General features: G+C 42.3%; 51 protein-coding genes (2 of these 51 cut by a window edge). 22 read left to right on the top strand and 29 right to left on the bottom strand.

All coding sequences use genetic code 11. The features are described 5' to 3' along the window. Positions 1 to 381, bottom strand: partial view of a S9 family peptidase gene (locus tag BMX50_RS24015; protein ID WP_167668094.1) — the beginning only. It extends 1,482 nt beyond the left edge of the window; only the first 381 of its 1,863 coding nucleotides appear in the window; it begins with the start codon at positions 379 to 381; its stop codon lies off the left edge, out of view. Positions 382 to 566: 185 nt separating this feature from the next. On the opposite strand from BMX50_RS24015, the gene BMX50_RS24010 reads away from it, so the two are divergent. Together BMX50_RS24010 and BMX50_RS24005 are read left to right on the top strand one after the other, a co-directional pair. Beyond that, complete coding sequence (locus BMX50_RS24010) at positions 567 to 2,375, top strand: tetratricopeptide repeat protein (RefSeq protein WP_091215494.1); 1,809 nt, start codon at positions 567 to 569, stop codon at positions 2,373 to 2,375. Between the two features lie 131 nt (positions 2,376 to 2,506). Continuing rightward, the gene (locus tag BMX50_RS24005; protein ID WP_091215491.1) at positions 2,507 to 2,809 is read left to right on the top strand and encodes a DUF4286 family protein; all 303 of its coding nucleotides are present in this window, start codon (positions 2,507 to 2,509) and stop codon (positions 2,807 to 2,809) included. A 151-nt stretch (positions 2,810 to 2,960) separates the two neighbouring features. On the opposite strand, the gene BMX50_RS24000 is transcribed toward BMX50_RS24005, so the two are convergent. From BMX50_RS24000 to BMX50_RS23975, 6 genes are all read right to left on the bottom strand, one after another. Continuing rightward, positions 2,961 to 3,932 (bottom strand): hypothetical protein, encoded by a 972-nt coding sequence (locus BMX50_RS24000; RefSeq protein WP_091215487.1) that lies wholly within the window; start codon positions 3,930 to 3,932, stop codon positions 2,961 to 2,963. Between the two features lie 5 nt (positions 3,933 to 3,937). Further along, positions 3,938 to 4,426: a molybdopterin-dependent oxidoreductase gene (locus BMX50_RS23995; protein ID WP_091215482.1), complete on the bottom strand. Its 489-nt coding sequence runs from the start codon at positions 4,424 to 4,426 to the stop codon at positions 3,938 to 3,940. Between the two features lie 11 nt (positions 4,427 to 4,437). Further along, the gene (locus BMX50_RS23990) at positions 4,438 to 5,580 is read right to left on the bottom strand and encodes a cytochrome-c peroxidase (protein WP_244281089.1); all 1,143 of its coding nucleotides are present in this window, start codon (positions 5,578 to 5,580) and stop codon (positions 4,438 to 4,440) included. Positions 5,581 to 5,721: 141 nt separating this feature from the next. Beyond that, positions 5,722 to 7,728: a TonB-dependent receptor plug domain-containing protein gene (locus BMX50_RS23985; RefSeq protein WP_091215477.1), complete on the bottom strand. Its 2,007-nt coding sequence runs from the start codon at positions 7,726 to 7,728 to the stop codon at positions 5,722 to 5,724. A gap of 117 nt (positions 7,729 to 7,845) precedes the next feature. Continuing rightward, positions 7,846 to 8,181, bottom strand: a complete 336-nt coding sequence (locus BMX50_RS23980; protein WP_091215473.1) for a winged helix-turn-helix domain-containing protein — start codon at positions 8,179 to 8,181, stop codon at positions 7,846 to 7,848. Between the two features lie 36 nt (positions 8,182 to 8,217). Beyond that, positions 8,218 to 8,730: a YdeI/OmpD-associated family protein gene (locus tag BMX50_RS23975; protein WP_091215469.1), complete on the bottom strand. Its 513-nt coding sequence runs from the start codon at positions 8,728 to 8,730 to the stop codon at positions 8,218 to 8,220. 173 nt (positions 8,731 to 8,903) lie between these two features. Between BMX50_RS23975 and BMX50_RS23970 the strand changes: the two genes are divergently transcribed. Continuing rightward, a complete protein-coding gene (locus tag BMX50_RS23970) occupies positions 8,904 to 9,332 on the top strand; it encodes a nuclear transport factor 2 family protein (RefSeq protein ID WP_167668092.1) in 429 nt (142 codons plus the stop codon). 69 nt (positions 9,333 to 9,401) lie between these two features. Here BMX50_RS23970 and BMX50_RS23965 read toward each other — a convergent pair whose 3' ends face one another. Further along, positions 9,402 to 10,061, bottom strand: coding sequence for a GDSL-type esterase/lipase family protein (locus tag BMX50_RS23965; RefSeq protein ID WP_091215462.1), 660 nt, complete (start codon positions 10,059 to 10,061; stop codon positions 9,402 to 9,404). Then, a complete protein-coding gene (locus BMX50_RS23960) occupies positions 10,061 to 10,552 on the bottom strand; it encodes a cytidine deaminase (protein WP_091215458.1) in 492 nt (163 codons plus the stop codon). Before BMX50_RS23960 ends, BMX50_RS23965 begins: the two co-directional genes overlap by 1 nt. 153 nt (positions 10,553 to 10,705) lie before the next feature. On the opposite strand from BMX50_RS23960, the gene BMX50_RS23955 reads away from it, so the two are divergent. Continuing rightward, entirely contained in the window at positions 10,706 to 11,125 is a 420-nt protein-coding gene (locus BMX50_RS23955) for a DUF4019 domain-containing protein (protein ID WP_167668090.1), read from the top strand. An 83-nt stretch (positions 11,126 to 11,208) separates the two neighbouring features. On the opposite strand, the gene BMX50_RS23950 is transcribed toward BMX50_RS23955, so the two are convergent. Both BMX50_RS23950 and BMX50_RS23945 read right to left on the bottom strand, forming a co-directional pair. Next, a complete protein-coding gene (locus BMX50_RS23950; RefSeq protein ID WP_091215449.1) occupies positions 11,209 to 13,107 on the bottom strand; it encodes a DNA topoisomerase IV subunit B in 1,899 nt (632 codons plus the stop codon). 286 nt (positions 13,108 to 13,393) lie between these two features. Further along, positions 13,394 to 14,059, bottom strand: coding sequence for a hypothetical protein (locus BMX50_RS23945; protein WP_143065248.1), 666 nt, complete (start codon positions 14,057 to 14,059; stop codon positions 13,394 to 13,396). Positions 14,060 to 14,402: 343 nt separating this feature from the next. On the opposite strand from BMX50_RS23945, the gene BMX50_RS23940 reads away from it, so the two are divergent. From BMX50_RS23940 to BMX50_RS23920, 6 genes are all read left to right on the top strand, one after another. Then, positions 14,403 to 17,141: a DNA gyrase/topoisomerase IV subunit A gene (locus BMX50_RS23940; protein ID WP_091215443.1), complete on the top strand. Its 2,739-nt coding sequence runs from the start codon at positions 14,403 to 14,405 to the stop codon at positions 17,139 to 17,141. A gap of 175 nt (positions 17,142 to 17,316) precedes the next feature. Further along, a complete protein-coding gene (locus BMX50_RS23935) occupies positions 17,317 to 18,078 on the top strand; it encodes a hypothetical protein (RefSeq protein WP_091215440.1) in 762 nt (253 codons plus the stop codon). A gap of 267 nt (positions 18,079 to 18,345) precedes the next feature. Beyond that, complete coding sequence (locus BMX50_RS34645) at positions 18,346 to 18,513, top strand: hypothetical protein (protein WP_167668088.1); 168 nt, start codon at positions 18,346 to 18,348, stop codon at positions 18,511 to 18,513. A gap of 176 nt (positions 18,514 to 18,689) precedes the next feature. Next, positions 18,690 to 18,965 (top strand): co-chaperone GroES, encoded by a 276-nt coding sequence (groES, locus tag BMX50_RS23930; RefSeq protein WP_022834050.1) that lies wholly within the window; start codon positions 18,690 to 18,692, stop codon positions 18,963 to 18,965. Between the two features lie 145 nt (positions 18,966 to 19,110). Further along, complete coding sequence (groL, locus tag BMX50_RS23925; protein WP_091215436.1) at positions 19,111 to 20,742, top strand: chaperonin GroEL; 1,632 nt, start codon at positions 19,111 to 19,113, stop codon at positions 20,740 to 20,742. Between the two features lie 367 nt (positions 20,743 to 21,109). Beyond that, entirely contained in the window at positions 21,110 to 21,901 is a 792-nt protein-coding gene (locus BMX50_RS23920; protein ID WP_091215432.1) for a mechanosensitive ion channel family protein, read from the top strand. 209 nt (positions 21,902 to 22,110) lie between these two features. On the opposite strand, the gene BMX50_RS23915 is transcribed toward BMX50_RS23920, so the two are convergent. From BMX50_RS23915 to BMX50_RS23890, 6 genes are read right to left on the bottom strand one after another with little or no spacing between them, the layout of a single operon-like run. After that, complete coding sequence (locus BMX50_RS23915) at positions 22,111 to 23,457, bottom strand: DUF58 domain-containing protein (protein WP_091215427.1); 1,347 nt, start codon at positions 23,455 to 23,457, stop codon at positions 22,111 to 22,113. 8 nt (positions 23,458 to 23,465) lie between these two features. After that, complete coding sequence (locus BMX50_RS23910; RefSeq protein WP_091215423.1) at positions 23,466 to 24,443, bottom strand: AAA family ATPase; 978 nt, start codon at positions 24,441 to 24,443, stop codon at positions 23,466 to 23,468. Between the two features lie 2 nt (positions 24,444 to 24,445). Beyond that, positions 24,446 to 25,627 (bottom strand): DUF4350 domain-containing protein, encoded by a 1,182-nt coding sequence (locus BMX50_RS23905; RefSeq protein ID WP_091215418.1) that lies wholly within the window; start codon positions 25,625 to 25,627, stop codon positions 24,446 to 24,448. Next, positions 25,624 to 26,388: a DUF4129 domain-containing protein gene (locus tag BMX50_RS23900; RefSeq protein ID WP_091215415.1), complete on the bottom strand. Its 765-nt coding sequence runs from the start codon at positions 26,386 to 26,388 to the stop codon at positions 25,624 to 25,626. The genes BMX50_RS23905 and BMX50_RS23900 overlap by 4 nt, the downstream gene beginning before the upstream one ends. A gap of 7 nt (positions 26,389 to 26,395) precedes the next feature. Beyond that, complete coding sequence (locus BMX50_RS23895; protein ID WP_091215410.1) at positions 26,396 to 27,277, bottom strand: hypothetical protein; 882 nt, start codon at positions 27,275 to 27,277, stop codon at positions 26,396 to 26,398. Continuing rightward, complete coding sequence (locus BMX50_RS23890; RefSeq protein WP_091215405.1) at positions 27,278 to 28,240, bottom strand: stage II sporulation protein M; 963 nt, start codon at positions 28,238 to 28,240, stop codon at positions 27,278 to 27,280. Positions 28,241 to 28,329: 89 nt separating this feature from the next. Between BMX50_RS23890 and BMX50_RS23885 the strand changes: the two genes are divergently transcribed. Then, the gene (locus BMX50_RS23885; protein WP_091215400.1) at positions 28,330 to 29,064 is read left to right on the top strand and encodes an RDD family protein; all 735 of its coding nucleotides are present in this window, start codon (positions 28,330 to 28,332) and stop codon (positions 29,062 to 29,064) included. Here the strand turns inward: BMX50_RS23885 and BMX50_RS23880 are convergent. Together BMX50_RS23880 and BMX50_RS23875 are read right to left on the bottom strand one after the other, a co-directional pair. Next, a complete protein-coding gene (locus BMX50_RS23880; protein WP_091216130.1) occupies positions 29,058 to 29,399 on the bottom strand; it encodes a DUF2752 domain-containing protein in 342 nt (113 codons plus the stop codon). The genes BMX50_RS23885 and BMX50_RS23880 overlap by 7 nt on opposite strands. Before the next feature lie 17 nt (positions 29,400 to 29,416). Next, positions 29,417 to 29,890, bottom strand: coding sequence for a DUF5684 domain-containing protein (locus BMX50_RS23875; protein WP_208864787.1), 474 nt, complete (start codon positions 29,888 to 29,890; stop codon positions 29,417 to 29,419). Between the two features lie 140 nt (positions 29,891 to 30,030). Here BMX50_RS23875 and BMX50_RS23870 point away from each other — a divergent pair, with 140 nt between their 5' ends. Continuing rightward, complete coding sequence (locus tag BMX50_RS23870; RefSeq protein WP_091215395.1) at positions 30,031 to 31,458, top strand: L-serine ammonia-lyase; 1,428 nt, start codon at positions 30,031 to 30,033, stop codon at positions 31,456 to 31,458. A gap of 235 nt (positions 31,459 to 31,693) precedes the next feature. Here the strand turns inward: BMX50_RS23870 and BMX50_RS23865 are convergent, their stop codons facing one another. The 3 genes from BMX50_RS23865 to BMX50_RS23855 are packed head-to-tail and all read right to left on the bottom strand — an operon-like array spanning position 31,694 to position 33,809. After that, entirely contained in the window at positions 31,694 to 32,413 is a 720-nt protein-coding gene (locus BMX50_RS23865) for an SGNH/GDSL hydrolase family protein (protein ID WP_208864786.1), read from the bottom strand. Beyond that, the gene (gene lipB, locus BMX50_RS23860; protein WP_091215391.1) at positions 32,413 to 33,168 is read right to left on the bottom strand and encodes a lipoyl(octanoyl) transferase LipB; all 756 of its coding nucleotides are present in this window, start codon (positions 33,166 to 33,168) and stop codon (positions 32,413 to 32,415) included. Before lipB ends, BMX50_RS23865 begins: the two co-directional genes overlap by 1 nt. Next, positions 33,168 to 33,809: a 4'-phosphopantetheinyl transferase family protein gene (locus tag BMX50_RS23855; RefSeq protein ID WP_091215387.1), complete on the bottom strand. Its 642-nt coding sequence runs from the start codon at positions 33,807 to 33,809 to the stop codon at positions 33,168 to 33,170. The genes lipB and BMX50_RS23855 overlap by 1 nt, the downstream gene beginning before the upstream one ends. A gap of 212 nt (positions 33,810 to 34,021) precedes the next feature. On the opposite strand from BMX50_RS23855, the gene dcd reads away from it, so the two are divergent. The 3 genes from dcd to BMX50_RS23840 all read left to right on the top strand — a co-directional run bounded on the left by dcd (position 34,022) and on the right by BMX50_RS23840 (position 40,310). Continuing rightward, complete coding sequence (gene dcd / locus BMX50_RS23850) at positions 34,022 to 34,558, top strand: dCTP deaminase (protein ID WP_091215382.1); 537 nt, start codon at positions 34,022 to 34,024, stop codon at positions 34,556 to 34,558. A 161-nt stretch (positions 34,559 to 34,719) separates the two neighbouring features. Continuing rightward, entirely contained in the window at positions 34,720 to 37,437 is a 2,718-nt protein-coding gene (locus tag BMX50_RS23845) for an alpha-2-macroglobulin family protein (protein WP_091215379.1), read from the top strand. A gap of 77 nt (positions 37,438 to 37,514) precedes the next feature. Next, the gene (locus BMX50_RS23840) at positions 37,515 to 40,310 is read left to right on the top strand and encodes a hypothetical protein (protein WP_091215374.1); all 2,796 of its coding nucleotides are present in this window, start codon (positions 37,515 to 37,517) and stop codon (positions 40,308 to 40,310) included. 83 nt (positions 40,311 to 40,393) lie between these two features. Here the strand turns inward: BMX50_RS23840 and BMX50_RS34775 are convergent, their stop codons facing one another. Beyond that, on the bottom strand, positions 40,394 to 41,269 hold the full coding sequence (locus BMX50_RS34775) for a hypothetical protein (protein WP_208864785.1): 876 nt from the start codon (positions 41,267 to 41,269) through the stop codon (positions 40,394 to 40,396). Positions 41,270 to 41,368: 99 nt separating this feature from the next. Here BMX50_RS34775 and BMX50_RS23830 point away from each other — a divergent pair, with 99 nt between their 5' ends. Both BMX50_RS23830 and BMX50_RS23825 read left to right on the top strand, forming a co-directional pair. Continuing rightward, positions 41,369 to 41,650, top strand: a complete 282-nt coding sequence (locus BMX50_RS23830) for an ATP-dependent Clp protease adaptor ClpS (protein WP_091215366.1) — start codon at positions 41,369 to 41,371, stop codon at positions 41,648 to 41,650. Between the two features lie 18 nt (positions 41,651 to 41,668). Then, positions 41,669 to 42,217 carry a histidine phosphatase family protein gene (locus tag BMX50_RS23825; RefSeq protein ID WP_208864784.1) on the top strand — a complete coding sequence of 183 codons (549 nt, stop codon included), beginning with the start codon at positions 41,669 to 41,671 and terminating at the stop codon, positions 42,215 to 42,217. Between the two features lie 222 nt (positions 42,218 to 42,439). Here BMX50_RS23825 and BMX50_RS23820 read toward each other — a convergent pair whose 3' ends face one another. Further along, positions 42,440 to 43,510 (bottom strand): branched-chain amino acid aminotransferase, encoded by a 1,071-nt coding sequence (locus tag BMX50_RS23820; RefSeq protein WP_091215361.1) that lies wholly within the window; start codon positions 43,508 to 43,510, stop codon positions 42,440 to 42,442. A gap of 129 nt (positions 43,511 to 43,639) precedes the next feature. Beyond that, positions 43,640 to 44,593 carry a tryptophan 2,3-dioxygenase family protein gene (locus tag BMX50_RS23815; protein ID WP_091215356.1) on the bottom strand — a complete coding sequence of 318 codons (954 nt, stop codon included), beginning with the start codon at positions 44,591 to 44,593 and terminating at the stop codon, positions 43,640 to 43,642. An 82-nt stretch (positions 44,594 to 44,675) separates the two neighbouring features. Between BMX50_RS23815 and BMX50_RS23810 the strand changes: the two genes are divergently transcribed. After that, positions 44,676 to 45,158: a universal stress protein gene (locus tag BMX50_RS23810; RefSeq protein WP_091215352.1), complete on the top strand. Its 483-nt coding sequence runs from the start codon at positions 44,676 to 44,678 to the stop codon at positions 45,156 to 45,158. On the opposite strand, the gene BMX50_RS23805 is transcribed toward BMX50_RS23810, so the two are convergent. Next, the gene (locus BMX50_RS23805; RefSeq protein ID WP_091215349.1) at positions 45,155 to 46,444 is read right to left on the bottom strand and encodes an HAD-IB family phosphatase; all 1,290 of its coding nucleotides are present in this window, start codon (positions 46,442 to 46,444) and stop codon (positions 45,155 to 45,157) included. The genes BMX50_RS23810 and BMX50_RS23805 overlap by 4 nt on opposite strands. A gap of 274 nt (positions 46,445 to 46,718) precedes the next feature. Further along, on the bottom strand, positions 46,719 to 47,687 hold the full coding sequence (locus tag BMX50_RS23800; RefSeq protein ID WP_091215344.1) for an NAD-dependent epimerase/dehydratase family protein: 969 nt from the start codon (positions 47,685 to 47,687) through the stop codon (positions 46,719 to 46,721). Between the two features lie 191 nt (positions 47,688 to 47,878). Between BMX50_RS23800 and BMX50_RS23795 the strand changes: the two genes are divergently transcribed. The 4 genes from BMX50_RS23795 to BMX50_RS23780 all read left to right on the top strand — a co-directional run bounded on the left by BMX50_RS23795 (position 47,879) and on the right by BMX50_RS23780 (position 53,801). Continuing rightward, positions 47,879 to 49,060: a formimidoylglutamase gene (locus BMX50_RS23795; protein ID WP_091215339.1), complete on the top strand. Its 1,182-nt coding sequence runs from the start codon at positions 47,879 to 47,881 to the stop codon at positions 49,058 to 49,060. Positions 49,061 to 49,118: 58 nt separating this feature from the next. Further along, positions 49,119 to 50,306, top strand: coding sequence for a TlpA disulfide reductase family protein (locus tag BMX50_RS23790; protein ID WP_091215336.1), 1,188 nt, complete (start codon positions 49,119 to 49,121; stop codon positions 50,304 to 50,306). A 102-nt stretch (positions 50,307 to 50,408) separates the two neighbouring features. Further along, positions 50,409 to 51,536: a TlpA disulfide reductase family protein gene (locus BMX50_RS23785; RefSeq protein WP_091215333.1), complete on the top strand. Its 1,128-nt coding sequence runs from the start codon at positions 50,409 to 50,411 to the stop codon at positions 51,534 to 51,536. Positions 51,537 to 51,722: 186 nt separating this feature from the next. After that, positions 51,723 to 53,801 (top strand): TonB-dependent receptor, encoded by a 2,079-nt coding sequence (locus tag BMX50_RS23780; RefSeq protein WP_091215330.1) that lies wholly within the window; start codon positions 51,723 to 51,725, stop codon positions 53,799 to 53,801. Positions 53,802 to 53,995: 194 nt separating this feature from the next. Here BMX50_RS23780 and BMX50_RS23775 read toward each other — a convergent pair whose 3' ends face one another. Continuing rightward, positions 53,996 to 56,554, bottom strand: coding sequence for a family 20 glycosylhydrolase (locus BMX50_RS23775; RefSeq protein ID WP_091215325.1), 2,559 nt, complete (start codon positions 56,552 to 56,554; stop codon positions 53,996 to 53,998). A gap of 251 nt (positions 56,555 to 56,805) precedes the next feature. Further along, positions 56,806 to 57,671 carry the 3' portion of a cobalamin-binding protein gene (locus BMX50_RS23770; RefSeq protein WP_091215321.1) on the bottom strand. It continues 61 nt past the right edge of the window, so 866 of the gene's 927 nt are visible here — the last part of the coding sequence; its start codon lies beyond the right edge, outside the window; it ends in the stop codon at positions 56,806 to 56,808.

The raw sequence follows: 57,671 nt of genomic DNA, 5'->3' as shown, positions 1-57,671 counted from the left end.
GTTACGGTTAACCAGGCCTATCCTTACGTTACCCAGTGATAATATAATGCGACTTTTATTGGTAGCCACATCAAAGGCATACATCTTCACCGAATCGGTAGCAATAAGATCCTGCGAAAAAACAAGCTGATTATTATAAGTCCAGAAATAGTCGCCCCTGATGGAGTAATCTTCAAATTGGGTAACCATGCGCTCCTTGCCATCGGCTAATGACTGTATAAATATGTTTTGCTTATCCTTAAATGGCTTAAGGTATGATACATATTTACCATCGGGCGAAATGCGGTAAAAACTCCTTTCGGGTGTTTTAAAAAAGTCAATAATAGGTATTTGCCTTACCTTATTCCTGTTGCAGGAAAAGAAAGCAATGATGCAACTCACAATAAGAAAAAATCTGACCCGGCCCAGCATAGTTACAAGTATCCTATTTTATTAATTGAGTCAAATTAGATAAATAAGTTCGATGTTATCAAGATGTCACTATAATTTTACCCTGATATGCCGTTATATAAATAATACAGACAAACCAGCTTAATCAATCCTATTAATTGATTATTTTTGAACAGATGAGGGCTTTATATACCGTTATTATTTTTGTTTTTTGCTTTAGCACCCAATTGTTTGCGCAGGACAATGAACTGCTGCTGGCCAAGCAATACAACGCAAATGGCGAACCGCAAAAAGCGCTCGAAATTTACCAAAAACTCTATAAGCAAAACAACGAAAATTACTACAGCGTGTATGTAAATACGCTGCTCAATCTTAAGAAGTTTGATGAAGCTGAAAACATTACCAAAAAGCTGATCCGCCGCCATCCTGACGACCACCAGTATGCCATCATGATGGGCAACATCTATACGCAGGAAGGCAACATGAACAAGGCTGATGCTATTTACGACGATCTGATCAAAAGTCTCCCAGCCGATCAGGGCGAGATATCCGCACTCGCATCACAATTTTACCAGAGCGCAAATATTGACTATGCCATCAAAATTTTTCAGCAAGGGCGTAAGCTGCTTAAAAACGACAATGCATTTACTTACGAGCTCATCAATCTTTACCGTTTTAAGCGCGACAAAGTATCACTTACCGATGAGTACCTGAACTTTTTACCTCAAAACCCCAATTTTATAAACCAGGCCGAAAATGCGTTTTCAAATGTATATGAAGGTAGTGCTGATTATGATATGCTTAAAACTGCATTGTTGAGGCGCATTCAGAAAGATCCGCAGCAAACCATTTATGCCGATCTGCTTACCTGGCAGTACCTGCAGCAAAAAGAGTTTGACCTCGCCCTTAACCAGGCACTGGCCTTAAGCCGCAGGCAAAATGACGATGGCAACAGCATTTATGATCTATGCCGGACTTTTATTACCAACGAAGCTTATGACGAAGCTATCCGCGGGTACGAGTATATTATCAGCAAAGGGAAAACAACACCACTGTACATCCCCGCAAAAATTGAGCTTATCAATACCAAAAACCTGAAAGTAACTTCGGGCAAATACCTGCCGGAAGATTTGCTTGGGCTTGAAAAAGATTATAATGATTTGCTCACCGAGTTTGGCCGCAACAGCAGTACGGCATTTGCCATGCAAAAACTGGCCAACCTGCAGGCCTTTAAACTGCACAAATTAAAAGATGCCCAAAAACTATTGGAGGATGCTATCAAACTCAGCGATATTAAGCCCACCCTCCTGGCCGATTGCAAGCTTGACTTAGGAGATATTTACCTGCTAAATAACCAGCCTTGGGAAGCAACACTGCTTTACAGCCAGGTTGAAAAAGATTTTCCGGCCACGGCCATAGGGCAGGATGCGGTATTCAGAAATGCAAAAATGGCTTATTACACCGGCGATTTTACGTGGGCAAAAGGGCAATTGGATGTGCTAAAAGTTGCTACATCGCAGTTAATAGCCAACGATGCACTTAACCTGCTGCTGCTGATACAGGATAATCTTGCCGCAGATAGTAGCGGGGCTGCACTCAAAATGTACGCCCGTGCCGATTTACAGATCTTTGCTCAAAATCCCGAAAAAGCAGTAATGATATTAGACAGTATCGGCAAAAAGTTCCCGAATAATGCTTTAGATGATGATATCATGATGTCGAAATCGCGAATTCTGATACAGCAAAAAGATTACGCTGGTGCAGTGTCTCTCTTAAAGAAAATTGTTGAAGAGCACCCAGCAGACTTATGGGCCGACGATGCCGTATTTATGTTAGGCGATATTTACGAAAACAGGCTTAACGATAAAACCACCGCCAAAACCTATTACCAGAAAATTATAACCGATTACCCCGGAAGCCTCTGGATCAACGAAGCCCGCAAACGTTTCAGGCTGTTAAGAGGCGATAAACCGGATGCGTCTTAAATATGGTGAGTGGTTGATTGGGTTAAGTAGTGAGTGGTTTTCTAATTGCTTCTGTTATGAGTCTGCCAACCACTCACCTAATCAACCACTCACTGAATCAACCATTCAACTTAAATAACTAATTTTACAACATGATTGTATACAACGACACCATAATAATTGATGAAACCATTCATGACGAATGGCTTAACTATATCAAAACCATTCATATCCCGGCCATCATGGCTACCGGGCATTTCATCTCGTACCGGATCCTTACTGTTATTGATTCGCCTAACGAAGGAGTTACCTACTGCATTCAATACAATGCGGACAGTATTGAGCACTTTCAGCAGTTTTATATGAACCACCTGCATAAATTTCAGGCCACTCACCAGGAAAAATTCAACGAAAAGTTTGTGATGTTCAATACCCTGATGGAAGAGGTGGAATAACTTAATTGTGCCAGAGATGCAGTAAGCGCCGAAAGTTGTGTACCTCTGGCATACTAAAGCTTCATTTATTCTATTTTCTACAAACCTTTAGCACCTCTGGTGCTGCAATCTTTCAATCTCTTAACTTAAAGACATTTTCTATTATATCAAATTATGGCGTAAGTATTTCAATGCTCTCGCCATTAGCTATCGCGAGCTGTTTGGTTTGGGAATTAAATACAATTTGCGCCAACTCCTCTTTATTAACAATACTTGAACGCTGTCCGCCACTATTAACCGATTCTGCTTTTTCTAAAACTTCGCCTGTATTGATATTAATGATCTTGGGAAATTTAAACGTATCCCAGGCAAGCTCACCATTAATCGAAAACAGGTTTCCAAACTCGGCGCCAACCTTTACGGGTACAGAAATCTGATTAGTTGTAAGATCCCAAATGGCGATATGTTTTTCGGGAAAATATGTCCACCCATTATTGAAAATCTCATCAGACGATCCGATTAAAACCTTTGTATCATTAATGAAACTTGCTGTACATACTTCAGCTGTCACTTTAGGAAACAAGGCCGAATTATCTAAAAGCACCGGATTATTAATGCAATCTTTTATTTTAAAAACTTCAATATGGTCGCAAGGGTGCCAATGCCAGCCTTTACTCATTAAATATTTCCCGGATGGACTTACTTCCAATCTTGAGTGAAAAAAATCTGATGGGTTACGCCCTGAAACATCGGTTATAATTTCCCCTGTTTCTGCATTCTCGAAATCGAGCCGACAATATTCAGAAGGGCAATGAACCAGATAGGTTATCCCTTCTATTGTTATAAATGTTGCAGGATACTCATAAACATCAGCACAATAATATGAACGGTTAATCTCTCTTAACAACTCCCCGTTTTTAAGGAGCAGCCCTTTTGTGCCAAGCTTTTGATAAATGAAAGCATACTCGCCCGATTCCGACGTTATAGCTCCATTGAAGCTATAGATATAAGACCTCTGACTATGCTGTATTTGCCTACCGTCCATGGTATATTCACGTGCGGCGTCCGCCCAATCAATGAGACTGTCATTTAACCACGATATGGTTTTCAGAAAATCAGAAGTATTAATGGTTTTATGTTCCATTTAACCTACTTCGCAAACATCACTTTCATAGCCGTAACCTGTTTTATACAGCGTGCTGGCTTCTTTTCATCCTGAACAATAATACGGAACGGCCCATCTGCCGGGGCTAAAGGCTGGCCATCAATTTTATCAGCAAGAATAATAGTACGATCGGTGAAACCTTTGTCCAGCTCGGCAAGAGCAAAAAGCACCTGGTAACCGTCGCTGGCTTCCACCAAAAGAAATTTGGCCAGGTTTTCGCCGCGCAATTCAGAGCCCAGGGTAACACCGGCTTTTGTCAAAATGTCGGATACTATTACGCCTGAGTAGGTATGGTCTTTCCCATCGCGATCTTTACGGATAACTGTAGTTTGTTTATATTGCTGCAGGTCGGCACTGCCAATGGTGAGCGGGCTTGTCACCTCTCCGCTTACTTTTACTACTGCTTCTTTTGTTTGGGCACGGGTTCCAAAACCAGCTATCAGTAACAGCAATATCAGGGTATATTTTTTCATGGGTATGAAGTTTAATTTTTTGTTGATCGATGAGGGTCTGCAAAGCGCTTATCCGTTATAAAGGTAGAATCGGTAAGCATATTCAAAAAGGCTATCAGCTGTTTTTTTTCTTTAGGCTGTAATTTTAACGATTTCCCGCCTACCTCGTTTGATTCGCCCTGCAAAAAAGCACTTAATGACACCGATTGCTTAATATGTTCGCTATAATGATCTACAACTTCATCGAGTGTTTTAAAACGACCGTCGTGCATATATGGCGCGGTTAACGCTATGTTGCGAAGGGTGGGCACTTTAAATCGGCCCCTGTCGGTAACCAAGCCGGTAAATGCGGCCATGCCTTCATCTTTTGAAATGCTATCCAACCCATTATTATGAAAAAGTTCCAGGTAAGTTTTTGGTCCGCCATGACAATGGGTGCAATTAGCACCGCGAATCCCTTTTTCCGGATCGGCGCCGCGGTTAAAAAGCTCCATTCCTTTAAGTTCATCATCAGTAGGTTGATAAACATTGCGCAAATATTGGTCATAGCGTGAATTAGCGGAGATCAGCGTCCGTTCAAATTGTGCTATCGCCTTTGCTATCCGCTCACCGGTTATGGTACTATCACCATAAACAATTTTAAACAGGCCAGGGTACACTTTGGTGTTGCTTAACTTTTGCACCGATACTTCTATGGGTTGTCCCATTTCGTGTGGATTGGTCAGCGGGAAAGCAACCTGACCTTCCAGGCTTGCAGCCCGCCCATCCCAAAAGAATTTACGTGCCCACAACAAGTTGGCCAGCGACATGGAATTACGTGTTGCCAACCCATTATTAACGCCAATACTTAAAGCCTTACCATCGGTAAATGCCTTCGACTGCTGATGGCAGCTGCCGCATGAAATGGTATTGGTTGCAGATAGCTTAGGTTCATAAAAAAGCAATCGACCTAAATAAACACCTTGCTGGGTGGTAGGATTATTGGCAGGCACATTGATCCGGTTACCAAAATTGGCAGGGTAATTAAATACATAATCGCCCATGGGTACTGTCGGCTCCGTACCCGTGTAGGCCGTTAAACCGGCAACAACAAGCAACAGGCAAAGTATAAGGCAAACTTTGCCCTTGCGCAGAGAAAGTGGTAATTTATAGTTTGCCTGTCGGTTATCCTTCACGTTGATTCTTACAAACCGTCATTGCGAGGAACGAAGCAATCGCGAACTATACAGAGCGGCTCTGCTAATCGGGGATTGCTTTGTTCCTCGCAATGACGTGTGGTTATTGACGCCGGTTACTATTATAGTTCTTCTTTAAAATTAATAGTTAAAAATCACGTTAGCAAAGTAATTCCGGCCCATTTCGGGGTAGCCTTCAACCAGCGTATAATTCCTGTCGAAAAGGTTGTTAACGCCTCCTTCAATAGCGAAACCTTTAACCAAGGTGATATGTGCTTTTACATTGGTCAGGTAAAATGCTCCTGATATTGTACCGTAGCTGGTGCTATACCTTTTTGAGTTATACTCTTCAGATGCCAGAAAATACAATTTGGCAAGCGGCGAATATTGCAACGATGCAAACACTTTATTTTTAGGGACATCAGTAAAATGAATCTGCGGAGCTGAAAGGTTGTTACGTACTATTAAAGTATAGTTAGCGTCAACCCTCAACTGCGGAATGATCGGGTAACCAACTGCAAACTCGGCACCATAGTATTCTGCGCGACCAACATTTTGCACCTGCGACTGGTTAGTTTTGGTTACCGGATCAACAGCCACATTATTTACTGTTTGAATGCTATTATTGATCTTGCTGTAAAAGCCCGACGCCTGTATCGAAAGCTTGCCGCCAATAAGCGAGTGATAGCTCAGATCGTAGTTCAACGCGTCTTCAGCTTTCAGATCGGGATTAGGGATTGCGGTGCCAAATTTGTAAGAGTAACGGTCTTTAATGGTAGCAAAGCGAGTTTTGCGGGCTACCGAGAAACTTAGTGAATTGGCATTATCAACATCATATTGAATTAAGCCCTGTACATTCCAGGCACCATTGCTATTGGCCGGCAAATCGCTTATAGTACTGTTGGTATATTGCTGGGCTTGTGTGCTGCGCCTGTCATTATAAGCAACACCGGCGTTTACTTTCAATGCTGATGTTATGTGGTAGGTATCTTCAGCACCAATATAAAAGTTATTATCGGCATCGCGGCGGGTTGGCTCACCTATGTTATGCTCGCGGTGCACATCCTGTTTAAAATGAGCTGCTATGCTGAAGTTATTATTTTTCAGATCGGTATTCTCAAAGGTTAAGTTACCCCCTAAAGTATAATCGTCATAAATGCTTCTGAAGGCATAAGGTTTGGTAATGGTATTGTATGATGCATTGTCGTAACTGTCAATCTCGTTTTTAAACTGATCATAGTACCAGCGGCTTTTGATCACGTTGGTGCTATTGAGTTTATTATTACTCAACAAATACAGGCCACGGGTATCCCAGTTTGGCCATTTCCAATAACGTGGGCTTTTAAATAACGAGTTTTGTGTATCATCACCGGCATAAACGGGTGTGCCTTTGGTGCCATGATGATAGGTATAACCTACAGCGTATTCCTGCGATGCTGTTGGAGTAAAACCAATTTTGCCGCTCAGGTCAACGTCATTACTGTATGAGTTATCGCGATGCCCCCCGTCTTCATTTTTTACGGGCGTAAATTTTGAAGAAAGCGGAAAATAGTCACGTTTTAATTGCGAAGCCGAAACCTGGTAATAAAACTTACCAAAGGTACCGCCGATATTGGTATTAAGCCTGTAGGCACCGCTCAGGTAACCGGCAACGGCATTCAATTCAAATGGCTTGGCAGGTTTACGGCTGATCAGGTTGATAGCACCACCCTCGGCATTTGGCCCAAACAATACCGATGAATATCCTTTTGATACAATGATTTCTGATAAATTAAAGGTATTGTAGCGGGCCAGGTCAACATAACCGTCGTAAGGCACATAAAGCGGCACACCATCAAGGTAAACCGGCACCTGCCTGATATCAAAACCACGAACATTAATGGCCGACTCATTTCTTGGCCCTACGGCAGTAAGGATAACGCCCGGCAGCAGGTTAAGTGCATGCGAAACATCATACCGGTTATACAAATTAAGGGTGTGGATATTGAGCTTGCTTGATCTTACGCTGTCTTTTAGGCCAACGATATTAACCTGCCCAAGATTAAAAACACGTTTGCTTGTATCTGTTGTTTGCCCAATAGCCTTACCGTAACAAAACACGATTAAAGCAACAAAAAGTAGCGTTAAAATAGGTAATTGTTTTCTCATATTATGACTTTCGTTATATTTTTAAAAGTATAACGCAAAAATGCAGAATAGAATTGATAATTTACTCAACAAGCAGCATGAATTTTTAGTTTTTTGATAACAAAAACATAAAAACTTTTACTTTTTGCTATTTTCCTCTAAAAAATGAAAGAATTTTTGTTGCAAATCTTTAAACTGAGATATAATCTCTTGTCCAAATGGTGTAAGCAAGGCTACTCCACCACCTTTTCCTCCTCTTTTTGAAATTACCAGTGGCTGTTTAAAACCATCGTTCATGTGGTTCACCAAGTCCCAGGCCTGTTTGTATGACATTTTCATTTGCAATGCAGCCTGCCTGATAGAGCCAGAGGCATGAATGCGTTCAAGCAGCTCAACCCGACCATGACCCAGCACTTTATCGTCATCTATTTCTATCCAGATGCGGCCATTGAGTTTAAACAAGGGAGTTTCCATTAATTACGTTGATTATCAAATTTACTAATGCCTACGTTACTCGCGCGCCTTTTTTTGAGCCCGCAGCATTTGCCCGTAATCCATACGGCGCGCCATGGCGTTAACGGTTTGAGCTATGCGGTTAGCGCGGGTAACTTCAGTTTTAGCGCTCTCTATCCATTTAATAAAATATCCGCGGTGACTTTCGGCAAGGCTATTGAAAAAATCACCGCCCTCGGGTTCATATTCCAAACACTCCAGTAAATCGTCCGGAACAATGTACTTAAAATCATCGTCGGGTTCAAGGCGTACGCGAAGCATGGCCCCGCGATGTTTATGGATAGCTTTACAGATTTCCCGCCGCAAGGCCATAATAAAATTTCCTTCGCCCATTGGCATCAGTGCCATGCCCCGCACCTCCAATTCATCCAGTTTACCTTTTACGCGAAATGATTTTTTATTTCCGGGCTTCATTTCCTGCGCCACATCGGCCGGAATTTCAATGTAGGTCCACCCGGTTTTTTCACCCTGTTCGGCAAACTGTAATATAATGGTATTAAAATCAACCATAAGTATTATTTAACGGCATATTGTTATCATGATCTCTAAAAAATATGCGAAAATGTTAAATGTTTGTTAAATCGTCATATTTAATTGTACAGGCTGTAACGTAATGCATAGTAGCGATGTCTTATGAGTATAAAAACAATTTAAAAGTTAAAAACCTAAAAAACAACAACAATATGAAAACCTTAAAATCAATCATGCTTGGCTTAGCCTTATTAATAATAGGCACCGCAGCAAAAGCAACAAATAAAATAGAAGGCGATAATTTAACCAAAAACTACGCCATCAACACTTATATAGATGCCATGACCCGCGGCAAAATACAAGGCTTTAGTGATGTAGTAGACCAGTCGGCAAAATTCAGCATGTTACGTGGTACTAAAGTATTAAGTTTTAGCAAAACTGAAGTAGTTGACTTATTAAAAGCCAACAAAAATACCGAGCAGGATTGCACTACCAGCACTTCAATTGTTGAAAGCAATAATGACCTGGCCGTGGTGAAAGTTGATATGAAATACAGCACTTTTACCCGCAGCAACTATGTAACCGTTACCAACACTGGCAGCGGCTGGAAAATCACAAACGTGTACAGCGTTTTTAAATAAGTAAGTTTTAGTTTAGTGTTTAATATGTAAGTAGGTAAAGGCCCCGTTGGTGCGGGGCCTTTTTTATTTTTATTTCACCAACGGGTCAAGTACCTTTTGCCATTTGTCATAACCTTTGCTGTTTAAATGCAGATAGTCGTCATTAAACAAACTTGAATCGGGTTGGGTAGTACCCGGCTTGTAAATAGACGGTACAAGGTCAACATAGTAACTTTTTGGTTTTCCTTTAAGATAACTTTTCACCAGCTCATTGGCAGCGAAAACAACATCATAATATTTTGCACGCACCGGGCTTGGCTTTATCGACATAAAATACACCTCGGCATTGGGTAATTTCTGATGAATTAGTTCCCAAAGTTTTGCAAATGAAGAAGCAACAGCCTGGGCAGATTTACCTGCTGAAATATCATTCTCGCCCGCATAAATAAAAATTTTGCGCGGCTTGTACGGGAACAGGATATAAGGGGTGTAATAATCAGCAACCTGCCATAGTTCGCAGCCGCCTACTCCCCTCCTGATAATTGGCTTACCTGCATAGCGCTGCTCCAGATCTGTCCACTTGCGGATAGATGAACTGCCGATAAATAAAATACCACCCGGTTTCGGGAAGCTTAAACTATCCTGGTGTTTAAACGCCCTGATCTCATTATCAAACGGAAAACCCTGCTGAGCCGATACACCGGCACTGAATGCAAGACCGATGAAGAGTAAAAAAAATTTTAGTTTCATTACGGAGTAGCTATACGTTCTTCAAAAAATAAAAATGGCAATTGGTTTTCAATGCCCTTGATAATCCATACCGGGCCATCTTCGGCGTGCAATATAATTTTTATTGGTTGATTTTGCTGCTTTTCGCATTCAGCCAACACCTGCAAACATGATCCGCATGAGGTAATGGGCTTTAAAATAGGAAAATCATCCGAATGAGCAGTAACTGCCATTGCTTCAATAGGGTCATCGGGATGGTTGGCGCCCCAGTTAAACAGCGCTACCCGTTCGGCACATAAGCCTGATGGGTATGCTACGTTTTCCTGGTTACTACCGTGTAAAATTTTACCGCTTTGTAAAAGAAGCGCCGCCCCTACACGGAACTTTGAATATGGAGAGTGTGAGTTTTTTAACGCCTTTTGAGCTTCGAGGCAAAGCTGCCTGTCGGCTTTATCAAGATCGGCCAGCGACTCATATTCGTCAAAGGCTATTTTAATTTCGTGACTTATCATATAAACTTGCCCTTTAAAAAACAGGGGGAAACAAGATAAGGAAATTTAAACAGGATTAAAAGTTTAGAAAGATTTATTTACATTTATTCCATTATCTAAACTCACTCACGCATGCAATTTATTAAATCACTTAAATTTCGTTGCTTAATTTTATTGACAACTGTCATTACTTTAAATGGATGCAGCTTTAACAACACCTATATAAACAGAGAAGAAGATAAAAAGGATGGTGAAAAAGTAACGAATAAACTTTTTGAGCTTATAAAAGCTAAAAAGTACAACGACACCTTTAAACTTTACAGCAATCAGTTTTGGGCGGTTACAACAAAGGATAAATTACTTGAATTATACACCGCAGCAGAAAACAAACTTGGCGACCTTGACTCAACAACGGTAAACAAATGGGAAACACGCAGGGTTGTGGGGACTAACCCATCTGCAGAATATGTTTTTGCATACAACACCAAGCACAGCAAATACAAGGCGGTTGAATCAATCAGGTTGGTAAAAGAAAAGGATGGCTCTATTAAAATCCTTGCCTATAATATCAACTCAGAGGGCTTCTTTAAATAGAAGATACAGATCTGCGCTCCAAAATTTAGAGGATTACATAAAATAGATTCATGTAATCCTCCAATCAAGCAAATCAAGGTTCATTATACAGCCACTGGCAACTCTTCTTCAGCCTCAGCTTCTTTAGCTATTGTTGGGTTGATGGTTTCATCATCCTTTTCAACCCGCAGGTTGTTAACAATGTGCATTTGGCGGGTTGGGGTGTTTTTACCCATGAAATATTCCAGGAGCGCCTTAACGTTGGCATCCCTCAATATTACCGGGTCAAGGCGCATATCTTTACCTATAAACAAACCAAACTCATCGGGCGAAATCTCACCTAACCCTTTAAATCGGGTGATCTCAGGTTTGTTACCCAGTTTAGCAATGGCGTTACGGCGTTCTTCATCGCTGTAGCAATAAATAGTTTCCTTTTTATTACGCACACGGAATAATGGTGTTTGCAAGATTGAAACGTGACCGGCTTTCACCAGGTCGGGAAAAAACTGCAGGAAGAAAGTCATCAGCAACAGGCGAATGTGCATACCGTCCACATCGGCATCGGTAGCTATTACAATGTTATTGTAACGTAAAGCATCAAGACCGTCCTCAATATTCAACGCGTGCTGCAGCAGGTTAAATTCTTCGTTTTCGTAAACCACTTTTTTGGTTAAACCAAAGCAGTTAAGCGGTTTACCTTTTAAGCTGAACACGGCCTGTGTCATTACATCGCGCGATTTGGTGATAGATCCACTGGCCGAATCACCCTCGGTGATGAATAAAGTAGTATCCTGTTTACGTTCGTGTGTATCGTCAAAATGCACTTTACAATCGCGTAGTTTACGATTATGCAATGATGCTTTTTTTGCGCGCTCATTGGCCAGCTTTTTAATACCGGCAATATCCTTACGTTCACGTTCCGATTGCAGTATCCGCTTCAATAAACCATCGGCCGCTTCTGTGTTTTTGTGCAGATAATTATCAAGTTCCTTTTTAACAAAATCGTTGATAAAACCACGTACAGATGGGCCTTCGGGCCCAACGTTTTGCGAACCCAGCTTGGTTTTGGTTTGCGATTCAAATACCGGCTCCTGAACTTTTATAGCAATAGCGGCAACAATCGAGGCCCTGATATCCGAAGCATCAAATTCTTTTTTATAAAATTCACGTACCGTTCTTACTACCGCCTCACGGAATGCTGCCTGGTGCGTACCGCCTTGTGTGGTGTTTTGCCCGTTAACGAATGAATAATATTCCTCACCGTATTGCTGGCCATGGGTCATCGCGATCTCAATATCTTCACCTTTTAGGTGGATGATCGGGTAGCGTAGTGTTTCAGCATCGGTATTACGGGTAAGTAAATCGAAAAGACCACGTTCCGAAAAATACTTTTGATTATTAAAGTTGATGGTCAGGCCCGCGTTCAGGAACACATAGTTCCAGATCATGCTCTCAACAAACTCAGGAATGAATCGGTAATGTCTGAAAATGGTATCATCGGGCACAAAGTTGATAGCAGTACCATTACGCTGAGTGGTATCTTTTTCGTTCTCATCGCGAATGAGTTCACCCTTGGCAAATTCGGCCAGTTTAGTACGGCCGTCACGATATGATTGTACGGTGAATGAGTTGGAAAGCGCGTTAACCGCCTTGGTACCCACACCATTTAAACCTACCGATTTCTGGAAAGCCTTGCTATCGTATTTACCGCCTGTATTTATTTTAGATACACAGTCGATCACTTTACCCAAAGGAATACCGCGACCATAATCACGTACTGATACTTTATGATCGCTCATGTTCACTTCAATGGTACGACCCGATCCCATCACAAACTCATCTATTGAGTTATCCACAATCTCTTTGAGCAGTACATAAACACCGTCATCATAAGCAGAGCCATCGCCCAGTTTACCGATATACATACCGGGACGTAAACGGATGTGCTCCTTCCAATCGAGGGAGCGGATACTATCTTCACTATAATTAACTGGTTCTGCCATGTATATATAAAGTAGAAAATTTAAAACAGCGCAAAATACGCCTAACTGCAAAAATAAAACTTCCGGCTTAATTACCGGGGAGCAGATATCAACTTATTAACATTGGGAAATCAAAAAAAAAGAAAAATGTCATTTCGATTGAGCATGTGATGCTTGCGGGGTGGCGCGAAAGAGAAATCTTATACGCCATGCTACCAAACTTTTATGGTACAGAAGATTTCTCCTCACCCCAACGCGCTCCCCCTCCGGCTCGTTAGAAATGATACAGTAAAGTTTAGTTCTCCTCTTACGGCTTAAACTTCAAACAATTACTTGCCCTGTCCACATTTTTAAAAAACTCGGGGCCCTTATCGTTGGTAAAGCAAACAGCCATTATGGTACCGGTATGGTTACGCTGCAGCGCAATAAGCAAGGCATATTTGTAATGCCTGGTGGCAGGCAAGTCGAGCAGGTTTAACAGGTATGACTTGCCGGCGTCTGCCTTATATCTGTTCAAAACATTAACCGGTATACTTCTGATAAAATTATCCCTTTCGCCGGTGAAGGCTATAGCCTGGGCCCTGCTCATGTTTATATATATAGAATCTGGGTTTTCGGTTTCCCGGTCAATATCATACTGTCCTTGCTCATAGCTGGTATAGTTTTCCTTTTGTGATTTTACCTGAAACCATACTTCAAAATCCTGACCTGGCAATTGCAATGCATAATCAAATGAAAAATCCTCATCATTAGGGGCAGGAATTTCTTTAAACCCCTTGGGTGGGGTATAAATTACATTAGCCTGGGCCAAAAGTTTGGTGAATTCTTTAAACTGATCAGTACCTGCTATTTTAGATTTTGGGTAACCCGGTTTAACTTTTACAGGTGTATGTTTCTTGCTATTTTGGGCATATAACGGCCGGGGACTTACCTGAGCAATGCCTTTTGCAAAACAAAGCAATGATAAAGCCATAAGTAATAAGGGCCGGTTTAACTTCAAAATAGTTTTCATTTAAGGGGGCAGCTGCAGAAAAATTTCTGGCTTAAAACACCATAGTAAATATATAAACAAATTAATTAATCAGCACCGTGCGGTGCTCAAATTAACCGTCATGTATTAACGGCGATATCGATTATTTATTTGTTGTACCAACAAGTTTTACGCGCCTGATTTACAATTGTTGCCCGCTAAACCCGCACAAACGTAACAATTTTGATATAAATTTAAATTACCCCGGTATTAAAATATAGGCTGGCGCATCTGCACATCAACACATAATCTGTATCTTTACCAATCCAAAAGTTTTTATTGAATAATGAGTGAAGATCTGCATCAAAACGATACACCAAACCCTAATGAAGAAAAACTACACACTGTTACCTCACTCGATGGGTTATATGAAAACTGGTTTCTTGATTATGCGTCATATGTTATTCTTGACCGGGCCGTTCCGCATATTAACGATGGTTTAAAACCGGTACAACGCCGGATCCTGCATTCATTGAAGGAAATGGACGACGGGCGCTTTAACAAGGCTGCCAACGTTATTGGTAACACCATGAAATATCACCCCCACGGTGATGCTTCTATTGGCGATGCCATGGTGCAGATAGGTCAAAAAAACCTGCTGATTGATTGCCAGGGCAACTGGGGAGACCCTGTAACAGGCGACTCTGCAGCGGCTCCGCGTTATATTGAGGCTCGTTTATCCAAATTTGCACTTGATGTTGTTTTTAATGCCGATACTACTATCTGGCAGGCCAGCTATGACGGCCGTAACAAAGAGCCTATCACCTTACCGGTGAAGTTCCCGCTACTCCTTGCGCAGGGTGCTGAAGGTATTGCCGTTGGTTTGGCTACCAAAATATTACCTCATAATTTTATTGAGTTAATTGATGCTTCCATAGCCGTATTAAAAGGTGAACGCCCTAACCTCATGCCCGACTTCCCAACCGGAGGTATGGCCGATACTTCTTTATACAACGAAGGGCAACGCGGCGGCAAAGTACGGGTAAGGGCTAAAATTATTGAGCGCGATAAAAAAACCCTCGCCATTACTGAAATACCATTTACTACTACTACCGGCAGTTTGATTGATAGCGTGATCTCGGCCAACGACAAGGGCAAAATCAAGATCAAAAAAATTGAGGATAACACAGCTAAGGATGTAGAGATTATCATCCACTTAGCGCCGGGCATATCGCCCGATGTAACTATCGATGCGCTTTATGCTTTTACCGATTGTGAGGTATCCATATCACCCAATACTTGCGTAATACAGGATGATAAGCCACGCTTCATGAGCGTGAATGATATGCTTACCGAAAGCACATTCTTCACCAAAGACCTGCTCAAACAGGAGCTGGAGATCAAGCTGAAAGACCTGATGGAAAGGATCTTCTTTAGCTCATTGCTTAAGATCTTTATCCAGGAAGGGATGTATAAAAATCCCGAGTACGAAAACTCGGGCAATTTTGAAGTGGTGCTGGAAGTATTGAACCGCTTATTTGAGCCGTTCTTCCCACAGTTTTATCGCACCATACAGCCCGAAGATTATAAAAAGCTGATAGATAAACCTATGAGCAGCATCACCCGCTTTGATGTTAAAAAAGCGGATGAACAGATGAAAGCCCTGGAAAATGAGATTAAACAGGTTAAACATGACCTGAAACATCTCACCGAATATACCATTGCCTGGTTCCAGAAACTGAAAGACAAATACGGCAAAGATCGCGAACGCAAAACCGAGTTGCGTACCTTTGATAAGGTTGAAGCAGCGCAGGTAGCTTTAGCTAATATCAAGCTATATGTTAACAGAACTGACGGCTTTATCGGTTCAGGCCTGAAAAAAGATGACTCGGTTGAATATGTTGGCGATTGCTCAGATATCGACGAGATCATTGTTTTCAGGGGGGATGGACGCTGCATCATTACCAAAGTACAGGACAAGGTGTTTGTGGGGAAAGACATCATCCACGTGGCCGTGTTTAAAAAGAACGATGAGCGTACCGTTTACAACATGATATATAAAGATGGCGAAAGCGGCATCAGTTATATCAAACGCTTCTCGGTAGTGGGTGTAACCCGCGATAAGGAATACGACCTTACCAAGGGCACCAAAGGCTCAAAAGTATTATACTTTACCGCCAACCCTAATGGTGAGGCCGAGGTAGTGAACGTACAGCTTAAACCTCATTCCAAACTTAAAAAACTGCAGTTTGATGAGGATTTTGCTTCAATAGCAATCAAAGGCCGTGGTTCTATGGGTAATATCATCACCAAATACCCGGTTAAAAAAATCATACTGAAAAGCAAGGGCGTATCAACACTGGCCGGTCGTAAGATCTGGTATGATGAGATTTTAAAACGCTTAAATGCCGACAGCCGCGGTAAATATCTGGGCGAATTTGATGGCGACGACCGTATCCTTACCGTACTTAGCAACGGCGTTTATGAGTTAAGCAGCTTCGATTTAAACAACCACTTTGATGATAAGATGATTCTTATCGAAAAGTATGATCCGCAGGCAGTTTTCTCCATAGTACATATTGAAGGCAAATCCAAAAACTACCTTGTTAAGCGTTTTACTTTCGAAAACATAGCAGTTGGGAAGCAGGTAAGCCTGATCAGCGAAGAAGCCGGATCAAAAATGGTGCTTATAGGTCACACGGCTCCGGTAATCAGCATGACACATCTCAAAGGCAAGGACCAGACACCTGAAACCCTTGAGCTGAATTTAGCAGAGATTATCGATGTTAAAGGTATGAAAGCCATGGGTAACCGCCTTTCACAACATCCGGTAAAATCAGTTGAACTGATAAGTGATGGTACTGCCCGGGAAACCGAAGCTGCCGAAACAGACAATAACGAAGATGAAACACCTGCCTCAACAGAGGTAATTGAAGATGAGCCCGTAGTTTCTCAGGAAGATGAGCCGGCAGCATCAGCCGATCAATCTGAAGAACCGCCAAAGCCTCCTAAAAAGATTGATTTTGAGATCACCAACCCCGATGATATCGACATGGACGATCAGGGACAATTAGGGCTATTTTAACGCAAAGCCACCGGTGACAATTACCGGTGGCTTTTTTATTTGCCTGCCGATTAATCCCGCCTATGTAATACTCAAACAATTAGCAAAAAAATCATCTTACAGCTATAAACGCCCTTGTTTACAGCTGTATTTTCGTTATTTTTGATTATTACTAAATCCTATATCATAAACAGGCATGTACTTCGGCGGCGGCAATTATTATTATCTTATATTGATATTAGAGGCGTTTTGTATCATTCATAGCCTACGGCGCGGTACTCAGCAAAAATGGCTCTGGATCCTTATAGTAATACCTTTATTCGGATGTTTATATTATATCTATAGTGAGATACTGTCCAATCGCGGCATCCGTACACCTAAAATCAACGTTGAGGCAGTTATAAACCCCGGAGCCAAAATTAAACGCCTTGAAGATGAAGTAAGATTCACCGATACTTTTGCCAATCGTGTTAAACTGGCAGATGCCTATCTGGAAGCCGGGCTTACAGATAAAGCACTCGAAATATATCAAAACAGTCTCACCGGCGCCTTTGCCGAAAACGAACATGTGATGGCACAACTCATTGTAGCCTACTTTGAAAAAGGCCAGTACAACGAGGTTATTCCTATTGCTAAAAAGCTTTATAAGCTACCACAGTTCGCCCGCTCAAAAGCACACATTCTGTATGCCAAATCGCTTGAGCTCACTTACCAGGAAGAACAGGCAGAGAATGAGTTTAAACTGATGAAGGGGCGTTATTCCTACTTTGAGCCCCGTTACGAATATGGCATGTTCCTTACCCGTGCCGGCCGTGATGATGATGCATGGCAAATTTTTACCGATATGCTCAATGAGCAATCGCAGTTAAGCCCGGTTGAGCGTAAAAGCAACAAAGTATGGTTTGCCAGGGCTAAGGATGAATTGAAGAAATTATCAGCGGCGAGGAAGACGGCGTAAGAAAGCTATCAAAAAATCAAAATGTTTTTTCATTGCCGTTGACTGAAGTCAACGGTTATAAGTACCAAACAACCGGGCTTTAGCCCAACTATGCGCGCGACATTTTGGCTAAAGCCCTTTGATTTTATCATTACTCCGTTGACTGAAGTCAACGGCAATGAAGCCTATTGGATATTTACTTTGTTTTAAACAACTGCTACTCTTCATCTCTCATCGACTAATAAATAGCATATTTATTGGTCGATCATAAATGAAATTACATTAAAGATGGATTACAATATATCATTTTCAGAAATGAACGAATTGGCCAGGCAAGCCAATTCTAAAAAACCTAAACTTTCATTAGATCAAATGCGACAACAAGTTTTGCAGCTCAAAAAAGACAGCAATTCGAAAGTAAAGAAACAACCTGAAAATCCCTACCGTCATCCTTAAGTCATACTGACAACCTGACACCATCGGGTTAAAAAATTGTTAAGCCACAAAACACAAGTAACCTTTTGCTGACATTAAAACAGTTTATCATGTCAATACTTGCCATAATACCCACTTGGCATAATTGATGTTGCGTATCGGGCTGAAAACTTAAATAAAAACAAACAGTTATAATTATGTCATTAAACATCAAACCTATCGGCGACAGGGTTGTAGTAGAAGCTGCAGCTGCCGAAGAGAAGACCGCTTCAGGTATCTTTATTCCTGATACTGCTAAAGAAAAACCTCAACGTGGAACTATCGTTGCTGTAGGACAGGGAAAAGTTGATGAGCCTTTAACCGTAAAAGTTGGTGATCAGGTTTTATATGGTAAATACGCAGGTACTGAAATTACCTATGAAGGTAAAGAGTACTTAATTATGCGTGAATCAGACATATACGCAGTTCTTTAATTTAGACATGAGATGTTAGATATGAGACTTGAGACAAAAGTGTTCTTAAATCCCTTATCTCGAAAACTAAAAAAATTAAACGATTTGAATTTGAAATGGAGTTTTCTCACATCTCAAATCTCAGATCTCAAATCTTAAAAACAAAATGGCAAAACAAGTTAAATACAATGTTGAAGCACGCGACGCCCTGAAACGCGGTGTTGATATCCTTGCTAACGCAGTAAAAGTAACCTTAGGTCCTAAAGGCCGTAACGTAATCATCGACAAAAAATTTGGCTCACCAGCCATCACTAAAGACGGTGTTACTGTTGCTAAAGAAATTGAATTAAAAGACGCCCTTGAAAACATGGGTGCACAAATGGTTAAGGAAGTGGCTTCAAAAACTGCCGATATTGCAGGTGATGGTACTACTACTGCTACCGTTTTAGCTCAGGCTATCGTAACTGCAGGTATTAAAAACGTAGCTGCCGGTGCAAACCCAATGGATTTGAAACGCGGTATCGACAAAGCTGTTGCTTCGGTTGTTGAAAACCTGAAATCACAGTCACAAACTGTTGGTGAAGACAATAACAAAATCAAACAAGTTGCTTCTATCTCTGCAAATAACGACGAGGTTATCGGTTCGTTAATTGCTGAAGCAATGGAAAAAGTTGGTAAAGATGGTGTTATCACTGTTGAAGAAGCAAAAGGTACTGAAACTGAAGTTAAAACTGTAGAAGGTATGCAGTTTGACCGTGGTTACCTTTCTCCTTACTTCGTAACCAATGCTGATAAAATGGAAGCTGAGTTAGAAAATCCTTTCATCCTGATCTACGACAAAAAGATCTCTTCAATGAAAGAATTGCTTCCTATCCTTGAAAAACAAGTACAAACCGGCAAACCATTATTGATCATTGCCGAAGATCTTGACGGCGAAGCATTAGCTACTTTGGTAGTTAACAAAATCCGCGGTTCACTGAAAGTTGCTGCTGTTAAAGCTCCTGGTTTCGGCGACCGTCGTAAAGCTATGTTAGAGGATATCGCTATCCTTACCGGTGGTACTTTGATCTCTGAAGAAAGAGGTTACAAATTAGAAAACGCTGACCTTAGCTACTTAGGTACTGCTGAGAAAATCGTTATCGACAAAGATAATACTACTATCATCAATGGTTCTGGTTCTGCAGAAGAGATCAAAGGCCGTGTAAGCCAGATCAAATCACAGATCGAATCAACAACTTCTGATTACGACCGCGAAAAATTACAAGAGCGTTTAGCCAAATTATCTGGCGGTGTTGCTGTACTTTACGTGGGTGCTGCTACCGAAGTTGAAATGAAAGAGAAAAAAGACCGTGTTGACGACGCTTTACACGCTACACGTGCCGCTGTTGAAGAAGGTATCGTAGCTGGTGGTGGTGTTGCTTTCATCCGCGCGGTTGCTGCTTTAGCTGATCTTAAAGGTGATAACGAAGATGAAAACACTGGTATCCAGATCATCCGTCGCGCTATCGAAGAGCCTTTACGTCAGATCTGCGAAAACGCTGGTATCGAAGGTTCAATCATTGTGCAAAAAGTTAAAGAAGGCACTGCCGACTTTGGTTACAACGCACGTACTGATAAATACGAAAACCTGATTGCTGCCGGTGTTATCGATCCAACTAAAGTAAGCCGCGTAGCTTTAGAAAACGCTGCTTCAATTGCTTCCATGTTATTAACTACCGAAGTAGTATTAGCTGATGATCCTGAAGATGCTCCAGCTGGTGCTCCACCAATGGGTGGCGGTATGGGTGGCATGATGTAATAGCCCCGCGTCCGCCGATTGGCGGATGTACGGAAATATATACTATTCAAAACCCTGTATGCAAAAGCATACAGGGTTTTGTGCTTTATAAGAGGCTGTTATAGTCATAGAAAGGTAAAGCAACAGTCATTAATCAATCATTTGATTAATTTTTAGATTTGGCGCTCTAACAAAAGCATAAATTTGCATAACAAATCTGATACAGCCTAAAACAGGCACAGGATTTGAATAATGCAGGTCATGAAACGTCTATCTCAAAAAACAAAACAAATACAAAGCACTCTGGTTGAATGGGTGTTTTTCAAGGGCCCCGAGCTCTTCGTATCTTTATACAGTTAATAGATAATTATTAACTTTGCGCCCAGTTATGAAACTGGACGAATTTTACACGCAGTTCCACCATTGGCTTATTAACCGCGGCCCCAATTATTTAGGTGGAATAATTATATTTTTTATTGGTATTTGGTTTATTAAATGGCTTCGCAACCGCTTGCGCACCCGTATGGCCAGGCGAGGCATCCACTCGTCATTACAACCCTTCTTTTTAAGCCTTACCATTACAGCCCTATATGTATTACTCGTGATATGGGTAATGAATATTATAGGCTGGGAAATGACCATTTTCACCACCATTATTGGTGCCTTTTCGGTTGCAGCGGGCTTAGCACTCTCGGGCACCTTCCAAAACTTTGCTGGAGGTGTACTGATCCTGTTATTAAAACCTTTTGAACTTGAGGACAGCATTGTAGCCCAGGGCCAGGATGGCCGGGTGGTATCTATACAGATGTTTTACACCGTACTGATTACCGCCGATAACAAAACCGTTATCATTCCTAACGGTAAGCTGTTTAACGAAGTAATTGTCAACGTAACCCGTGAAGGCCGCCGTCGCCTTGACTTTGAAATGCGCATAGGTTATAATAATGATATGGAGAAAGCTAAGGCTATTATGACCACTGTTGTAAACGCCAGTAAAGATATCCTCCATGAACCAGCAGCACGTGTAGGTGTAATCAGCCTTGATAACGATTGTGTAAGGTTCACCATCAATGTTTGGGTTGACCCAACCAATTTTCTTAATGCCAAGATCAATCTGCAGGAACGAATGCTAAAAGAACTTGCTGCAGGTGGTATTAATTTCCCTAAGCCAGGGTTTTAGGCTTCGAGAGTCAAGAAATCAAGACTCAAGAGGCAAGAAATAATTTTATAGAATCATTTTCTAAGTAGCTGCTAAAATATAAAAGCGTCATTGCGAGGCACGAAGCAATCGCGAACTATACAGAGCGGCCGTACCTATTGGGGATTGCTTCGTGCCTCGCAATGACGTGTTGGAGAGTGCCTTGCAAGCGCTGTTGTATAATTCGCCCTCTAAATTTTCTGCTTCGCCTTAATCTCCAGGTAACGGTTCACCGTATTGATAGTAAGGTTTTGTGGTGCTGTTAATATTGACTGGATACCGTAACTGGCCAGTTCTTTTACCATCAGCTTTTTATCGTAAGCAAATTTTTCGGCAATGGTTTTTATGTAGATGCCTTCAACATCTTTGGCGGGTTGTTCACTTAGGTTTTTTAATTCGGTATTTTCAAAAAACACTACTAACAACAAATGAAACTTAGCTATCCGGCGTAAAAATGGCAACTGCCGCTGTAATGCCGGAAGGCTTTCATAATTGGTAAAAAACACCACCAGGCTCCGCTGTTTTAATACCCTGCGCGTTGTAACATAAAGCGCCTCCATATTAGTTTCCAGGTAACGGGTTTTCTCTTTGTATAAAACCTCCATTATCTTATTAAGCTGCGCGTAATTCTTATCAGCAGGTACAATAGAACCTATTTTTTCGCCCACGGTTATTAAGCCGGCTTTATCTTCTTTAAGCAGGGCTACGTTCGATAGTACAAGGCTTGCGTTGATAGCATAATCCAACAAGCTTAAACCCTCAAAAGGCATCCGCATAGCCCGTGATTTATCGATGATGCAGTAAACGTGCTGCGATTTTTCGTCGGTATAGGAGTTAACCATCAGGTCGCCCCGTCGTGCTGTGGCTTTCCAGTTTATGGTGCGGTAGTCATCGCCGGGCACGTAGGATTTTACCTGTTCAAACTCCATACTGTGGCCAATCCGCCTGATCTTTTTAATACCTATTTCAGTAAGTCGGTTTGATATAGCCATCAACTCATACTTGCGCATCTGCAAAAACGAGGGATAAACGGGCAAAGTTTCCGCTTGCTCAAAATTATAACGCTTAGATACCAGGCCAAGGGCCGATCGCACAAATACGCGGATAAAACCAAACTCATATTCCCCCCTTCGTGTTGGCCTTAGCATGTAATTGATCTGCTTACGTTCGCCGGGCGCAAGCGTGGTGGTAAACCAAACATCACGTTTTTGAAACTGTTCGGGAATCTCGTCAATAATGCCAATATTAACGCTGAATCCATACCGGTTTTCGATGTAGATGCTAAGCTCGTTCTCATCACTGTTACTTAACCGTTCGGGGGCAAGGCGTTTTGCAAATACACCGTCGGTTACACGGTAAAGTATAAACAGATCGGCAATTAACAACGCCAACAGGGCGTAAAAAGCTATATCGGGTACAATGCCCAACCATGGGAAGAAAAACGAAAGTAAAAACAATACCACGCAGGCAGCAACAGCACCGAACAAACGGTTAGTTAAAAACAGGTTGGTATAAAATAATCGGAATAGCTTTTTCACGCGCTTTACTATCGTGGCACTTCAATTTTTTGTATTACCTGGGTTATTACCTCATCAGGCGTTACCCCTTCCATCTCTTTATCAGGGGTTAACATTATACGATGGCGCAGTACGGGTGCGGCAACGTAAATAATATCATCAGGCGTAACAAAGTCACGGCCCCTGGTAGCAGCAAGTGCTTTGGCGCCATTAACAATAGCCAGCGATGCACGAGGCGAACCGCCCAACTGCAACGATTTGCTGTTACGTGTTTCGTGAATAATTTTAGCTGTAAACTCCAGTATTTTGTCCTCAACATGCAATGCCCTCACCTGCTGGCGCAATTCATTGATATCAGCGGCAGTCAGTAAAGGCTGTACCTGGTTTAGCTGATCGGTTGTTTTTTGCTGATGCTGGCGGGTTAGGATTTCAATTTCCTCTTCAAGAGTCGGATATTTCACTTCTATCTTAAACAAAAACCTGTCCAGCTGAGCTTCAGGCAGGCGATAGGTACCTTCCTGTTCAACCGGGTTCTGCGTTGCAAAAACGGTGAAGGGCTCATCCATTTTATAGCGATGCCCATCGATAGTGAGCTGCCGCTCTTCCATTACCTCAAACAATGCCGACTGTGTTTTTGCCGGTGCACGGTTAATCTCATCTATCAAAATAATATTACCGAATATTGGCCCTTGCTTAAACTCAAATTCGGTTGTCTTAGGATTAAAAACAGATGTACCCAATATATCCGACGGCATCAGGTCGGGCGTAAACTGAATGCGGGAATAGCGTGCATCTATAGTTTTGGCTATAAGCTTTGCTGTAAGGGTTTTTGCAACACCCGGTACACCTTCTATAAGAATATGTCCATCGGCCAGGATGCCGGCAATAAGCAGATCGATAGAGTCATGCTGACCTACTATGATGGTTGCCAGCGTGGCTTTTATTTGCTCAACGGCAGTGCTTAGTTTGGTGAGATCGGTGCGTTGTTCAAAAAATTCGTTTTCCATATTTACCTGGATTGGATATAAAATTGTTCAATAAGTTGGTTGAGCCTGATCAGCTCCTGATCTGTTACAATGTCATGAGTACTGATGAAGATAAATGCTCCGGATAGTTCGCGGGCAACATCTTCGGTTGCGCCGGTGCGGTTAACCAGCTCTTCCACAAACTCAGGACCGGGCCGGTTAGCCTTAAGCCGGTAGGTTTCCCGCATAAAAGCCCAGAAATACTGCATTTTCTTGCGTGCAATATTAATATTGTCCCTTCGCTCATAATACACCTGCCCTACTACGTTTACGAAATCAACCGTTGAGTTTTCAAGCGGTTTAATAATGGGAATAATCCGCTGCCGCCTTTTTACTTCATACAGCACAAATATTAACAGGCTAAACAATGCGAGATAGTAAGCGGCTTTTAACTGCGTATTGCCCAGGAAAACCCTCATCGGCGAATCGTCCTCACCGGTGCCCTGGGTATAATATTCGTCCCAAATAATTTCCGGCGTTTTCTTCACCATGGATAAAGCAGTAGAAGTCCATTCGGCGCCTTGGGACTTCAGCAGGCTATAATTGGTGAACATGCCGGGATTGGGCGTCAAATACAAGTTTCCTTTCCCAATAGGGTACTTCAGTAAGTTGGCCTTATGGTCATCTGTTTCACCTATAACCACAGCCCGGGCGGTATCAAATTTGGCAAAATAGCCTGCAGTAACACCTTTATCAACAAAATAATTAACCTCGGGCGATAAAGCAGGATTTACAAAATGTATTAACGTATGAGCATTCCCATTAACCGCAAATTTATTAGTGATGCTTATTTTAAGTTCCTTTTCAAAATCGGCCCCTAAAAACCCGGCAGCAATAAAAACATCGTTACCGGCAGCTATATATTGCTTAAGCTGTGTAAAGTCGGGCTTGGTAATATTAAGCCCCCCGGCTATAATAATGTATGATGAACCTTTGATTGAATCCTCGGTAATGGTATTGTAAATAGCCTGCCGTTTAGGTTTGATCACTGCACCCGGGAAAATATCACGGGCACGTTCATAAAGTACCCGCGTACCATATGGGATCTTATCGGTATTGCTGAATGTGGGTGCCCAATTAACCTCTTTGGGCTTATTCATGTTTGCCATGATGTAAATGGCAAATAAAACAGTGGCTATTATAAAGTAAATCTTCAGGTCCTTCATAACAGCTGTTTTTTAAAGTTTTGAAACAACTGGTTTATATTACCAAAAGCAGCGCCATCTATATTAAAACCACCATACCATACGTATTCAAACTGCCGGGTTAACGACACAAAAGACTGCCGCACCGATGGGTTATTCAATTCATACACGTAAGCCGAATTGGTTTTTTCGGGTTGCCACTGGATGAGGCCATTATCGCTCAATTGTTTCAAGCTCCGCAAGTATAGGAGGCGAACGGCCAGCCGGTAGTTATGGTTTGAGATTGCCTTTTCAATTTCCTCATCAAAATTGATCTCATGGATATTCTCTGCCGATTCGGTATACGCAAGCGGTGTTTTGCGGGAATTGCCCAATAACAGATTCCCCATATCCATACCAAGCAACTTCATCACAAAATAGATGAGTGCGCCAACAGCCAGTATCAAAAAGAAGTATTTAAGAAAAGTCCCTAAACCAGGGTTTACACTTAAGCTGCCAAATAAACTACGCCAAAACCAATTCCAAAACCTGTCCCAGAAAGATAACTCATTCCCTATGTTTTTGTCGTTATACTGATATTCCTTGTCGGCCCGGTATTTATCAAGCGCATTTTCATTGAAACGGCGTATGTTAACCTTCGAGCTATCCGTACGCACAATCGCAGGTTTCTTTTTAGTAACGCTATCCGTTTTTACGGGTATAACCTTACCTCCAACTTTGGCCATGCCCGGATTAAAAGCAAGGCACAACAGCATTAATATGATTAATATGGGTTTAGGCATGGCTTAATCAATATTGTTCGGCAGGCAGATCATCGGCCTTATCGGTATGCGTACCAAACATTTCTATACGCTCTAATATCCCAGTCCCATCTTTTCTTTCCTCCAGGTTAAAATAACATAGCGCAATAGCTATGCTCGGAATAGTATAGGTAAGCATCAGGATGTTTTGAAGCATGCTGAAAAATATCATGATTGGCCATGAAAGATATTTCATTGACACAAAAGGGCGTAGCGAAGAAACCAACGCCAGTGGCACTGAAGCAATTGAACCGCATACGCTCACAATAAGCGAGCAAACAAACATGATCCCAAACACCGTCCACCAGTAATCTTTTATAAGTTTAAAGCTTTTGTTAAAAGAGTAGTTGAAGCTGGCATTTTCCATAACCATTATGGGTAGCACCAGGTAAAAAATATTCATCAGGTATATGCCGGGTATAACGCAAAACAGCAGCCCCAGGCAAGCTAAAATCAACAATAGAAAGGCCGATCCCAATGAGCGGAAAAAGTAATGTTTAAAATAATTCCAAACATCCTGCGGGGTTGGCTTTTCCTCTTTTTTTTCCAGGTAAACGGCTACAAAACAAAGGGAGGTGAGATAAACAAAAAACTGGCTCAATACGGTTACCAGGCCATTTGCAATAACGCCCAAACCTACATTAAGACCACTACTACTATAGTCGGATACTTGATTTGAATCTGCACCTACACCCTCATAAATAGAAATTTGTGAAAATGCGGTAGTCACCGTTCCCATCAGCACAAAAAAGCCACAGATAATAAGCAATGACGAAAAAAGCGGTTTGAAATTTTGTTTCAGAAAGGTGAAGGTGTCATTTATTATTTCGCCGAAATCACGGATCCTCCTCAGTTCAATAATATATTTCATTTAATGATCGGTGTTAATATAGCTTAGGCTTTTATTCAATTTTGCAGGATACAGTATTACATACCATATCACAAACGCCAACGATGACGCTAATATAATAATACTTAACCAAACAGGCATTTCGGTATGGCGTGTTACAAAGCTTTCAAAAAAAGCAGCTAAAAGTATAATGGGGATAAGGCCTATCGTAATTTTCAATCCCTCCAGGGCCCCTTTCTTTAATGATTGCATCCGGGTATACGTTTTAGGGAACAATAAACTGTTACCAAGCACCAGCCCTGCGCCACCGGCTACAATAAATGACGACATTTCGAGTGTGCCATGAATCCAGATCACCAGTATGGATTGGATGCCCAACCCCTTGCTGAAAAAATAGTATTGAAATGAGCCCAACATAACCCCGTTCATCAAGCTGGCATACAATGAGCCTACCGAAAAAAATATGCCCATTACAAAAAAGCGCAGCTCTACGTATACGTTATTGATAGCTATCATCAAAAACATCAAACCCGATGAGGTGCTTTTGTAAACACCAAAGGGATCCCCTTTGGCGATGTTATCATTGGTCATATTCACATAATCATCGCCTAAGATAAGCCGCACAAAATGATTATCATATTTAGCCGAAAGAACGCCCATGCAGGTAAAAACCAAAAAAAAGATGAGCGAATACAATAGCTGCCTGCGGTGCTGAAAAAAAAGCATAGGTAATTCGTATCGCCAGAAAGTTGCGAACCGGTTGCTTTTCTCCTTCTGATTTTTGTAGATATCCTGGTGAAAGGTTGATGCAAGCCCGTTCAGGTATTTTGTTGTATTAGATTGCGGGAAGAAAGTTTTGGCGTACGCCAGGTCATCGGTAATGGCTATAAATGCGGCGGCAAGCTCGTCCGGATCGGTTGGCTTATTAATTTCATAGGCTTTCCATTTTTCGGTATTTTGTTTGATAAACAGCGCCTCACGCATTTTAAAGTCAGGTTTTATTTTTTGTTAAAATACTCACAAATCTTTAATATGCAATCATATTTTACACTAACAAATTTATCTTTGTTAAGATGCAAACCATAACCGTACACACAACACAAAATATTGATATAGACTACGAGATAGCCGGTATTGGCGAACGTATAGTTGCCCGCATAATTGATTACGCTATCTTCATCTCCTTTTATTTCATCTTTATTTTTCTGATCATCGGCAAAATGCCCGAAAGTGCACTGATCATATGTGCGATTATCATGGCAACCATATTTGTGTTTTACGATTTGATTTGCGAAACGCTGCTTAATGGCCAAAGCGTTGGCAAGCGGATTATGAAAATACGGGTGATCAGCCTTAACGGTAACCGCCCCCGTTTTGGCCAATACCTGTTAAGATGGTTGATGCGGATGGTGGACTTTGGCATCACCCTTAACCTGGGGGCACTGCTTTGTGCGTTGGTGACCGAAAATGGTCAGCGTATAGGTGATCTGGTTGCCGGAACAGCCATGGTAAAAACACATCCGCGCACTAAGATAGATAGCCTGACATTCAGGCCTGCCGACGACGGTTATGAACCTATTTTTAAAGAAGTAGCCGATTTAAATGATAATGATGCAAGGCTTATAGCCGATGTAATACATAATTACATGAAAACGCATAATGCTATGGTGGTTTACAACATGGCGCTCAAATTAAAAGAGCATCTGAAAATATCCACATTACCACCTGACATGAACGATCTGCAGTTTTTACAGGCCATTATCAAAGATTACAGCCATGTAAGCGCCATGTCTGAGCCTTATCAATAAGCCACATGACCATAAAGATGCCACATCTTTATAACATAGCTGATCAATACGATACTGCCATTGATCATGAAGACAGTTTTCTTGATAACCGCCTTATCATTATCAAGTTTAAAAATAACATCGGCTATGCCGTAGATAAAAAACAGGATCAGCGGAATTGTTGCAGGATATAAAAAGAAGCTTTTTTGAAGATCGCCCCGAATGAGGGCTATTACCGAGCGTTGAAAACCACAGCCCGGACAATCAATACCGGTAAGATATTTAAATGGACAAGGTATTAAATGCCCCTGCAGCCAGTGGATAAACCCTAACCGGCTGCAGGATACACTTATCATAAAATTATTTAACCCCATTAATAGTTTTGTGGGGGAGGATTTTGATTATTAAACGGATCGCGGTAATCGTTTGGATTAAATGAATTAGCTTGTGCTTCCTTGGCAGATGGTCCTAAATATTGAGCACTGCTGAAAGCTAATATCGGAAAAAATATAAAAGGTAAAATGAGCAAACCAACGGTAAAACCTTCACTTTTGCCAAAACTTTTGCTTAGTAAATTTACCATCCAAATTGCAAAAATAATATTAGCACAAGGCACCAGTAGTAATATAGCTAACCACCACATCGGTTTGCCAATTATCTCAAGCCATACAATAGTACTATAGATAGGAATAATAGCAGCCCAACCGGGTTTGCCGGCTTTTGTGTAAATCTTCCACATACTGATAATGGATATTAAGGCAACAATTAATATTGGTATTAAGATAGCGCCCATTAATGCAGCAAAAACGCCACCTGACATGTCGGAAGATGAAGTGTAAGAATCCATAGTTTTGTTTAGTGTTTAAGTTTTATGGTTTTTGTTTGTTTAAGTTTACTGCAAATTATAAATTATTTCTTTCAAAACTATAAGGGGCAACGCATTTATTACAGCGCATGTAATTATAATTTATCCTTAATTTTGGCTTGATGCAAAGAGAACAGATTTCGGTTTTTGATATGTTTAAGATAGGCATAGGCCCGTCAAGTTCGCATACGCTTGGTCCCTGGCGGGCTGCGCAGCAGTTTGTGCAGTCGCTTGAGCAACAGAGGGTACTGCCAATAGTGCAACAGGTTAAGATATTATTATATGGCTCATTAGCCAAAACCGGCCATGGGCACGGCACGGACATAGCTATACTATTAGGCTTAAGCGGTGATGACCCGGTTACTTTTGAGGTTGACCAGGTAACACCCAAAATTGAACACATCAAAAGTTCGCATCAGTTAATATTAGGTGGTGTATTGCCAGTGAGTTTTTATGCTGAAGAGGACCTGATGTTTTTATTCAATGAAAGTTTACCTTATCATCCAAATGCCGTAACATTTCAGGCTTTTTTAAATACAGGTAAGGCCGTATCAGAAACTTATTATTCCATAGGTGGTGGCTTTGTGGTAAAAGAAGGCGATTCGGGGCAATCAAAAACAGAGGTTGACCTCCCCTTTCCAATTGATACAGCCGCCGATCTGCTGCATTGGTGTATTAAAACAGGTCTCCGGATCTCCGAAGTGGTGGCCGAAAACGAGCTGGCCTGGCGCAGCGAGCAGGAAACACGCACGGGCGCATTAAATATTTTCAGGGCACTAAAAGAGTGCATATACAGGGGGTGCCATACCACAGGCCAACTACCCGGCGGATTAAATGTGGCAAGACGCGCCGCCAAATTAAATGCAAAACTCATCGGCAATAATAAGTACAGCAATTATGACGAATGGGTAGCAGCCATCAGAAATACCGGCGACAGCTTTAAAAACACTTTAGACTGGGTAAGCTGTTTTGCATTAGCTGTTAATGAAGAGAATGCCTCGTTCGGCCGTGTGGTAACTGCGCCAACAAATGGTGCAGCGGGGGTTATTCCCGCAGTACTGCAATATTACATTGCTTTTTGCGATGGTAATACCGATCAAAAGATCATCAATTTTTTATTTACTGCCAGCGAGATCGGGAGTATCTTTAAAAAAGGCGCTACCATATCAGCCGCTATGGGCGGTTGCCAGGCCGAAATTGGCGTATCATCTGCTATGGCTGCGGCAGCATTGACCGAGTGTATGGGTGGCACCCAGCGCCAGGTACTTATGGCCGCCGAAATAGCCATGGAACACCACCTCGGCCTCACCTGCGACCCTATTGGCGGCCTCGTACAAGTTCCCTGCATTGAGCGGAACACCATGGGGGCTATTAAGGCCATAACAGCATCACAGCTGGCGTTACAAAGTAATCCCGAAAAAGCCAAGGTAAGTCTTGATGCCGTGGTAAAAACCATGTGGCAAACAGCTCTGGATATGAACTCGAAATACAAGGAAACAAGTGACGGCGGGCTGGCGATCAATATCCCGATCAGTTTGCCGGAGTGTTAGATAATTGATTAAATCAAGGCGCGTTTTACTGATCAGTTAAGCTTTCAGCTTAACTGATCAGTAATTAGCTTAATGATCCCTGAAGCAGGATGCTTCCACTATTTAAGGACGAAGTTACGCTATCGCTAAACTTCGACCAGTGTAAGAAAGCAATCCCCGATTAGCAGGTCCGCCCTGTAAAGTTAGCGATTGCTTCGTTCCTCGCAATGACGCGGGTTTTAAGATTTTTAAATGTCTACTTCTTCGCAAAAACAGCGCCTACATCTACTTTCAGTTTATCAACCCACATCCCGTACATTTTACCTGATGGATGCAAACCATCACTCGCCAGTAAAGTAAGATCATTTGCTGCCAATTTAGAAATGCCGGTAATTTCAACATAATTAACTTTGGCATTGGCGCTTATTTCACGGTTAATATTATTGAACTGGTCAATTTCGGGGCCGATTGTAGCTTCTTTTCCCTGTGCATAGGGCGTAACGCCATAATCCGGAATAGACAGTACAAATACATGCTCCCTGATACCGCCAGCAAACTTGATAGCCGTATTTAAAACCTGCTCAAACTTAATCCGGTAATTTTCCTGGCTTAAGCCCCCGTATTGATCGTTAACCCCTATCAGCAAGGTCACAACATCATAAGTATTACTTTTGATATCACTTTTATCAATGGCATTAATCAGTTCGTCAGTTGTCCAGCCGGTGCGGGCAATAATTGTGGGTGCATTCACTTTAAAACCTTGTAACTGATTGGCCAGCTGATTAGGAAATGCCTGCTCCGGCGGAACAGACTGGCCTATGGTGTATGAATCGCCGAGGGCAAGGTATGTTAAGGTATCCTGTATCACTGTAACTGGTTTTGACGGGGGATTATAATCAACCGGCGCAGGAGCATTTTTTCCTGCACAGGCAGATAACGTGAATGCTGTTAGTAAACTTAAAATTAATCCCTTCATTATAATATCTCCATACCAAAAAGTACGGAAATATGATGTTTCAGGATTTTTTTAACTTCATTAATATCAACCTCGTGCCCAAGTTCTTGTTGTATAGAGGTAACAGCTTTATCATCGATACCGCAAGGCACTATATTTTTAAAATAACTCAGATCGGTATTTACATTAAGCGCGAGGCCGTGCATAGTTACCCAGCGGCTGCATCGCACCCCCATGGCGCATATTTTACGGGCTTTTTCATTATCGGCGTCAAACCAAACGCCGGTGTATCCCTCATACCGCCCGGCCTTCAGCCCGAAATCGGCAAGAGTAAGGATCACCGCTTCTTCCAGTGTACGGAGGTACAGGTGGATATCGGTAAAAAAATTATCGAGATCGAGTATCGGGTATGACACAATTTGACCGGGGCCATGGTAGGTAATATCTCCGCCCCTGTTTATAGGATAATAAACCGCATGCTTTTCTTTCAATCCCTCTTCATCTAATAATAAGTGCTCGGGCTTACCACTTTTACCAAGTGTGTACACGTGCGGATGCTCGCAAAACACCAGGTAGTTAAAGGTCTCGTCAGCTTCGATGGTATCGTAGGCCACAGTAGTTCCGGCATTTTTAGCGGCTGCTTCATAGGCGGTTTCACGGTTACGATTATCGATTTTGGTTTTAACCGTTTCACCAAAAATAGTCTCCTGTTTATCCCAGGCCTGCTGGTAGTCGATCAGGCCCCAATCCTGGAAAAATACTTTCTTGTTTTTCATTACTCCCCCTTTACGTAGCCTATCATATAATCTTCATACTGAAGATAGCCAACAGTATAATCAATGGTTTTATCTTTTTTATTTAACTGCGCATTCACCACACCATGGTGTTCAAATTGAAACGGCTCCAGGAAAATGTTGTCAGCAAATGAAACTTCTTTTTGTCCATTGCATTTATAAACAGCCTCCTTGGCACACCAGCAAACATATAGTTGTTCAATTTTTTGCGGACCACTTATAAATTTCAGTTCCTCTTTACGCATAAACTTGTTGGCAATACGCTCAACTTTTTGTTTGATCTGTTCAATATCAATCCCAACCTTATGCGTTTTGCTGATCATTACAGCAGCATAGTCAAACGAATGGCTTAACGAGATATGGTAAGGGAGATTTACCAGGTAGGGTTTGCCGTGCTCATCAACCTTACAGTCAATATATTCATCGGTATGCAGCATTTTACGTAGCAGCACGCGGGTGCCCAGCCAATGCAAATGGCGCTTACCATTGCTCAGGCTCTCCACAAAATCCTTTTCCTGCTGGTTAAGTTGTAACTGGCTATACAGGTCTGTAGCCTCCTCCTCGATACGCCAGAGTGCAAACTCGGTATCATCATCAATACGCTGCCTGTATGCTATCGCCATAAAAGTAAAATTGCAAAATAGGTTGCAAACATATGTCAAAAAAATTTAAATAATATAAGCGCAGTCACATATTCATAATTAGCTGAAGTATATGAGGTTTAGTGGCTATTTACGCGCTATCTGAACGTATTTTGCAGGCCTATATTGTTTATAAAAGCCGGCGGCAATTGGGCTAATTTTCATAATTTAGCGCCTGCAATAATCTGCCCCGTATGATACTATCTGATAAGCGCATCCTCGAAGAAATTGAACAAGGCCACATCATTATTGAACCATTTAACCGCGAATACCTGGGTACCAACTCATACGATGTGCATTTGGGTAAATACCTGGCTACCTACCGCAACAGGGTTCTTGATGCTAAAGTTCATAACGAGATAGATGGCTTTGAAATTCCGAAAGATGGTTTTGTACTACAGCCAAACACGCTTTACCTGGGTGTAACAATGGAATACACCGAAACCCACCGCCATGTACCATTTTTAGAAGGTAAATCAAGCACCGGGCGTTTAGGTATTGATATCCATGCAACCGCAGGTAAGGGAGATGTTGGTTTTTGCAATACCTGGACACTTGAAATTTCATGTGCCCAGCCGGTACGCATTTACCCGGGAATGCCAATAGGTCAGCTTATTTATTTTGTAGTTGAGGGAGAGATCGAAACATTATACAACAGCAAAACAAATGCTAAATACAACAACCCCACCACACGCCCTGTTGAAAGTATGATGTGGAAGAACAAGTGGTAGTCTTAAATATGTGGTCATAAGTTCTAAGTCTGAAAAAAGGAGCGTTCGACTGGTGACTTTCGACTTAGAATTACAGACTTAGTATTAAATAACAGTATCATAGTTGTTATAAATACGTAAATACTTTTTGCGTATCTTGGTAGTTCAAGATTTACCTTTATATGAACTTCAAACGCCTACCTATTGGGATCCTTATCACCCTTATTGTTGGTGCTACTTTAGCTTTTATAAAACCCGATGATGAGCTGGTAACCAGGATCATTGCACAGCTTGATAAATGGCGTACTGAGCATCCACAGGAAAAAGTTTACCTGCACTTTGATAAACCCAGTTATGCTATTGGTGAGGATATCTGGTTTAAGGCCTATGTCACCATCGGCAGCGAGCATAAACTTTCTGCTTACAGCGAAACCCTTAACGTTGACCTCATTGATGATAAAGACTCGGTAAAACGCAGCCTTAAACTCCCGCTAACAGCCGGCCTGGCAGCAGGCGATTTTGCACTGGCCGACAGTATGGAGGAAGGCAACTATCGTATCCGCGCTTACACCAACTGGATGCGCAATGAAGGTGAGGCTTATTTCTTCAATAAAACCATAACCGTAGTAAATGGCGTAAGTAACAAAGTTTTCACCAAAACCGCCTATACTTACGATACCTCAAGCGGCAAACAGAAAGTAACTGCAGTAATTACTTATACCGACTTAAACGGTATAGCCTATACTAACAAGCCTGTAAATTATGAGGTTGTGATAAATGGCAAATCCATCTCAAAGGGAAAAGGCATAACCGATGATAAAGGTAACCTCACGGCAACTTTCATTACTAATCAACCGGTTTCTATAACAACAGGCCATATCAGTACCGAGCTTAAACTGGATGAAAAGCACACTGTTACCAAAGCTGTGCCAATAAAAACGCTATCCAATAAGGTTGATATTCAGTTTTTCCCTGAAAGCGGAAATTTAATTAATGACATTTTTGAAAAAGTAGCCTTTAAAGCTGTAGGAGCTGACGGTTTAGGCGTTGACGTTAAAGGATTTATTGCTGACGATCAAAACAACCAGATTGCCCCCCTGGGTGCAAGTCATTTTGGCATGGGCACCATAAACTTTCAACCAGAAAGCGGCAGGACATACAAAGCGCATGTTACCTATGCCGACGGCTCTGAAGGCATTTTCGATCTGCCCAAAGCGGTTGACAATGGTTATGTATTAAGTGTTAACAGCATCCGTGACGACAAGGTGTTTGTATCTATTGTTCCGGGTAAAAATTCCACTAACGGCACAGCTTCGTTATCGGGCTTAACATTGATAGCACAATCGGGCGGGGAACTTTGCTATGCCGGTAAAAGTAAGGATGGCGCAACATCCTTTTCGGCTGCTATCCCGAAAGATAAATTTCCATCGGGCATGGTACAGTTTACCTTGTTTTCGGCAAGCGGCGAGCCTTTGAATGAGCGATTGATTTTTGTTCAAAATCCCGACCAGCTTAAGCTTGCCGTAACAACCGAAAAACAAAGCTACAAGCCCCGCGAAAAAGTGACCGTCAACCTTAACGCTAAAAACAGCGATGACAAACCGGTTGTGGGCAGTTTTTCGGCTTCGGTTATTGATGAATCAAAAGTTAGTACGGATGAGGCAAACGAAATTTCAATCTGTTCAACCTTGCTGCTAACCTCCGATTTAAAAGGATATATAGAAAAACCTAACTACTATTTTACCAATGTAAGCAACGAAACCAAAGCCAACCTGGATGTGTTGATGCTTACCCAGGGCTACCGCAGATTTGAATGGAAACAACTACTTGCTGATAAATTTACACCGATAGTTTTCAAGCCCGAAAAATCATTGGAAGTAACCGGTCATCTCAAAACCTTTGGCGGTAAACCTGTGCCTAACGGTAAGGTTACCTTGTTTTCATCATCAGGAGGAACTTTTATTATTGATACTGTGGCTGATGCTGATGGCAAATTCACATTTAAAGACCTTGTTTTCAGGGACAGTATCAAATTTGTGATCCAGGCCCGCACCGCGAAAGACCGCAAAAATCTGGATATCACCCTCGACAATATAAGCCCTCAACCTGTTGGGCCCAACAAAAATGCGCCAGATCTTCAGGTGAACATCAATGATGGGGCATCAGCTTATTTATTAAACAGTAAAAAGCTTTATGACGAGCAGGTAAAGTATGGCATAGGCAATCATACCATAGTACTGAAAGAGGTAGTGATTAAAGAGAAACGGGAAAACCCTTTTAAAAATTCAGCAAATCTGAATGGCCCCGGTAACGCAGATCAAACACTTACCAGTAAAGACCTGATGTACGGCGGCGGCATGCTTTCGCAAGTATTGCAGGGCAGACTTAATTTTGTAACATTCAGAAATGGTGTACCATATTCAACCCGAAGCCCAGGTACCCCAATGCAAATCGTTTTGGATGGCACGTATGTTGAATCCGATTTCCTGGACAACCTTACCCCAAGTGACATAGCAACCGTTGAAGTATTAAGGACGATTGGTAACACGGCTATCTATGGTTCAAGAGGCGGAGGTGGTGTTTTAGTAATTACTACCAAACGCGGCGGCGAAACTATTTATAATAGATATGCGCCGGGCATAGTTACTTATGCGCCTAAGGGATATTACAGAGCGAGGGAGTTTTATTCGCCTAAATATGATGATCCTAAAACCAATGCACAAATGCAGGACCTCCGCAGTACTATTTACTGGGCACCAGGTTTGTTAACCGATAAGGATGGCAATACATCAATGAGCTTTTTCAATGCTGATGCCAAAGGCTCTTACCGTGTAATAATTGAAGGTATCGATGCCGATGGTAAATTAGGCAGACAGGTTTACAGGTATAAGGTAGAGTAATATTATTTTTAGTGGTTATTATTAATCCTTTACGATATATTAGTGTCATAAAGGGATTAATAATTCCACTAAACCTTATGAGACATATACGTGCAAGTATTTCATTGCTATTATTGCTACTGAGTTTAAAATCATTTTCTCAAACCGATAGCAGTTTCCTAAAAAAGGCTGTAACATTATCAAATAAACAATTAACAGATAAGCCTGCTGAGAAAGTTTATCTGCACTTAGATAAGCCGTTTTACAATATCACAGATACTATATGGTTTAAGGTTTATACCGTTGCCGGCCCCGACCATCAATTGTCAGATATTAGCGGGGTTGTTCATGTTGAACTCATCAATGCCAAAGATTCCGTTGCACGACGGATCAATTTAAAACTCACCAACGGCGTTGCCTGGGGCGATTTTGTTTTGCCTGGCAATTATAAAGCAGGAAGCTATCGCTTAAGGGCTTATACAAACTGGATGCGAAACCCGGGGCTTGCAGCAATGTTTGATCAACGGCTGCAGGTAAACGGCCGTGTTGCTTTTGGACTCAACCAATCGCAGGCGCAACCTCCAGCAGAAAACAAGCCAGACGTTCAGTTTTTTGCAGAAGGGGGTAGTTTTATCAACGGACTAAGATCTAAAATCGCAGTGAAAGCCGTTGGCCAGGATGGGCTTGGACGCAATATCAAAGGCTCAATAGTTGATAGCGATGGCAATGAAGTTGCCGAATTTGAAACTACACACCTGGGCATGGGTTTATTTGCACTAATGCCGCAGCCCGGAAAAACCTATAAAGCCAAAATAACAACCGATGGTGCTATTCCTTTCACCGTCGACCTGCCCAAAGCCAACGATGAAGGCTTTACCATGACTGTCAACAACAGGCTTGCCGATAGCGTAGCTATCAAAATAACTGCTTCGTCTAAAACATTCGGTTCAAAACAGCACTCATATTATTACCTGGTTGGGCAATCGGCCGGAAAAGTGTATTATACTACTTCGTTTAAACTTGAAGATGCTGGTTATTCATTTAAAATAGAAAAGAAGCGCTTCCCATCGGGCATAGCCCAATTTACGTTATTGGGTGCCGATGCAGAACCACTTAACGAACGGATAGCTTTTATACGTACCAACGATACCTTAAAACTGAAATTGAATATTGCCGCTCAAAAATTTTCTTCGCGAAAAGAGGTTTCTGTAGTCACGGAGGCTGTTAATAATGCCAATAAACCCGTGATAGGGGCGTTTTCTGTTTCAGTAATAAATGAAAGCCGCATCCCTTATGATCAAAATGCCGAAAGTACCATTCTGAATAACTTATTACTGACATCTGATCTTAAAGGTAATATCGAGCAACCTAATTACTATTTTAATAATGTTACTGATAAAACCGAGAGCGATTTGGATATGCTCATGCTTACACAAGGCTATCGCGGCTTTGAATGGCGCAAAACATTAAGCGAAAAGCAGGAGCAGCCAAGTTTTAAAGCCGAAAACTCGCTGAGCCTTGCAGGTGCGTTGCAAACGCCTGGTGGTAAACCCATACCCAACGGCAAGGTAACCTTAATGGGAAATAGGGAAGCCTTTTTTGCAGACACGACAGCCGACATGAATGGAGATTTTAAATTTGAAGACGTTGACGTTTCCGATACTTCACACTTATTGGTACAGGCTCGTAAGCAAAACGATGGAAAAAATGTGACCATTTTTGTTAAACAACCTGATTATCCTAAAGTTGAGCAACTAAGCGGTATTATAACTAAGTGGCAGCAACCTTCCATAACGGAACTATTGGCATCTTCTCTCCAACAAAAAAAAGATTCAATAAAAAACGGAGTTGTTCTCCAAGAAGTGGTGGTCAAAGATAAAAAACCATTTAAACCCAATCAGTTTAACGGCGATAATTCATACCAGCAGCGCGCGGTTAATATGACCAAATTGCGAGGGTACAACGATTCTTCATTAAAAGATGGTTTATACATGGTTGAACCACTTGCACATATCGATATATCTGCATCAAACAAAGACATATTGAACGGAAACGGAATAATCATAGTTGACGGCGCAGCAACAGATGCATCAATGCTCTCAACTTACAAGGTTAGCGAGATAGAAAGTGTGAGTTTAATATGGCAACCACCAATTATCGAATCAAAACACCCACTAATTTATATCACCACTAAAAGATATGCCGGCACCGATACAACGGTGTTAAAAGAAGTTAATATCCGTTCAACAAAAACAAACAAATCAAGTTACAAAGGTTACTCAGCCGGTAAATTAGGCCCTCAACCCGATCAAATTATCATGGGTGAAAAACTTACAGGATGCATCAAACTTTCAGACTGTTTAAGGAATAAAGTTTTTGGAGTCCTGTTTGACGTAAATGGCAATCCAACCAACAGCCGCAACAGCAAAAAAATGGCGGTTATTCTCAATGGCGCTATATTAGATGGCAGTGCACTGGATAACGTTAGCGCAGCGGATGTTTATAGTGTAGAGGTTTTACGGGGAGCCTCATATGCAGCAACCATAGGTTCGGAATTTCCGGGCGGCGCTTTAGCAATTACAACTAAGCAAGGCGAAAGCAGCTATGTAACCGGCAGCAGCTCATCTTCGGGCGTGATAACCTATCCGTTTAAAGGTTTTTATAAAGCCCGCACATTTTATTCGCCTAAATACACAGCAGCAAACATTAATACTAACATTCCTGATTACCGTACAACAATTTTCTGGGAGCCTAATATCGTTACCAATGCTGATGGGGAGGCCTCGTTCAGTTACTTTAATGCCGACACCCGGGGTATTTACAGGGTAACTATAGAGGGCATTGATGCCAATGGCAATTTAGGAAGACAGGTTTATAGATATAAGGTGGAGTAGATTAAGTCGGCAGTCTTTAGTCGGAAAGTCCGGAAGATTTAAGTGTATCTTAAACCTTTCGGACTTTATTGTTTGAACCAAACTTATTTCGTGCTCAAATAATACTTCTCCCAAAAATCAACTGACTTTGACATCTCGCCTGAACCGCCTGCAACACCACGTCCTGCACCGCCGCCCATGCCTCCGCGACCGCCTCTTCCTCCGCGGCCACCACCCATGCCGCCTCCGCCGCCCATACCACCTCTTCCGCCGCGACCGCCTCCACCGCTAAAGCCTCCGCCGTCACCCTCTCCTGCACCACCGCCACCTGCAGGGCGCTGAAAACCATTGATTTTAAAATTAAAAGCCCATTCGCTCTTAAAGGTATCATTGCCGGCATGGAAAAAATTTAACGGAATTGCAACTTCATAAACCAGATCGCCATTGGCATCATAATTTATAGCAGTTTTTATTCCATAGGTATTTGACGTAGTGATCATATCGCCCTCAATATCCTTAAACCCAACAACTTTTATATAGCGCAACTTAGTGATACGCTCGCGCATTAATTCATCACGATCTGCCTGCGTAATTTCTCCGTCCCCATCTTTTGGTTTGGTAAATTCTGGTTTTTCATCCGGTGCAGCTAAAGGGAAAGTAAGGGTAAAACTGTCCTTCTTTTTTCCTTTAGGATCAATAGTTAAGGTTATGCCGGCATTCAACACCTTCATTTTATCAAGCCGGTCGCTCACCCGGATAGCAGCATACAGGAAATCTTTATCATTGGCCAGCGCATAATTCAGCTTTTTTTCTTCGTTATAATAACGCAGGCTATCACCCCATTCTTTCAGATCGCCATCAACATTAATATTGGCGGGCGGCCCCTGAAGGTTATTTTTAGTGCTTTGAGCGAACGAATGATGAGTTGTTAAGAGTTGCGCAGCTAACGCCAAAACCAAAGCCGGGTATGCTTTTTTCATGTGAATTTTTTTAGGGGTTATGTGTAACATGATTTTTAAGACCATGGAACACGATTTTAACACTTTTATTATTGTTTTTGAGTAAATTTGTAGTTACGTATGCCAACCGAAGTACAGGAAGAAACATTTACACTCGAGGAGTTACTTGCAGGACTTAAAGAGCTTCATCGTTTAATACTCTGGAACGATGATTTTAATACTTTTGACCACGTGATCCACTGCATGATGAAATACCTGGATTACTCAGAACCACAAGCCGAAAAGATAGCATGGAAAGTACACAACGAAGGCAAATGCGCCGTACTTGAAGGCTCTTTCACAGAAATGGAGATCTATCGCAAGATCCTCCAGCAGGAAGGCTTAACAGTTTCCGTAGAATAAACACTAAAAACAACCGGCATGATAAAAAAATTTCTTTTACTTTTTTTAATAGTCGGTTGGGCAAGTCTGACCGCCTGCGGCCAGGGTAAAAACCTGAAACTGGTATTCATCCGTCATGGCGAAAAGCCAGATGTTGGCGATAACCTTTCATGCGCCGGGTTTAACCGGGCGCTTAAACTGCCCGAGGTTTTAAAAGCCAAATTTGGCCTGCCCGATCATATTTATGTGCCGGCATTGAATTTGGGTAAATCCACCCCGCGCTCAAGGATGTTTCAAACCATATCTCCATTAGCGGTAAAATACAACCTGACCATCAATAGTAAGTTTCAGGAAGAGGACGCTAATGGTGTAGCTGATGACCTATCCTCCAAAAAAGGAACAATTCTTATTGTTTGGGAGCATAGCCAGATCAAACCCATACTAAAAGCTCTCGGCCTAAAAGTTAAAGACCTGCAATGGCCGGATGATGATTTCGACAGCATCTGGATAGTGACCTTCAAAAAAGGCAAGCCATCATTGGCAATGGATAAAGAAGGAATTACGCCGGTGGCAGGGTGTAGTTTTTAAATTGACGAAACTGTTAAAATCCCCCATGTCATTGCGAGGAGCAAGCCAGGGACTGTGAGCCAGGAGCAACGTGGCAATCTCGTAGCTATGCAAAGCGGATTTGCAATTTCGACATGCATGGGCGACGAGATTGCCACGCTACGCTCGCAATGACATATAGATTTGTAAACACAAAACGCCCCGGAAAATCCGGGGCGTTTTGTGTTTATATCTTGCTAATGATTATTCGCTAACCAGGTAATTCCAGTTATGGGTATCAGGAGCGTTACCATATTTAATAGCATCAAGTGTATCAAATACCTTGTTCGAAAACTCACGTGTCTTCGGATCGCTCAGAAAATACTCTTCACCTTCATAGCTGATTGAAGCTACAGGAGCAATGGTAGCGGCAGTACCGGCGCCGAAGGCATCGGTTAGTTTACCATTTTTAGCACCTTCAACAATTTCAGCTACCGAAATCTTGCGTTCTTCAACAGCGATGCCCCATTCTTTAGCTAAAGCAATAACAGTATCCCGGGTTACGCCATCTAATATGGTATCTTTTGCTTCGGCAGTGACCAGTTTACCATCCAGCAGGAACATCGCATTAGCGGCGCCCATTTCTTCGATAAACTTATGTTCTTTAGCATCAGTCCAAATTAGTTGATCAAAACCTTCTTCAGTTGCTTTACGGGCGGGCAGCATTGAGCTTCCGTAGTTACCGGCAGCTTTAGCATAGCCCATACCGCCTTCAGCAGCGCGGGTATAATGCGTTTCGATTTTAACACGTAATGGTTTTGAAAAGTACGGACCAACCGGGCCAACCAATACCATGTATTTATAAGTTGATGATGGGGTTACACCCAGATAAGGATCGGTAGCAAACATAAACGGACGGATGTACAAAGCGTGGTTTGGCTTTGAAGGCACCCATTCGCGGTCAAGGTCAACCAGGGTAGCTATACTTTGCAAAAAGATCTCCTCGGGCAAAGTTGGCATACAAAGGCGCTCGGCCGATTTGTTGAAACGGATAGCATTTTTATCCGGACGGAAAACAGTGATCTTTCCATCGGCATGTTTATAGGCTTTCAGGCCTTCAAAAAACGCTTGTCCGTAATGAAGTGCTGAAATTGCAGGGCTGAGACCAATTTCGCCGTAGGGAATGACCGAGAGATTTTTCCATTCACCGTCCGCGTAATCGGCCACAAACATGTGGTCAGAAAAAGTTTTTCCAAAAGGTAAGTTGTCAAAGTCCGTTTGCTGCAAACGGGAAGCAGTTGTCCTGCTGATCTTGATGTCCAATGTCTCGGTCATGGCATTAAAAATTAATAAATTATAGAAAATGGCAAGTTAGGCATTTTTATGGCCTACGCCAAAAAATCAAGCATATAAATGGTGACTATCACATATAAAAATATCATTTTGACAATATGATTGCCAAGCTTAAATACCACTCAGCACATCATCAACCCAGGCTTTGCCCCAGTTCTCTTTTTCCTCTTCGCTCCATGCCCATGGATAAAAGATTCTTTTTTGAAAACGTGGCGGCAGGTACTTTTGCCAGTTGGTACCTCCTGTTGCCTTAATATCCTCCGGTTCACGGTTAAGGTATCGCACTGCCGATTTATAATGTGACAGTGGCCAGTTTACATTTACATTAATATCCAGCTGACGTAATTCGGCACGCAGTTCAGGGCTCAATTCTGAAGATGCTTCAAACTGTTTGGCCAGTTCATTAAAGTTGTGCGTAACAGCTGCCTTGCCAAGCTCAATAAACGTTTTTGAATACTTTTTTTCGAACTGTTTAAGTGTTAACGTCTTTTTGCCTGTAGATAGTTCTGTTGCGCCAAATTTCCAATACAGGTATTCAAATTGATCTTCAATAGTTGCATGCTGCAATTCATCACGTTTATCTTTTGCTACCAGGTTTATAAAATCTGTAGCATAGATCTCGATCATACGGTACTGACCCGACTGAAACCCACTTGCCGGTAATAAAGACATCCTGAATTTCAGAAACTGTTCCTTCTCCATCCCATCAACCATAATTTCGAACGAGTGGGTTAAAGCACCAAAGTACCTGTTGATCCTTTTTAACCTCGCCGTAAAAAATTCAGGGGTTAACGGGCTGGCTTCTGCAATTTGTTTGCACTCATGCAGAGCAAGTTTGAAATACAGCTCAGTGATCTGGTGATAAATGATAAAAATTTCCTCGTCGGGAAATGGGGTCTTAGGATTTTGTAAACTAAGCAGGGTATCCAGGTGGATATAATCCCAATAGGTTAAAAAATCGGCATAAAGCAAGCCATCAAGGTATGAGTTCATATCCTGGCCCATAGCTTCATACTTTTCCTGCAGGCGGTTTAAACGGTCTTCAATTTCGGGAGAGAAATGCATACATCAAAGGTAATAAAATAGTAAACCGCTAAAACATATCCGTATTAGGTTGTTATATGGATACAAGCCTTATAATATTATTATGAAGATCAGGAAGATACTCATCGGCATTGATGAAAGCGAGTTTTCACGCCACGCAGCCGCCTATGGCTTTGACATAGCTCATACTTATGGTGCCGAGGTTGGTTTGGTACATATAGTTGAACCGATCATAGTGCCCACCGATACCCAGAGTGGTTTAATGGGCGGAATGCCTTTTGATACTAACCTGAACCTCCCGGATTCAGAGCTGGAAACATTGCAAACCAACCGATCAACCACCTTACTTGACCAGGCGGCAAAAGAATGGGGCGAAGGGCTGCAAATAGCTCAGTTTACCCAATACGGCTCAACTGCCGAAGCCATCATTGAATGCAGTAAGGAATTTAATGCCGATCTGATAGTGATAGGCACTCATCGCCGCACCGGTATCGATAAGTTTTTTTTAGGCAATGTTGCTGAACATGTGGTCAACAAGTCACCTGTTCCGGTACTGGTTGTGCCTTATATCGAAGCAAAAGATTAATATAAAAGCCTGAACTTGATGGTATGTTCAATGGCCTTTAATTCGTTCAGTACTTCGGTATCATAACCTGTGTTAACATCGGTAATTACATAACCTATCTGCGGATTGGTAACCAAAAACTCACCCACAATGTTAATGTTATGGCGGGCAAATACATCGTTGATCTTAGCCAGGATACCCGGTACGTTTTTATGAATGTGAATTAATCGGTGGGCATTGTTAACACGCGGCGGCTGCAGATCGGGAAAGTTACAACTGGTATGTGTTTTACCTTCGTTCATGAAAGCCATTACCCTTTTTGGCAAAAAGTCGTTACTGTGCGGATTATGCCTTGGATCGTCAAATATGATGATTCCATTTTCGGCAGCAGCATCGGCCAGTTTTCGGTTACATTTCCCAAAAACGCCAATTACTTTTAGCCTGCCTGCGTTTTGAACCTGCTCGGCACTTGGCTGATTCTCCTCGTCGCAAAACAGCACGCCCGCCTCTTCAAGGTATTTATCTTCAACACTTTCGCCGTGACGCATGTTGTAGCCTTCTTTTTTTAGCTGATCCAGCGCATCTTCATCAACATTACCTACAACCAAACATTTAATCCGGTTTTTAGGATAAGAGATAGCGCGCGGCAGTTTATTCAGGTAAAGAAATTCGTCAAAGCTTGGGGTAATATGGTCGGCTTTTTCTGCTACCGATTTGCGTTCGATATTTTCAGTAAAAGCGAAGAATTTTTTGATCATGCCCGATTCCTTTAACTGGAAATCAGAATACCCGTCACCAATACCATAAATATCGCCCGGTAATTGAAGTTCTTTCAGCAGCTTCACTTTACCGCCTTCCTGCGAAAGTGGGTTTTCGCGGTCATAGCCTATGATATTGCCCTCTTCGTCAAACACGAAAGTATTGGCGTAGATGTTTTCTTTTTTAATGTGATATTCGGTTACTACCGGCGTAATAAACTCTTTGAACCCGCCGGATACGATCAAAACCTCGTCCTGGTGATTTTTAAAAAAGATAGTATTACGGGAAAATGAGGTAGAAACCTTCTTTTTAAGATGGCTGATCAGCTGCTTTAAATGATCGCGGTTGGCGTTAAGTAATTTCACCCTGCGCTCCAAACTTTCGGTAAAGGATAGCTTACCTTCCATCGAGGCATTGGTTAAATCTTCAATCTGCTTGTAGATATCTTCGCGGTCCGGGCGGTTTTTGAGAGAGATCCGGGCCAGTTCGTCAAGGGCCTCAACCTGTGTAAAGGTACTATCGAAATCAATAATAAAGTACTGTTCCATCTTGGGTGCAAAGGTGCAAAAAATTTGCTGAGGAAGTATAGGGAGATTGTAGTTTAAATAAAACTATCGCGTTACTCTTTATCAAAACCGGAGAAATCGCTTTAATAATAGGAGACACCTACGGAGTCTGGCTTGATTTTGTATTTAACTACAAACACGATACTCCTACGGAGTTTTGACAATGTTGACACTCCGTATGAGTATTGTGTTTATAGAAAAAATATCCGAAGAGCCGGCTCCGTAGGAGCCTCCTGTCAACCGTTAATATTCCTGATTATTTCAAAGCTTCACAAATTTCCCCGATCGTTCTACTAATCGACTTAAACTCAAAGCCGATAGCTTTTTTAATTTTTGAGTTATCAAACTCACGGGTTAATGAGGCGGTCTGGGCCGATGTTTTATCTATAGCCGGCACGCCTCCGGTTACGACCGCGCCAACGGCAGCCACACGCCAGGCCAGTTCCATCATCCATGGCTTTGCATAAATAACAGGCGGCTTAATCCCAAACCCCTTTGCTATCTCGGTAACCATACCTTTATAGTCCCGATTTTCGGCGCTGATGATATAACGCTCGGCAGTGATATCGCTGTTCATTAAGCCCACCATGCATTTGGCAACATCCTCTACATCAACAAAACCAATGGTGCCAGAGGTATAAAACTTAAGCCCCTTGCGCACAGTATTGAACAAAGCGCCACTGCCCTGGGTACCGGCACTCGCGCCAATTATCAGCGAGGGGTTAACAATAACGGCGTCCAAACCTTCTGCAATACCCCGCCAAACTTCCATCTCGCTCTCTAATTTAGATATGGCATAGCCATCATTTTCTGCCGACTGCTCCAGGTGATGATTTTCTGTGATAAACTCACCGGGTTTTGCGGTTCCAACTGCCGCTACCGAGCTTACATGAACCATCCTTATACCGCGCACATTGCAAAGGTTAACCAGGTTGGCAGTCCCGGTAACATTGGTGTTGATCATCGGCTTTTTATCAGCCTGCTTCAATGAAACCCATGCGGCGCAATGATAAACCTGCGTAACGCCATCAAGCGCATCGGCCAGTGCAAAAATATCCATCATATCGGCATCAACCCACTCTATGCTTTGCTGGTAAGGCAAAAGCAATTTAGGAATAGCTGAACTTGCTCTTTTGGTACAACGGATCCGTTGGCTGTTAGTGGTTACCAAAAGTTTTGCCAGTTCGGCCCCAAGAAAACCAGTTGCGCCTGTTATTAAGATCATTATTTAGTGTGCAAATTTCAGATGTGCAAATGTGCAGATTATTTTTGATGCGCACATCTTCGATGTGAAGTCCTTAACAAGGCAATAAAATGTAACCTAAAATGTCTTAAAATCATTTGCACATCTGCACATTTGAAATCCGCACATTTATAATCACATTTGCACATCTGAAATCTGCACATTAAACAATTATGTCATTAGCTGATTTTTTTACGCCGATTGATCTTAAAAAGATAGCTCCTAAAAAGGGCTTCTATACCAGCCAGCTTGGCGATAAAATTGTGCATTATTCTGTCGATTTCCCTGATCTGGAAGAGAAAACGGACATCGCTATTATCGGTGTTATGGATGATCGTAATGCGGTTGGTAACTCCGGCTGCTCACTGGGCCCCGATTATATCCGCGAAAAGTTATACCAACTAAACGAAGGTGGCTATTCTGTAAAAATTGCGGATCTGGGCAACATCCGCGCCGGCGAAAAGGTAACAGACACTTACTTTGCTGTTAAAACCGTAGTAAGCGAGCTGATCAAAAAAGACATCATCCCCATTATTTTAGGCGGCGGACAGGATCTTACTTATGCCCAGTACCTGGGCTATGAAGAGCTTGAACAAAAGGTTGACCTGGTAGTGATCGATTCGCATTTTGACCTGGATGAAGACAATCACGATGGTAGTATCGAAACTACCTCCGGCTCCTATCTCAACAAAATATTCCTGCATGATCCCAATTATCTATTCAATTTCAGCAACCTTGGCTATCAAACCTATTTTGTAAGCCAGGACAGCCTGCGGGTCATGGATAAGCTTTATTTTGATGTACACCGCTTAGGCGAACTGAGCGGCAATGTTGCTGTTACCGAGCCGGCCATCCGCAATGCCAGTATGGTAAGTTTTGATATCGGCGCTATCCGTGCTGCCGATGCAATGGGTAATGCCAACGCCACACCAAATGGTTTTTATGGAGAAGAAGCCTGCCAGCTTTGCCGTTATGCCGGTTTTAATGATAAACTTACCTCAATAGGCTTTTACGAATTTAACCCTGCTTATGACAGTAACGGACAAACCGCCTGGCAGCTGGCGCAAATGATCTGGTATTTTATTGACGGTTTTTATAACCGTAAACGCGATTTTCCGCTTAATCCTAAATCACAATACCTTATTTATAAAACCAGCTTAACCCATGAAGATCAGGAAGTGGTATTTGTAAAAAGTAAAAAATCCGACCGCTGGTGGATGCAGGTCCCCTATCCTTCAGCAGGTTCACCTAACGAGCGTTTCCATTTAGTACCCTGCAGTTACGCCGATTATAAAACGGCAACATCCGGCGAATTACCGGATCTTTGGTGGCGCACTTATCAAAAATTAAACTGATATTCACAATTTTAACTCATACTCCAACGTTAGCAGCGTAGAGTTTTTATATATTTTAATGAAGAAATTATTTTTTTATATAGCAGCAATGCTCCCGGTAACGGCACTTGCACAGTCTACAGATACTTTTGTTGTTAACGGTAAATTAGGTAATGTTACCACACCTGCCAAAGTATATTTATCATACCAGTTAGGGGCAAATAATGTTACCGATTCGGCCAATGTGGTCAACGGAGCATTTTCATTTACCGGTACTATTATCAACCCTGTTAACGCTACAATTGCTGTTAATTATAAAGGCTTACCGCTCGAAAAGTTTATCGACGGCAATTATAAGTATGCAGATAATGGCAGCCTGATTTCAAAAACCGCCGACGATCTGGATTTTTTCCTGGAGAAAGGCACTATCACCATAACCAGTAAAGATTCTATCGATAAAGCACAGATCACCGGATCGCAACTTAATGCTGATAACGTAAAACTTCAGGCTCAGTTAAAAGCCATCAACCAAAAAGGAGAAAAACTGATGGCCGAAGCCAAAGCAGCAACGCCTGAACAACAAAAATCCACTGCATTCAGAAGCGCTATGCAGGCACGGTATAAAGCCCTGCAAACAGAGCAGAAAACAACTTTGAAAAGCTTTATTTCGGCTAACCCTAATAGCTACCTAAGTTTACTTGCACTAACCTCGGTAAGCGGCCCGGCCCCCGATGTTAGCGAAGTTGAGCCATTATACAATTCTTTATCTCAAAATATCAGAGATACCGAGGCCGGTAAAATGATGAAGGCGCAGCTTGCAGCATTGAAAGTAACCGCCATTGGTTCTGAAGCACCGGATTTTATACAAAACGATGTTAACGGCAATCCGGTAAAGCTATCATCATTCAGGGGCAAATATGTGCTGCTTGATTTCTGGGCTTCATGGTGCGGCCCTTGCCGTCAGGAAAACCCTAACGTGGTGCGCAACTATGCAAGGTTTAAAAACAAGAATTTCACTGTAGTTGGGGTTTCATTGGATAGGCCTGACGGTAAATCGGCATGGCTGGCTGCTATCAAAAGTGATGGCCTTGAGTGGACTCAGTTATCTGATCTTAAATTCTGGAACAACCAGGCAGCGGCGCTATACTCAGTAACATCTATCCCTCAAAACTACCTGATCGATCCGCAGGGAAAAATCATTGCAAAAAACCTGCGTGGCGAAGACCTTGATGCTAAGCTCGAGCAATTGTTCGGAAAATATAATTGATTGGGAGAGGTAGCCCGTTTGAGGCTATATTCATTACTATGTCAAATTCACCATTGAATTAGCCGGTTATTTTATAGCCGGCTAATTTTATTATATTGCGATATGAACTTGACCTCAATCAAAACAATAGCATTAACTGCAATTGCGAGCCTGCCTGCTTTAGCTTTTGCACAAGACTCTCAATATACCGTGCAAGGTAAAATTGGTGAGTATAACGCACCGGCAAAGGTGTATGTAGAATACCGTAAAGATGGTAAAACAATTGTTGATTCGGCAGTACTGAGCAGCGGAAGCTTCAAATTTACCGGTAAAACAGGTGCAACACCTGTAAGCGGTTATATCTTGTTTAATCCCAAAGGCACCGGCCTGCATAGCTCAGAAGATTACCGTTCAATTTACCTGGAACCGGGTATCATCAATGTAAGCGCAACTGATAAAATTGCCGATGCCAAAATAGAAGGCACCAAAACCAATAACGACAACGAAAAATATAATCTGGCCGAAAAACCTATTAACGACGCATACGAAGCACTTTCGGCAAAACGTAAAACCGCTGCGCCTGAACAGCTGGCCGAACTGAACGCCGAAGAAAAAAAGATCGACGATCAGGATGCACAGGTCAATAAAAAGTTTATCCAGGAAAATCCCGATTCATATGTGAGCCTTAACGCGCTTGAGTCATTTGCCTACAGTGCCGATTACGTGGACATCGCCCCCCTGTTCAACAACTTTACCCCTGCTATTAAAGCAACTGAAGCGGGCAAGAAATTTGCCGAACGTTTACCTAAATTAAAAGCCGTGGCATTAGGCGCAACCGCTCCTGAATTTGCCGAGGCTGATACTGCCGGTAAAATGGTTAGCCTTTCATCATTCCGCGGTAAATATGTATTGGTAGATTTCTGGGCATCATGGTGCGGCCCTTGCCGTCGTGAAAACCCTAACGTGGTAAAAGCTTACAACGCTTATAAAGGTAAAAATTTCACCATACTTGGTGTATCGCTCGACAGGCCGAATGCGAAAGATAAATGGCTGGCAGCTATCCACAAAGACGGCCTTACCTGGAACCATGTATCCGACCTTAAATTCTGGGACAGTAAAGCTGCTGACCTATATGCCGTGCGCGGCATCCCTCAAAACTTTTTGTTAGATCCTAACGGAAAGATCATTGGTAAAAACCTGAGAGGCGAAGACCTGCAAAACAAGCTTGCCGAACTCTTCGGAAAGATCTAATTATATTATTTAACTCATTGTTCATAAAAGCCCTGGTAATATCAATTTTGCCAGGGCTTTTATGTTTGATTTTGTTAAGCATGATGAGGCATCCAGCACCACGTTATGTCAATATATTTACAAACCTGCGATACACATTTTCGGCTATAAACACCTATTTTTGAAAACGTCCCTGAACATCAACCTATGTTAAAACCGTTTACTCTCCTAACTTTAGCGCTGGCAGCAGCAATAACAACCCACGCACAAAATAAAATCAAACCTAAAAGAGACACCACCGAGCTTAAGCCGGTGATCATCAAAGGTTACCTGAGCGATCAGCCTGTAATAAGCGTACCAGCGTCGGTAAGTGTACTTGGCGCGGCCCAGCTCAGGATCCAGCCCGATAATTCATTTGTAAACGCTTTAAATACCGTTCCGGGTGTACGTACCGAAGAGCGCTCGCCGGGGAGTTACCGTTTGTCTATAAGGGGCAGTTTGTTACGCTCGCCTTTTGGTGTAAGGGATGTGAAGATCTATTTTGACGATATTCCGCTTACCGATGCCGGTGGCAACAGCTATTTAAACGCCATTGATATTGCTTCGATACAAAAGGTTGAAATATTAAAAGGGCCGGATGGCAGTTTATTTGGGGCCAACTCCGGCGGGGTGGTAATCCTCAGTCCACTTAACCGGTATAACGACAGCACTTATATTTCGGCAGGCGTAAACGACGGCTCATATGGCCTGTTTCATGAAAAGGCAGCTGTACAATTAAAAACTACCAATTACCTGCTCAACATCAATCAAAGCTTTCAAACCTATCATGGCTACCGGCAAAACAGCGATACGCATCGTAACTACCTGCAACTGGCCGATAGCTGGAACTACAGCGGCAAAAACACTTTGAAAGCATTGGGCATTTATTCTGACCTCGCCTATCAAACACCCGGGGGTTTAACGCTTGCCCAATACAATACCGCCCCAACGTTAGCTCGCCAGCCTACCCCAACTTTGCCGGGAGCTATTCAACAACGCATAGGCATCACCACCAAAATGTATCTGGGCGGCTTAACCAATGAATATCATTTTAACGACCATATCCGTAACGTATTGGCCGTTTTTGGCAACCACGTTGACTTTGCCAATCCGTTCATCACCAATTATGAACAACGCAGTGAAAACACCTACGGCTTCCGCACTTATTTTGAGCTAACCGGCGATAAAAAACCAAGCCTGGACTGGAAAGTTGACCTTGGTTTTGAATGGCAGCAAACCAACTCGCACATTGCCAATTACGGTAATAAAAAAGGAGTAAAAGATACCACTCAAACCATTGATGATATCCATACCAATCAACACTTCGTGTTTCTGCGTTATGCCGCCGATGTCTATAAACGCCTGCACGTTGAAGCCGCGGTAAGCTTAAATGACTATGGATATGATTTTAAAAACCTGTATCCGCTTAATCAAAACAATTTCACTAATCGCAACTTCAGTGCTCAGCTAATGCCAAGACTGGCCCTGTCATACCAGATCATTAATGCATTGGCGTGGCGCGCGAGCGTAAGTCGCGGCTATTCAAGCCCTACCACTGCCGAGGTACGACCAACAGACAACATTGTCAATACAAGCCTCCAAGCCCAATATGGCTGGAACTACGAAACCGGCTTCCGCCTGCGTAATAGCGATGAAACTTTTATGCTGGATGCATCGGTTTATTATTACCGCTTAAACAACGCTATAGTACGCCGCCTTAATGCTGATGAAACCGAGCATTATATCAATGCCGGCGGTACCAATCAGTTAGGTACCGAGGCTTCGCTGTATTATTGGATTATCCGCCCAGGTAAATATGGTTTTATCCGGGGAGTACAGTTCAATGAATCATTCACGTACAGCCACTTCAGGTTCAGGGATTATGTTGTTACCAATGCAAATTATTCGGGTAACAGGCTAACCGGCGTACCTAAAAATGTATTTGTAAGTAGCGTACAGATCAGGTTTCCCGAAAGCCTGGCCTTGTTTGTTCAACATACCTTTACATCAAAAATTCCGCTCAATGATGCCAACACAGTATATGCTCCAAAATACAACTTGCTGCAGGCAAGGGTCAGCTACCAACCAATCATAGGTCGCAAAACACGCTTTGAAATATTTGCTGCCGCAGATAACTTGCTGAACCAGAAATACAGCCTCGGGAATGATTTGAATGCGGTGGGTAATCGTTATTATAATGCCGCACCGTTGAGGAATTACTCGGTTGGGATGAATTTTATGTATTAATAAACGCAAGTTCAAGCGTCTACGCTTGGACTCAAATAAAGGTAAGCGTCCACGCTTACTTTTATAAAAAGAGGTATTACGGAAGCGTGGACGCATGAACCTGCAATTAACTTAAAAGAGCCCTGTATCTTGCGTGGCAAAACACAGGGCTCTTTCAGGCTTGCAAACTGCAAACTTAAAACTGCAAACTGGATTTACGGATTCAGATTATTACTTCCACCCTCAGCCACGTTACTTCCCCTGCCTTTAGGATCAAAAGCGCGGAATTTGATAACGCCACCATTATAGTTAACCGGGCCAGTATAAACCTTACTGCCGGCATCAGGGTCTTTACCATTGGTTGTATACCGGATAGTTAAACCAGGAAATTCTACATTGCTCAGGTATTTACCATCCTGCAGGCTGATCCCCGGCTTGGGTACACGGTAATCATAACCACCATTGTAATAAGACAGGCGGGGCAATTCACGTTTACCTAACACATTCAGGAAATTTGACCAGGCAGCCTGGTATTCTTCCTTACTTTTTGCAGGGTCTTTTTCGGTAGCCCATGCAGGGTCCGCAGCCCAGGCACGTTCGGCCAGGCCAAGCAGTCTTGGAAAAATCATGTAATCCATTCTTTCGGGCCCTTTAACCGTTTCCGCCCATAAGGCCCCCTGCAAGCCTACTATGTTGCTTTTGCCATAATCGGTAAGGCGTTGCTTACCAATAAAAATATTCCTGTTTATCGGATTGCCTTGTTTATCAACATCAGCATTTTTAAAATAGTCGTACGGGATAAACGAGAAGAATTTATCTATACCCAAAAACGCCCCCCAGTAATACCCCGGCTCATCAAATGATTTGTAATTAGCCATATCAAAATACAGATTGGTAACACAGGTTAATACAACCTTATAACCTCCATTGGCTAAGCGATAAGCTAAATCTTCCTGTCCCGCACCTAAAACGTTGTTCCAAACATCAACCTGTAAGTGTTCCTTTGTAAAATCAGGGTTAGGAACATAAGCCGGCTGACCATCCAACGTAGTTTTACGAAGCGCCATTTCTTCCCAGCCAGAAAGACGGATACCTTTAGCTTTAAGAATATCATTAATACGACCGTAAAAATAATACCACAGATCATTAGTGCTTTGTATTTCGGGATGAGTGGCCTTAAGCGCCGCATAAGCCGGTGATTTTTCCCATACGTTAGCTGGCACTTCATCTCCGCCGAAATGAATTGTTGGCAGTGGTGCGCCCGCTTCTTTGTAAGTACTGATCAAATCGTTTACAACAGTCTCCACAAAGTTATAGGTTGACGGCAGCGATACATCGATCACATTATCATTCCAGTATTGTACAGAGCGATATTCAGATTTATCATTGGGATCATACAGCAGATATTTTTCGGCTTCGGCCTTTTTACCTTCAGCCATCAGCCGGTCGTAGCGGGCGTTCATCGCTTTAATAGCTCCGCGGGCATGTCCTGGCGTTTCAATTTCAGGAACAACGGTGATATGGCGATCATTAGCGTATTTCAGGATTTCGATATATTCAGCTTTGGTAAAATAGCCTGTACCGAAAGGATTGTTAACATCCGGACCAGAACCATGTGATGGCGGCAGATGATGTTTGCTATCCAATGTATGGCCACGTTTGGAAGCAACAGCAGTAAGCTCGGGTAACGACGGAATCTCTATTCTCCATCCCTCGTCATCTGTTAAGTGCAGGTGCAGGGTATTCAACTTATACAGGCTCATGGCCTCAAGCAGTTTTAATACCTGCTGTTTTGACTGAAAGTTGCGGGCAACATCAAGCATTACCGCCCGATAAGGAAAACGTGGCGCATCAGTAACCTCAATACAGGGTATTTGTACCGACGATGGCGTTTTAGCCAGGGCAGCAGCCGGGATCATGCTTTTGAATGACTGGATGCCATAATATATCCCCGTACTGGTTGATGCGCGGATAACAACAGCGCCCGGCTTTACACTTAATTCGTATGCTTCATCGCCCAAACCGGCTTTATATTCAAATGAGATCATATTAGCCGAAGCCTTGCCCGCTTCCTTTTTGCCGAAGATGGCAGTGATATAATTACTTAAAATCAAAGCCTCTTTGCTAAAGCGCAGATCGTTAGCCACAATATCTGTTTTACGCGAAAACGAGAAGCTCCCATTACCCGCAGTATAACTTACCGGTGTAGGAAAAACTTTCATCAATTGATCGGCCGGGATATCAGCAACAGTTTTATTTCTGTCGTAAACAATTTCAGGAGTTATCAACCCCTGGTAAGTTGGTTTATATGGCGTAATATCATATGAGCCGAAAGAATAGCCTTTTTCGGGAGCATTATCCCAAACCAGGTAAGGGCCTTCAGGCGCATCGGTAATGTTTACAACAGGATCATCGCAAACAAATTCAATACGGGCACTTCCCCCGGGTTTCAGGTCCTTAAAACCTGAAGTTGGCGTTATGCTGTACATATCGCCGTTCACCTGTTCAATTAAAGCGTTATTGCTTACTGCCGCCTTTGTAAAACCACGACCAGAGTTAAAATAAATCTTCCATCCCCCTGCCGGTAAAGTTTCATGGCTTTTATTGGTAATTACCAGTGCGGTGAGTGCTTGATTCTTATTCTGATAGTTATTGTCCATCACCTGCCAGTTGAGGTGCAACTCGGCAATGTTCGGCTTCTGATTGTCGTTAGATTTAAAACCGCTGCAAACAAAAACCGCGGCGATAACCATCATCATAAAAATTTTGTTCATAATTGATCCTGTGTCTGTGAGATAGCAGAAAGTAAATATATTACTTTTTAAATTATTTTAATAAGTAATTTTAGCAGTAGAGATGTTATAATTGCTTATCTGTCGCGAGTTTAGCGAAAGCGTAACCCGTGACTGGCATTGTTGAAGCTTCCAGCTTCAACCCATTAACCAGGCTATTCAGTTAAGCTGGAAGCTTAACCGATAGTGCACCACAGGTTACGCTATCGCTAAACCTGCGGCAGTATTTGTTATTACACCGAGAACTTGATCCAGCCTTCTCCTTCATACCCAAAAATGAATTGTTTAGGGCGAATGATTTCGGCCAGGATCTCGATGGAATCAACAATACGGGGACCGGGACGGTTAAAGTATTGGTTGCCGTCGGCGATATAAAACCTGTCGTTTTTCACAGCTTTGAGCGATGCAAAGCCTGGGCGATCCAACAATAAGTTGATCTCGCGCATAGTACGCTCAATGCTGAAGCCGCAAGGCATTACCACAATAATTTCAGGGTCTTGTTGAAGAATATCATCCCAGATTACGTATGGCGAATGCTTTCCATCCTGCGCTAATACTGGTGTTCCGCCGGCAATGTTTACCAGCCCTGGAACCCAATTGCCTGATATCATCAAAGGTTCAAGCCATTCAATGCAAGCCACGGTAGGCTTGTTATCTATGAATTTCAGCTTGTGTTTAATGATGTCAACACGTTCCTGCAGGTTTTCAATTAATTCGGCTCCTGTTTGCGGTATATTTAGTGCGTTGGCAACATTGGCGATATCATTAAAAATATCATCAAGACTATTGGGTTGTAATGATATAATTTGTGCCTGTTTGTCAAGATAGTTTTCCAGTGCTTCTTCAACATCTTTTAATGATACGGCACAAACCTCGCACTGGGCCTGCGTTACCACTACATCTGGTGAAAGGGCTTTAATTTGCTCTCGTTTTACAGTATAAACCGAAAGAGCATCGGCAAGAATCTCTTTTACCTTTACGTCGATATCAGCACTGCTCATGCCATCAGGAAAATTAGCCTCGGTGCATACCGGCAATTGTTTTACCGACTCCGGAAAATCGCACTCGTGCGAGCGGCCTACCAGGTTTTTCTCTAATC

The organism is Mucilaginibacter gossypiicola (genome assembly GCF_900110105.1).
Lineage (GTDB): Bacteria > Bacteroidota > Bacteroidia > Sphingobacteriales > Sphingobacteriaceae > Mucilaginibacter > Mucilaginibacter gossypiicola.
Note: the sequence above shows the minus strand (reverse complement) of the source record. Positions and strands in the feature narration are given on the sequence as shown.

Coding starts and splice junctions, on each gene's coding strand:
- BMX50_RS24010 (WP_091215494.1), top strand. CDS start 567: ATGAGGGCTTTATATACCGTTATTATTTTTGTTTTTTGCTTTAGCACC.
- BMX50_RS24005 (WP_091215491.1), top strand. CDS start 2,507: ATGATTGTATACAACGACACCATAATAATTGATGAAACCATTCATGAC.
- BMX50_RS24000 (WP_091215487.1), bottom strand. CDS start 3,932: ATGGAACATAAAACCATTAATACTTCTGATTTTCTGAAAACCATATCG.
- BMX50_RS23995 (WP_091215482.1), bottom strand. CDS start 4,426: ATGAAAAAATATACCCTGATATTGCTGTTACTGATAGCTGGTTTTGGA.
- BMX50_RS23985 (WP_091215477.1), bottom strand. CDS start 7,728: ATGAGAAAACAATTACCTATTTTAACGCTACTTTTTGTTGCTTTAATC.
- BMX50_RS23980 (WP_091215473.1), bottom strand. CDS start 8,181: ATGGAAACTCCCTTGTTTAAACTCAATGGCCGCATCTGGATAGAAATA.
- BMX50_RS23975 (WP_091215469.1), bottom strand. CDS start 8,730: ATGGTTGATTTTAATACCATTATATTACAGTTTGCCGAACAGGGTGAA.
- BMX50_RS23970 (WP_167668092.1), top strand. CDS start 8,904: ATGAAAACCTTAAAATCAATCATGCTTGGCTTAGCCTTATTAATAATA.
- BMX50_RS23965 (WP_091215462.1), bottom strand. CDS start 10,061: ATGAAACTAAAATTTTTTTTACTCTTCATCGGTCTTGCATTCAGTGCC.
- BMX50_RS23960 (WP_091215458.1), bottom strand. CDS start 10,552: ATGATAAGTCACGAAATTAAAATAGCCTTTGACGAATATGAGTCGCTG.
- BMX50_RS23950 (WP_091215449.1), bottom strand. CDS start 13,107: ATGGCAGAACCAGTTAATTATAGTGAAGATAGTATCCGCTCCCTCGAT.
- BMX50_RS23945 (WP_143065248.1), bottom strand. CDS start 14,059: ATGGCTTTATCATTGCTTTGTTTTGCAAAAGGCATTGCTCAGGTAAGT.
- BMX50_RS23940 (WP_091215443.1), top strand. CDS start 14,403: ATGAGTGAAGATCTGCATCAAAACGATACACCAAACCCTAATGAAGAA.
- BMX50_RS23935 (WP_091215440.1), top strand. CDS start 17,317: ATGTACTTCGGCGGCGGCAATTATTATTATCTTATATTGATATTAGAG.
- BMX50_RS34645 (WP_167668088.1), top strand. CDS start 18,346: ATGGATTACAATATATCATTTTCAGAAATGAACGAATTGGCCAGGCAA.
- groES (WP_022834050.1), top strand. CDS start 18,690: ATGTCATTAAACATCAAACCTATCGGCGACAGGGTTGTAGTAGAAGCT.
- groL (WP_091215436.1), top strand. CDS start 19,111: ATGGCAAAACAAGTTAAATACAATGTTGAAGCACGCGACGCCCTGAAA.
- BMX50_RS23920 (WP_091215432.1), top strand. CDS start 21,110: ATGAAACTGGACGAATTTTACACGCAGTTCCACCATTGGCTTATTAAC.
- BMX50_RS23910 (WP_091215423.1), bottom strand. CDS start 24,443: ATGGAAAACGAATTTTTTGAACAACGCACCGATCTCACCAAACTAAGC.
- BMX50_RS23905 (WP_091215418.1), bottom strand. CDS start 25,627: ATGAAGGACCTGAAGATTTACTTTATAATAGCCACTGTTTTATTTGCC.
- BMX50_RS23900 (WP_091215415.1), bottom strand. CDS start 26,388: ATGCCTAAACCCATATTAATCATATTAATGCTGTTGTGCCTTGCTTTT.
- BMX50_RS23895 (WP_091215410.1), bottom strand. CDS start 27,277: ATGAAATATATTATTGAACTGAGGAGGATCCGTGATTTCGGCGAAATA.
- BMX50_RS23890 (WP_091215405.1), bottom strand. CDS start 28,240: ATGCGTGAGGCGCTGTTTATCAAACAAAATACCGAAAAATGGAAAGCC.
- BMX50_RS23885 (WP_091215400.1), top strand. CDS start 28,330: ATGCAAACCATAACCGTACACACAACACAAAATATTGATATAGACTAC.
- BMX50_RS23880 (WP_091216130.1), bottom strand. CDS start 29,399: ATGATAAGTGTATCCTGCAGCCGGTTAGGGTTTATCCACTGGCTGCAG.
- BMX50_RS23875 (WP_208864787.1), bottom strand. CDS start 29,890: ATGGATTCTTACACTTCATCTTCCGACATGTCAGGTGGCGTTTTTGCT.
- BMX50_RS23870 (WP_091215395.1), top strand. CDS start 30,031: ATGCAAAGAGAACAGATTTCGGTTTTTGATATGTTTAAGATAGGCATA.
- BMX50_RS23865 (WP_208864786.1), bottom strand. CDS start 32,413: ATGAAGGGATTAATTTTAAGTTTACTAACAGCATTCACGTTATCTGCC.
- lipB (WP_091215391.1), bottom strand. CDS start 33,168: ATGAAAAACAAGAAAGTATTTTTCCAGGATTGGGGCCTGATCGACTAC.
- BMX50_RS23855 (WP_091215387.1), bottom strand. CDS start 33,809: ATGGCGATAGCATACAGGCAGCGTATTGATGATGATACCGAGTTTGCA.
- dcd (WP_091215382.1), top strand. CDS start 34,022: ATGATACTATCTGATAAGCGCATCCTCGAAGAAATTGAACAAGGCCAC.
- BMX50_RS23845 (WP_091215379.1), top strand. CDS start 34,720: ATGAACTTCAAACGCCTACCTATTGGGATCCTTATCACCCTTATTGTT.
- BMX50_RS23840 (WP_091215374.1), top strand. CDS start 37,515: ATGAGACATATACGTGCAAGTATTTCATTGCTATTATTGCTACTGAGT.
- BMX50_RS34775 (WP_208864785.1), bottom strand. CDS start 41,269: ATGAAAAAAGCATACCCGGCTTTGGTTTTGGCGTTAGCTGCGCAACTC.
- BMX50_RS23830 (WP_091215366.1), top strand. CDS start 41,369: ATGCCAACCGAAGTACAGGAAGAAACATTTACACTCGAGGAGTTACTT.
- BMX50_RS23825 (WP_208864784.1), top strand. CDS start 41,669: ATGATAAAAAAATTTCTTTTACTTTTTTTAATAGTCGGTTGGGCAAGT.
- BMX50_RS23820 (WP_091215361.1), bottom strand. CDS start 43,510: ATGACCGAGACATTGGACATCAAGATCAGCAGGACAACTGCTTCCCGT.
- BMX50_RS23815 (WP_091215356.1), bottom strand. CDS start 44,593: ATGCATTTCTCTCCCGAAATTGAAGACCGTTTAAACCGCCTGCAGGAA.
- BMX50_RS23810 (WP_091215352.1), top strand. CDS start 44,676: ATGAAGATCAGGAAGATACTCATCGGCATTGATGAAAGCGAGTTTTCA.
- BMX50_RS23805 (WP_091215349.1), bottom strand. CDS start 46,444: ATGGAACAGTACTTTATTATTGATTTCGATAGTACCTTTACACAGGTT.
- BMX50_RS23800 (WP_091215344.1), bottom strand. CDS start 47,687: ATGATCTTAATAACAGGCGCAACTGGTTTTCTTGGGGCCGAACTGGCA.
- BMX50_RS23795 (WP_091215339.1), top strand. CDS start 47,879: ATGTCATTAGCTGATTTTTTTACGCCGATTGATCTTAAAAAGATAGCT.
- BMX50_RS23790 (WP_091215336.1), top strand. CDS start 49,119: ATGAAGAAATTATTTTTTTATATAGCAGCAATGCTCCCGGTAACGGCA.
- BMX50_RS23785 (WP_091215333.1), top strand. CDS start 50,409: ATGAACTTGACCTCAATCAAAACAATAGCATTAACTGCAATTGCGAGC.
- BMX50_RS23780 (WP_091215330.1), top strand. CDS start 51,723: ATGTTAAAACCGTTTACTCTCCTAACTTTAGCGCTGGCAGCAGCAATA.
- BMX50_RS23775 (WP_091215325.1), bottom strand. CDS start 56,554: ATGAACAAAATTTTTATGATGATGGTTATCGCCGCGGTTTTTGTTTGC.